Consider the following 56,971-nt stretch of genomic DNA (forward strand, 5'->3'; position numbering starts at 1 on the left):
CACGTATCCAGCAGATCGCTTTGCAGCACATTGACTTGCATCGCCTTGCTGCGCATCGTTTCCGCGAAGCCGGTGATTTCTTCCAGCGTTTCGCCTTTAATTCGAAGTCCTGTCAATAAGCTCCCGATTTGTGCGGGTGTAGCTGCACCTTCCATAATTTCGGACATCACGCTGCGTGCTTCCTCGCGGGACAGATGGCCTCCGCTAATTACTTTGCCAATCGCTTGCTGTATATGAATAAGTCCACTCATGACTCTAATCCTCCTATGCGTCTACTCCCTTAAGAGCTAACAAAGTAATCTTTGTTAATATCACTAATCGGTCTTGGTTCCGGGCTAAACATGGCCTCAGCCATTCGAATCGATTTCAGCAAGGCTGTCGCTTTATTGATCGTTTCCTGATACTCGCTTTCAGGTACGGAGTCCCACACAATGCCAGCTCCTGCTTGAACGTAAGCTTTGCCTTTTTTGAAAACAATCGTACGAATGGTTATGCAAGTGTCCATATTCCCGGAAAAGCCAAGGTAACCAATCGCTCCCGCATAAGATCCGCGAGATTCCGGCTCCAATTCAGCAATAATCTCCATAGCTCTCAGCTTCGGAGCGCCAGACACCGTTCCAGCAGGCATACAGGAGAGAAAAGCATCGAAGAAGTCTTTATCTTTGGCAATTTTCCCCGTAACGTTAGAAACAATGTGCATGACATGAGAATAACGCTCGATCTCCATAAACGTATCGCATTTCACTGTCCCGAATTCCGATACTTTGCCGATATCGTTGCGACCTAGGTCAACCAGCATTAAATGTTCAGCGCGCTCTTTCTCATCGGCCAGAAGCTCTTTCTCCAGCGCCAAGTCCTCCTCGGGCGTTTTCCCTCTTGGTCTTGTGCCTGCGATAGGCCGCGTCTCCACTTTCTCCTCCTCCACTCGCACCAGCAGCTCAGGAGAGGTTCCGACAACGACTTCATCGTCCATTTTGAGCACATACATATATGGCGAAGGATTCATTGTCCTCAGTACGCGATAGACCTGAAGAGGCGACGCCGTAGTTTCCATCTCGAATCGTTGAGACAATACAACTTGGAATATATCGCCGGCGCGAATGTATTCTTTGGCTTTATTCACGTTGGCGATGTACTTTTCCTTCGTAATGTTGGAGCGAATCTCACCAAGTTCCGGCTCGGATACGATCGGATTGTGCGTCATCGTTTCTGAACCCAGCGGACGTTTGATTTTCTCAATCGTCGCATCAATTTTGGCGCACGTCGCTTGATAAGCTTTGACGATATCAGCGTCTGTCGCAAATGGAGGGACATGCACATTGGCAATCACTTTAATTTGTTGTTTGAAATGGTCGAATGCAATAACTTGATCGCAGAACATAAACTGGATATCGTTCATTTGCAAATCATCAATTTGATGGGCAGACAGCTTTTCGTAGTATTGCAATAAATCATAGCCGAAAAATCCAACAGCACCGCCAGTAAAACGAGGCAAATCGGCAAGTTGAGGACTGGAATACGTACGAAGATAAGCTTTCAATACTTCAATTGGCTTCTCATCCAACACTTTATTTTCCGTTTGGGTTTCCACCATCGTTTTTCCATGTTTCGCCTTAATCATTAAGAAAGGATCGCTGCCGATGAAGGAATACCGCGCCCATTTCACACCACCCTCTACACTTTCCAGCAGAAAGGCGCGCGGCTCTTGATAGAGATGTTGAAATACACGTATAGGTGTTTCCGTATCCGCTAATAAATGACGCACAACAGGAATGAGATTATAATCTTTGGCCAAACGAATAACTTCTTGAATTTCCGGTGTATACATGGAAACATCCCCTCTCAGCTTGCGAGCATCTCGTCAGTGCGGTGCTCAAAACTCTATTATGAATACAAAAAAACCTCTACAGAAGTAGAGGTTGACTTTAGTTACAGTAGAAGATCAAGACGAATACGAAAAAAGAAGACATCGGTATGTATGAAGAAATAAACGGCTCCCTAAGAGTCGTACCTTACATACACCAACCTATGTTGCCTTTTCTCAGCTCATCTGCACTCAGCTCTACTCGACTAAACTCTGCTCTACTTGCCTAAACTCATCTAATTCCACTATACTACCGGGTTGCTTCATTTGTCAATTTAACAATATCAGGTCTTAACGCTTTCGCTTCTTTCAAATAAACATGATTGATTTCGGCTTGGGTTTTGGTTGTGTTGACCTGAACCATTAATCGAATACATTTGGGAAGTGAATTTTCTACCGGCACTTCCAAAGAACACATAAGCGGCACAAGCTCCCAACCAGCCAAAGTGCGAATCGCACGCGCCGGGAAGGTAGCTGTAATATCCTCAGTCACTGTAATGAATACGGAACATATATCTTCCGGATGAAAATCATTTGCTTCTACAATCGCACGAAGCAAATCGCCTGTTGCGGTTAAAATTTCTTCTGCCTCATTGTGCGCAACCGTCGTTGCACCACGAATTCCCCTTAAGAACATTGGCTAACTCTCCTCTTTTAGAAGCTCGACAATTTGTCTGACTTGATCCTCAGTAACATCCTTGCGAATTTCCACTTTGCCGATCTCCGTCGGAATGATGTAAACCATCGTGCCTTCTTTGAATTTCTTATCATGCATCATTGCGCTCATAATACGATCCGTATCCAAATGAGCCGGGATATGGACAGGCAAACCAAATTTCACGAACAATCTTTTCGTAACTTCATGGATCTCTTCGGCATAGCCAAACTGCTGAGCAAGCTTAGCTGCTCCTACCATGCCAATCGCAATGGCTTCTCCATGCAGCAGCTCGCCATAACCGGCCACCGCTTCCAACGCATGTCCAATCGTATGCCCGAGATTCAAAATCGCGCGAAGATCATTCTCTCGCTCATCTTGGGAAACAACGATGGACTTGACTTGACAGCCTATATAAAGCGCATAGCTAAGCGCTTCTGGATCGAGAGCCAGCAGCTTAGCTGCGTTGTCATCGCACCACTGCGTGAATGCGGCATCCCAGATCAAGCCGTGCTTGATCACTTCGGAGAGGCCCGCCTTCACCTGGCGGGGCGGCAATGTCAACAGCAGCTCGATATCGAAGAGAACGAGCTCAGGCTGGTGAAACGCTCCGATGATGTTCTTCGCCATCGGATGGTTGACCGCTACCTTGCCGCCGACAGAGCTGTCGTGGGCAAGGATGGTCGTCGGGATCTGCACGAAGCGGACCCCGCGCATGAAGCTCGCCGCCGCGAAGCCGGCGAGATCGCCGACCACGCCTCCTCCGAGGGCCACAATCGCAGAGCTGCGATCAAGGCCCGCCTGGAGGGCGGTTGAGACGATTCCCTCGAGCTGCGCGAGGGATTTGGATGTTTCGCCTGCGGGGACGACGCAGGCTGTAACGGCGAAGCCGCCTTCACGGAGCAGCGTCAAGACGCGCTCCAAATGCAGTGGCGCCACCTCATCATCTGTGACGATGAGCAGCGGCGACTTGCGGCTGAGCTTCGCACGATCGAAATATTCCGTGATTTGGTTCAGAATCCCTTGACCGATATAAATAGGATAAGACCGTTCGCCAAGCTCTACGGTGAGCTCTCTCATATTAGTAGCTCTCCACTTGCGCTAGAAAATTGTTCAAATTCGCACGGATTTCTTCGATGGAATCGCCGCCGAATTTATCCAAGAACGCATTCGCCACTTCCCACGCGATCACATTTTCCATAATGACGCCTGCCGCTGGCACGGCGCAAGTATCGGAGCGTTCTACTTGTGCTGTGAATACTTCTTTCGTATCAATGTCTACGCTTTGCAGCGGTTTGTATAACGTAGAAATAGGTTTCATGACACCGCGCACGATAATTTGCTCGCCCGTAGTCATACCGCCCTCGAAGCCGCCAGCGCGGTTCGTTCTGCGGCTAAAGCCACTTTCCTGTGTATACAGGATCTCATCATGCACATTGGAACCTCTGCGCTCCGCTGCTTCAAAACCAATCCCAAATTCAACACCCTTGAAAGCTTGAATGGAAAGGACTGCTTGTGCGATTTTGCCATCGAGCTTGCGATCCCACTGAACATGACTGCCCAGACCTACCGGCACGCCTTCAATGATGACTTCAACAATACCGCCAAGTGTGTCGCCATCTTCTTTGGCAGCATCGATAGCCGCGATCATTTGAGCCTCCGCTTCTTTATCTACGACGCGTACAGGTGATTCTTCCGTAATGCGGATAAGCTCATCAACTGGCAGCTCTTGACGTTTCACTTCGACATCGCCGATTCGGATCACTTGTCCAGCCACTTTAATACCGAACTCAGCAAGCAATTGACGGGCAACTGCTCCTGTCGCAACGCGCATCGTCGTTTCACGCGCACTGGAGCGCTCGAGAATATTGCGCAGATCCTTTTGATTATATTTCAGACCGCCGTTTAAATCCGCATGTCCTGGACGGGGGCGATTCACACGACGTTTGCCTTCGTTGTCCTCTTCTACAGGCTCAATCCCCATAACCGTTGTCCAATGTTTCCAATCATTATTAACGACGACAAGCGCAATCGGAGCTCCCGTTGTTTTGCCATGGCGCACACCGCCCGCAATTGTCGCAGTATCCTTCTCAATCTGCATCCGACGACCACGACCGTAACCCTTCTGACGTCTATGTAGTTGAAAGTTAAGATCTTCAAAGTTCAAGGTTACATTGCTTGGAAACCCTTCAATTATCGCAGTGAGCTGCGGTCCGTGCGTTTCACCTGCTGTTAAATATCTCACAATCCGTTACCCCCTAAAGTATGGCGAATCAAAGCTGGCTTCGATAACATTCGCTGATTCATTTATGATTTTCGTATGTATGTCCTGTCGAACACTTTAGCGCTTTGACGCGCGATTACCTTTTGTCATTATAGTATAGGTACTGTGGTTTGGCAACAGCGCAAACGCAAAAAACACGCCTCGCGATAAGGAAAAAACCCTTTAGCGTAAGCGTGTCAACATCTGATCAGGAGCAATGTTATCCGAGCATTGGCTGCTTCTGGATAACTCTCGGTAATTCGGCCATCTGTGGATCATTCATCAATCCCATAATCTGTGACGAGTCGACACCCAAAATTTGCGCACATTCCTGAATAGAAATCATTCCCCTGCGATAAGCGGTGATTACCTTGCGTTTGTCCATAAGAGCCCCCTAGGAGTTTCTGCTTAAACCAAGACAGATACCGTAAACTTTACTGACGTTGCCCTAATCAATCATGACTTCATCCGTATAAGCTTAGACTTAGTTACTCTTAGTATTGGAAGATATGGAAGATCTTATACACCCTTCTTGCGATAAAAGAACGTATCTGCTGGTTCCAAGTCATATTGCGACGGAGAAAAAATTTGCTCAGTTGAGCCAACGAACAGCAATCCGCCCGGTTTCAAAGCTTTCGAAAACTTTTGATACAAAACATGCTTGGCTTCCTCTGTAAAGTAAATAATGACATTCCGGCAAACGATGAGATCAAATCCGGTGTCAAAAGTATCGACCAGCAGATTCTGCTTCTGAAATTTAATCGTCTTCTTCAGATCATCTGTAATATAATGCATCAACTGATCTTGACGGAAATATTTCTTCACATATTTCTCTGGCACATCTCTTAAAGAACGTTCCAGATAGACGCCTTTGCGCGCCTTGTCCAACGCCCCATCATCAATATCCGTCGCAAGCAAATGAACTTCGTTCAATGCGCCTTGCTCGGCCAAGATCATGGCTAGTGTATATGGTTCTTCGCCTGTTGAGCACGCAGCGCTCCATACTTTCAAGCGACGGTTTTTCTTCAGCATATCGGGAACAAACTTCTGTTCAACCAACTCCCAGCGATTCGGATTCCGCCAAAACTCGGAGACATTAATCGTCATGCGGTCTAAAAATTCATAAAACAGTTCTTTATTTTTCATCATTGCATCAAAGAAAGCAACGAATGTGTCATATCCGCGTTTCATACGCAAGGTGGTTAACCGTCTTTTCATTTGCGCTTCTTTATACAAAGCGAGATCAATGGACGTGTGTTCTTTCACTTTTTTTATAAACAATAAAAAATCTTGATCTTCCATGTTGTCCACCTACCCTGACATATTCTCATTGATACATTCTGTAGGTTACCGTTAGAATCCTTCATAAAACGACAAAAAAAGAACCTGCATCCAAAAAGATGGCAGATTCTTAGTCGATAGCTCCAATTAGATCCATTGTTGAACCACTTTATTGTAGGTGATCAGCTCGTCCGCTTGAAAGAAATTGCCGATTTCGCGTTCAGCGCTTTCCGGTGAGTCCGATCCATGAATCAAATTAAAATTCGTATGAACCGCATAGTCCCCGCGAATCGTCCCTGGAGCAGCTTCTAGTGAATTGGTCTTGCCGATTAATGTGCGCGATAAAGGAATCACTTGATCCCCTTGCCATACCATGGCGAATACAGGTCCCGATGTAATGAAGTTCACTAGTCTTTCATAAAAGTCTTTACCTTCATGCTCGGCATAATGAAACTCTGCTTGTGCTCTCGTTACCATCGTTAGCTTGCCGCCGATTAATTGAAAGCCCTTCTGTTCGAATCGTTTTACGATTTCACCGATGAGACCGCGCTGCACGCCATCAGGCTTAACCATCAAAAATGTTTTTTCCATGTCAGGACTTCCTCCTTTGAGTTTTCGTCAGGAATTGATGTCGTAAGCATTTACTCAGTAAGGTTTAACCTATGTAGTAAGCATTAGTTTACACTTTTTGGCAGCATTTCTCAAATGGTCCTTAGTACGAACGATTTCCGAAAAAATGCGCGATTTCAGTCAGGTCTTTCTTGGCTTGTGTTTGAGGCAGCAAATCAAGCGCAGCAATAGCCTTGTCAATGTATTTCTGGGAAAGCGCCTCCGCTTGGTCGATCCCTTTGCTGGACCGAATCGCATCTAGAAAACGGCTGACGTCCGTTTGTCCGTCCAACTGATGTATACGCTCTAATTCGGATAAAATAAATGGCTTTAATGTAGGATCCTGCATAGCGAGCAGCACTGGAATCGTAATATTGCCCTGTTTCACATCACTGCCTGGCGGCTTGCCGATTTGCTTCTCAGTTCCAATCAAATCAAGGATGTCATCTCGAATTTGAAAAGCCATTCCCGCATTGTATCCAAAGGAATACAGCTTGTTGCAAATCCAGTCAGGCGCATCTGACGCTATAGCCCCCAGTTGACAAGAAATCGCGATAAGCAATGCCGTTTTACGTCTGATTCTCAGCAAGTAATCGCGGATGGATTGCTCGGAATGAAAAAAGAAGCGAATTTGTTCCATTTCTCCAATGGACATCTCGACGATCGCCTTGGACATGATCTGATGGACAGCCGGCTTGGGGATTTGCGTAATAACACCAAGCGCTTTGGCGAAAATGTAATCCCCTGTGAACATCGCAATGCGATTGTCCCATTTGGAACGGACCGTCAATTGCCCACGCCTTGTATTGGCATCATCAATGACATCGTCATGAACGAGCGAGGCCATATGAATCAGCTCCAAGGGAACAGCCACTCGCTTCATCGTCTGCAGCTGATAATTGCCGAATTCACCTGAGAGAAGAACGAAAACGGGACGTATTCGCTTGCCTCCTGCTTTCAGCAAATGCATAGACGTTTCTCTCAGCATCGAATGATCGGTATATACACTTTCTTCGAGCTCTTTTTCAATCGCTGCTATATCTTTTTTCTTTCTTGTATAGATATCCATTAAATTTTTCATTCAGTCACCCGTGCCACTTTATTCTCTGACCATAAAGCGATGCTAACTGGTTTCGGCAGGAAACCCAGCTCATAGCAGTACTTATAATACAGAGCAAGTCCATCCCATTGTTCCGTTCCAAAATCATAGCATAATGTATGAAAATAATGATGCCAATAATCCGATGTGCCACCGACTGAATCTTGCGCCTCTTGCATCATTTCTTGCGGATCGTTATGTGCTTTGGCTTTGCTCGCCATAAAAGCATTAAACGCCTCCGCCACCAGCTCAGGAAACTGCTCGGCTGTTTCTTTGCGAATGGCCCAAACTGCGAAAGACATCCATTGTCCGGTCCATTTGGCCCATTCTTGCCCAAGATCAGTAATCATATACGTTTTATTGCGCCAGTTCTCTTTGATGGCATCGTCACCGATTAACAAAGCTGCATCTGCCTTTTCCATCATTTGAGCAATATTCGGCTGTGCATACTCGTAGGTTGGTTTTCCGTTATAGAACTTTTCGAGAATAATTTTAAGCAAATTGACCGATGTTGCCGAGGTGGTTGGCAAGACGATGTGCCCATTTGCTATTTCGCGCAGCGGCTTTTCATGAAAGAGCAGGATGGAATTTACTTCTCCATAAGCGCTAACGGAGAGGTCGGGATATAACAAATACTGCTCAAACGATTCTCCGTAAGCAAAGGAGGATATCGGCCCCATATCAATGTTGCCAGCTTTCATCGCTTGATTCAGTGAAGTCGGGACTTGTTCAATAATATCGACCTCGCTGCTATTCATCAGCTCAGGAAAGTAATAATAAATAGGCCAAACGTTTGTATAATTAATTCGGCCTATGCGTATTTTAGGGTCTTGGTTGCTCATTGTTATCTCCCCATCTTCGGTACAAGGAATGCTCAATCTCCATGCTATCCAGCACTTTACCCACCAAAAAATCGACCATCTCCTCAATGGAGCTCGGACGATTATAGAAGGCCGGCATCGCCGGAAGCATGCGTACCCCCATTCTGGATAAAGTAAGCATGTTCTCCAAATGTATGGCATGCAATGGGGTTTCCCTTGGAACCAGAATTAATTTTCTTCCTTCTTTGAGCATAACATCTGCCGTTCGCTCCATTAAATTATCGGACGAACCATGTGCGATGCCGGACAAAGTACCCATGGAACAGGGGATGACTACCATCCCTTTGGTGCGAAAGGAGCCACTTGCAACCGTAGCTCCAATATCGGCAATCGGATGAAACACATAGGAGCCTGCTCGGCCGCCAAAATGCGCTTGAAGCATCTCTTGGCGTTTGCTTGCCTGCCAATCCAGTTCATCATGCAGAACTCTCCAGCCTGCCTCCGTAATCATCAAGTGCACATCTAAGCCTTGATCAAGCAGCACTTGAACGAGTCGCACCCCATAGATTGCGCCACTTGCACCCGTTAGCCCGACTACCCAGTTCCCGTTCATGAATGCTGCCTCACAAGCACATCAATCAAAGTGAAGGCAAACATCACCAGACTCAAAATTCCATTCATCGTGAAGAATGCGGTATTTAATTTGGACAAGTCCTGTGGAGAAACAAGCCGGTGTTCTTTGTACAAAATCACATAAGCAATGACGAGACCAATTAAATAAAACCAGCTCAAATGGGTGATAAAAAATAAAGCGACAAGGCCTACAGCAGTGAGCACATGCAAGATACGAGCTGTATTTAAAGCAGCTTTGATGCCAAACCGACTCGGCAAGGAATGCAAGCCTTCATTTCGATCAAATTCTGCATCCTGGCAGGCATAGATCAAATCAAACCCTGAGCTCCAGCATACGACCGTCAAGTAGAAAATGAGCGAAGACCATGTGAAATGGCCTGTTACGGCGATCCAGCCCCCAAGCGGGGCTAAGCCTAACGTTAAGCCTAATACAAAGTGGCATGTCCATGTAAACCTTTTGGTATATGAGTAAAAGACAAGAAAAAACACTGCAATCGGCAGCAGTTTCATGGACAAAGCGCTTAAATTGGATGTTGCCCAAAACAGTAGTGCGAAGGAAATAATAATGTAAATAATGACCTGCGGGATCGAAATGAGTCCTGCTGGAATGGCACGATTCTCTGTGCGTGGATTGCGTTTATCAATTGCCTTATCAATAACGCGATTCAACGCCATCGCGGCGGTTCTCGCTCCTACCATGGCTAGAGTGATCCAGCCAATTTGCGCCCAGCTGGGCAGATGACCATTTAACACAACAGAACCCAGAATGGCTCCCATGAAAGCAAACGGCAATGCAAATACACTGTGTTCGAATTTAATCATTTCCAGAAAAATTTTAAGTTTAGTAAACATATGCTGATTACACTCCTGATTTCGTTTTCCCCTTGGTGCCTAAATGTAATGCGGCAACTCCACCTGTTAATGGGTAAGCTTGTACTTGTTCCAAACCTTGCTTTTGAAAAATGACAGCCAATTGCTTATGGTCCGGAAAATGAACTAGTGATTCCGGCAGCCACTTGTATTGCTCGTATTTCTTAACGATAAGTTTTCCCAAAAAGGGCAGTACACGTTGAAAATAAAAATAATAGATAGACTTGAAAGGCTGCCAAGTTGGCTTAGACAGCTCTAAAGACACAACTAGCCCTCCTGGCTTCACGACACGCTGCATTTCACGAATGACCTGCTCCAGATCAGGGACATTTCGCAGCGCGAACCCGATGGTAGCGAAATCAAATGTGTTGTCGTCAAACGGAAGACTCATCGCATTGCCGCGAATTAGTTGTATCTGCTGGTCCAAGTGAAGCTTCTTAATTTTCTCTGCGCCATAATCGAGCATGTTTTGACTAAAATCCAAGCCAACCATTTTGCCATTGCCGCTTGCTTGAGCTAAGCTGATGGTCCAATCACAGGTCCCGCAGCATAAATCGATGGCCGTATCTCCCGGTTGAACATTCATTTTCTTCATCGTGAATTTCCGCCATGCTTTATGCCTGCGGAAGCTCAATATGCTGTTCATCAAATCATACTTGGGGGCAATGCTCTCAAAGACGGAATGCACAAATTCTTCTTTGCTTTTCTTCGGCTTGCCCGTTGCTTTTGTCATACTCATCTGTTCTGTCACCTCATATTTCTTCCATCACTTTGGATGGCTTCGCTAAAAATCGAAGAAATGGCTCACCTATGTGAAACAGTTCACTTATTAGTTTGTCCGAGTCCAGCTGCTGCACAATCGCCTGCAGTTGCTTCGTATGCGTATCAAGCATCTGATAAAGCTGAGACTTGATATTATACTTATGTAAAAGCGTGCGAACTTTGGTTTGGTCTGATTCCTCTGCGTGAAGCTGCTTCCGTTCTTCTTTGGTACCATGTTGTAGAATGTGCCAGAACGCCCAACTTCCTCGAAAACTGGCAATCGCTTCAATGTGAAAAATTTCTTCGAAAATGATTTCGCATTGGGCAAAGCTTCTCAGAATGTCCGACCAATCTTGTTCATACGTGTCAGACATGAGGTCCGAGAAAGACAAAAAAAGCTGAGATTTAATTTCCACAGTCTGGTGGAGGTAATCTTCTGCTGTCAATTTCAATTGTTTCATTTTGATATACAAGTTCATCTTCAGACGATTGACTTCACAAATAGCTTCGGATAGCTGCTTAATGATTTCAATTTGACCCGCCTGAGCCAATAGATGATAAAAACGGGAGCTGAAGTAGTCTCCTGCAAGTACCTTTAACTGCCTCGATCTAGCTGCTTTCTTTTCTTTGATGTCATTAGAAGCCATGACCATGTCATGGGTGTCGAGGGCAAGCTGGACCAGCGATGTAGCTAAGGTAAACAATTCGCTTGAAGCGCTTAGCTTGCTGCTGCCATTCAAAAAAGCAAACAACAGACGTGTTCGAAGCTCCGGAAAATCGGGCAAGTCTGTGTGAATTTGAATCATATCATAATCTGTGTATTGCTTAGCGATCTCAGGGATCCGATAAGAATTCATGCAAAAGCCTCCGTAACCGTGTGCCAAATCTCTTTTGTCTTCTTCAATGCTTCAATTCAAGTCATTATATCATAACACGTAAATCGACGCACATTTAATTATAGCGGATATTTTTGCTGCCACTTCGAGGTGTAGGTCAGACGAAAGCGGTTCTGCAATTGCTGTTCCAGCTGAATCAGGCTTAATTCATTCGCGTTCTTCTCCATATCCTTCCCGTTTTCACGCTCCGCAACCATGGCGAGCACAAGCTGGGTAGAAGCGGAATCCTTTGTCCCCGAATAGTCGATCACGCGCACCCAGATTTGTTCCACATTTTTCGTTCGATTGATCATCGTTTGAGCAATGGTGTACAAGTCTCTGTAAACAGATACAGAATCTGCATTCTTCGGCAAGCTTAAATCAAGCGACATCCGGGAATTGCTCAGCTCTACTTTGCGAATTCGCAGTTGAAGCGGAACTTGAACCAGCAAGTCAACCAAATTGCTGTCCGTTAGCTCGCTGGGCCGATTGCTTGACCAATTAGCGGATGAGCTGAGACCGGCAGAACGATCCATTTTGGGAAGCAGCGATAAACAGATGACCATGGCAACTGATATTCCTATTGTCAAGATGATACGCATCGACCATTTCATGACCAAAGCACCTCCAACACGATTCCAAGAGCATGCTGAAAATGCATATCCATTCGCATGTTACAAGCTCTATACATCATTGTACAAAGAAAAAAAGCAGGCTATGCCTGCTTTTACAAATTATTCTTCTGTATCAATCGTGCCATACTTCGTCATAATGATAGCTTTGCCTCGTACTTTGACAGCTGATGTGTGTTCAGTGAACTGAGCAATCATCACTTCACCCTTGTCCAATTTCTCCGTATGATGAAAGCGAGTATCTTGTCCACGCGTTAATCCGATCACATGCACACCGTTATCTTTGGCTTTAATGACAAAATATTCATTGCCGTTCGAGTTTGTTGGATTTGTTTTATTGTTCGGTTGTTCCACTTGTCATCCTCCGTTCCGTTCTTGCCTAAACTACTGATCCTTCTGTTATGATGCCAAAAAAAGCAGCCCAAAGTCAACTTGATTTAGACAGACGCATGATTAGATACTGTTTGGTTGCCTTTTCGGTAAAAGCTTTTGAACTTGGCCGGCAGCATGCGATTGGAGCCAATTCGTATTAATAGATCTGACAGTTTCACTGTTCCGTATGCAAACAGCATGCCAGCGAAAACATCAATCAACCAATGAATCTGCAAATACAAAGTTGAGAAAATGATGGAAGCGCAGTACGTCACCATCATCGTTTTGAAAATACGATCCTTCTCTCGCAAAGCCAGAAGCAGCATCGCAAATGAAATCGAGGTATGCATACTTGGAAAACAGTTCATGACCGCTACTAGAAGTGAATTCTGGTCTGTAAACACCCGATGCAATAAATCCGGCTGCTTGTTCACGTACCAAACTTCGTGCAGCAGAATTAAGTTGTAAAAAGGCAAAATGAGTGGGAATTGAAGCATATGACCCGATAATGCGTAGGAGAGCATTTTCTTGATGCTGCGTGTCCAGAAGCTTCTTACAAGACAGATCCATAACGATAGGACGAAGCCGTAATTATAAATCCACACCATCGCTTTATCCAGAAATGGCGTGGCAATCCATCTCGCCCAACCTCCCGTATTCAGCGGTATCGCGTTCATGTAATCATCCCAGTGCCACGGGTGTCGATTGTTCTCAAACATCCAATTGGCGATTTTCCACCAGAAGCCGTTTCCCGAACCATAAAAGTAATAAAAAACACCAAGGAGTGGAATACCAAAGAGAAAGAAGCGTCTCCAATCCACATCAATCTGATCCTTGCGAACACCCAATAAGCAAATTAACAATAGAATCCAGCATTCTTTCGTCCAATTCCCAACCACACCTATTCGCCAAACCAAATAAATAGATGCAATAATGCCGAACATCGTCCAATCTTGCGATTTCACGAGCTCGTTTAATTTCAACTTATTCAAGACCGTTCCCCCTACAATGATCTAAGCAGTGTTATCTCTTTCTCGGAACAAGCCTCTTCACGAGAAAAAGACATCGCTTCTTCGATGTCTTTTTCTTAATCGGAGTAACACGATTCGAACGTGCGACCTCACCCACCCCAAGGGTGCGCGCTACCAGGCTGCGCCATACCCCGTTTGTAGCTGTAAAACTTATTCACTTTTGTAATTATAGTAGGAGAATTTGGAATTGTAAAGGCATTTTCTATCCTCAATAAAGAAAGCCGCGACAGCGATTAGCGGTCACGGCTTTGTTGTTATATAACGTTCAATAGTATGTAAAACGCAAATTATTGAATGCCATCTTTAAGTGCTTTACCAGGTTTGAAAGCTGGAATTTTGCTTGCTGGAATTTCGATTTCATCACCAGTTTGTGGATTGCGTCCTTTACGAGCAGAACGTTCACGAACTTCAAAGTTACCGAATCCAACCAGTTGTACTTTATCTCCGCCTTGCAGCGCTTCGGAAATTGCATCAAACACAGCGTCAACTGCTTTTGTTGCATCTTTCTTGGAAAGCTCAGAGGTTTCAGCAACCTTGTTAATCAATTCAGATTTATTCATGCCATTCACCTCCCCCCAAGATTTCTCACTTCCGTTACTTCCTGTTTTCACCGTTTCCTCAGAAAATATACATTATCCAATGAAAAATCGTTGATTTTCTTAGTAAAAATGAACTTCGAAAGCAGACGAATAAACTCATAGTAATATACTCCGACAGCAATTTCAAGTATCGTTTTCCAATTTATGTGGGGATTTCCGCTACTAAACGACAAAAAACACTCAATCGAGTGTTTTTTGTTCATCATTTTACAAAATAATGGCAATTAATCCGCCCGAGCCCTCATTAATAATTCGCCCAAGAGTTTCTTGCAGTTTATAGCGCGCATTGTCCGGCATTTGGGCCAGTTTTCCTTGGATCCCTTCGCGAACGATCGAATGGAGCGACCTTCCGAAGATGTCCGACTCCCAGATTTTGAGCGGGTTATCCTCGAAATCTTGCATCAGATAGCGGACGAGCTCTTCACTTTGCTTCTCCGTTCCGATGATCGGCGAGAACTCGGACTCGACATCTACCCGAATCATGTGAATGGACGGTGCTGTAGCCCTTAGACGTACTCCAAACCTAGAGCCTTGACGGATCAGCTCCGGCTCATCCAGCGCCATCTCAGCCAGCGTCGGAGGGGCTATCCCGTACCCGGTCGTTTTGACCATTTCAAGAGCTTCTGCAAACTGATCATATTCTCGTTTCGCATGCGTGAAGTCCTGCATTAATTGGAGCAGATGATCTTTCCCTCGAATCTCGACACCGACCACCTCAACGAGGATGCGATCATAAAGCTCATCCGGCGCGAACAAGTCAATTTCAGCTACACCTTGCCCCATGTTAAGCCCGGCCAAAGCTGCCTTGTCAATGAACTCATAATCACCAAATTGGCTAACGACACGGTCTACGTCACGCAAGCGTCTGATATCTTGAACGGTATCCCGGACTGAATTCTCAAATTGCGTACGCAACCAGTGATTCTCATCCAATACCATAACCCAGCTTGGCAAATTCACATTAACTTCATGAACAGGGAACTCGTAGAGCACTTCACGCAGGACAGAGACCATTTCTTCTTCCCCGGCACTGGCGACACTCATCGTTACAACTGGAACGTCATAGCGGCTTTGCAGCTCGCTGCGCAGCTCAAGAGCCGGTTCACTATTCGGTTTCTGCGAGTTGATAATGACGATGAAAGGCTTACCTACTTCTTTCAGTTCGTTAATCACTCGTTCTTCTGCCAACACATACGAAGATCTCGGAATATCCGATATCGTTCCGTCGGTTGTCACTACTACGCCAAGAGTAGAATGCTCTTGAATGACCTTCCGTGTCCCGATCTCTGCCGCTTCCTGAAACGGAATCGGTTCATCGAACCAAGGGGTGTTGATCATTCTAGGGCCGTTCTCGTCTTCATAGCCTTTGGCGCCATCGACTGCATAACCTACACAATCAACAAGGCGAACATTGACGTTCAACCCTTCGGCCACAGAAATTTGAACCGCCGTATTCGGTACGAATTTCGGCTCCGTTGTCATTATCGTGCGGCCAGCAGCGCTCTGCGGGAGTTCATCGGTAGCCCGGATCCTATCCGCTTCACTTTGAATGTTAGGCAGCACTACAGATTCCACAAAACGTTTGATAAAGGTTGATTTTCCTGTCCGGACTGCTCCGACTACCCCCAGGTAAATGTCCCCTCCCGTTCGTTCTGCAATGTCCTTAAAGATATCCACTTTCTCCAAGAGAATCCCTCCTACAGTTTGGTCGTCAACTGACTCATGTGACGGTAACAATTGACTACTCGTACATTCATTTGGACTAGTAAGAAATATATGTACTTTCGATAGAAATATGATAGATGCGTAGATCTTTTTTTTGCCGCTCATATTTTATGAAGCACATACGGCTTTCCTTATAGAACCATAACCAGGGACTTTAATCTTAGACCAAAGTCTCACCACATTGAAAAAATATATGATAGACAGCTAGCAGATATTCTGAAAAAGCAAAAAAACCTCTTACAAGATTTCTGTAAGAGGTTGGGATTACGGGGCAATCTGCGGCATGGGCTGCTCCTTTTGCCATAAATAAGCCGTACTCCGGATTGGAACGAATAGCGTTTTGGTCACCAGAATCTCGCGTAAATCCTGGTTAGGCTTAAGGCTGCCAGCCAGCGATCCGCTTTGAATGAGCTGCATAATATCCATGGCATAGTCAATCGATACATCGCCAGTTTGTTTATCTACGATATAAGAAATGATGTTTTTGCGGTTGTACACGGATTTGATATCAGGTGCTTTCATACCAAGATGAGCAAAATCAACATATTCAAAAGCATCATTGATAGCCACGCCCTCTGGCAAATTGCCATCGTGTTTGGCTTTATAGTCATTTATCTTTTTTTGAACGTCCTCTACACTCTGATAGGCTGATAAATCCATCAGCTTCACGGTCGGTTTAGTTTCCGCATCAACAAGCACATAGATGAAGATACCCCCGCTCTCGAAAGCATTGGCCGGTACCGTGCTAAGTAGATTTGTTTTTTTCAGCTTGGCAAAATCAATGACGTATTTCTCGTAAAGCGGTGTCGTCATCTCACTATTCTTAATGGGCAAAACACCGGTTTTCTCATGATACAGATCAATCGCTTGCTGCACGACTGTAATGAATTCCGCGGGGTTAATCTGATTTTCTTTGCGTAATTCTTGAGGGTATGCACATCCGCCCAGAAGCAGTACCAGACATATCGTGAGCCCCAATAGTCTGACTTGGAAGAGGCTTCGCCATATTTTCACTAATGATCATCCTATCTTTTTTTCTAAAATAAATCGTCATCTTCATGTTGTCTTGCAAGCTGAGCCCGTATGGCTGCTTTTAGAGGGTCTTCAGGCACGGTAACCTGTACAGGTCCTATCACCTTCGCCTGACAAGCCAGCCGGTAGCCCTCGTCAGCCTGTGAGCCAAGCTTCAACCGTTCATTGATGTTCATCGGTGCTAAGCCGCTGGAATCGGTCACTTTGACTTTGCACATGAGACATGCCGCTTTCGCGCCGCAGCGCGTACGTATGTTCACTTTCGCTTTACGCCCTGCATCCAGCAAAGTTGTGCCTGACCTGACCGTAACCTTCTTGTTGTCCGGCCAAAAATGCACTTCTGTAGCATTCATCCCATTCACCTTCTTATCGCATCAAACTGTTAGCGAAGTGAGTCTTTCATTAATTGTTCCAATCTGTGTTGGAACTCCGTTCCCCAGCTATTTCTTTGCAAGAGGTCGTTTAATACCGGCATATGCAGCCCTGGATTTGCAAGCATCGTATGCCTAATAGCTTCATAGCGGTCAGGGCGATTTCGCAGCAAATTAAAAAGAAGCTCATGAGCCAGCGGCATCAACCTCACATGGTGACCAGTTATTTGAACCGTTTGGCTGTGAGCTTCCCACAAATAAGAAGCTTCAACCTGATAGGCGGATTGCATCGCCTTCACTTTGAAATCTCCTACGAGCTCGACGGCATTATCATCGATTATGTAATGACTTAGAATCGACGCATAGATTGGCGTTTCATTATACATCGGTACATCTACCGAATAAGGCTGTAAGCAGCTATGTGCAGCTGTGACGTCTTGATAATCCACATACAGATCCAGATCTCTTGGACTTCTTCCAATATCTACATGCTGTAAAAGCAATCCGCAGCTTCCACCGATGAGCCATCGTACGTGAGGAGCTTGCAATAATTGAGTCTGAATGGTCGTAATCGTTGGGAGTAACGGCTCTAGCAGGACCAAGATGCCCACACCTTTCAGGCAGAAATTTTAGAAATAAGGCTTATGCGTCACAGAAATCGTGCCGTCTTGTTTCACGACACACTGGCAAGCTAAACGATACCCTTGCTCTAACTCCTCAGGCTCCAGTCGATCTTCTTCCTCCTCCGAAGGCACAGAAAGCAGGTCTCGACCCGAGGCTACATAACAACGGCATCTGGCGCATGTGCCCCGTGTACACGAAAATCCCCAATCCACATCATCTTTGAGCGCATGGTCCAGAATCGTTAATCCGGTTACCACCTCAACTGTTTTCTGTGTTTTGCGCGTTTTCAGTTCCAACATCGGTTATTCGCCTCCAGAAAGTTAAAACAATGATAGCAGCATATAAAGTAAAATCGGAATAAATAAAATGAAAGCAATGAAGGATAAAACGACACGAAGTGCCCCTTGGGTTCGTGTTCTTGCATAAGAGATTAATAATGACGCAACAACCATGAGACCGATGGCCACAAAAGACGCCCACATTTTGTCTAAACTTGACATTGTTCATAACTCCTTATGTAGAAAACATTAAAATTGATCACCAGTAAGTATAGCATAGGATGAGAAAAAAAGCATAAAGGGCAGCAAGCTCCCCTTTATGCTCTTATTTTTTACCCATCATCATATTCATGAGCTGCTGCATATTATTCGTATCCAGCTTACTGCTTTTGACAGCCTGAACGATATCATTGATCGTCTCTTCGGAAACCTTGACATTGACTAAACCTGAGACTTGCTTGATCAGTTGACGAAGCTGGGTCTCACTTTGCAATGTAGAAGGTTTCACACCGCTTGCCAATTTCTCAATATCTTTGGGTGTAACGGACTTCCCTGTTTTCTTCTTGACCACATTCAGGATGTCCTTCGACATATCTTTATTCGACAAATGTGCCGCCTCCCTATACCTCTTAATCGCAAAGCTTATAAGGTATAGTATGAATGCGGCAAGAATCTGGTGTAGGCTACTTGAATACTTTTGTTGTTGTCTCCACGGCAACCTCTTCAATCTCATGCGTCCGTACGCGGCCCATCAGATCCTGTGCAGCCAATTGCGGCGATTTCCCTTCGAAAAGAACATTATGCAGCTCATTCGTAATAGGCATCACAACATCATATCGCTGTGCCAGCTCATAGGCTGCCTTCGTTGTTTTCACGCCTTCAACGACCATGCCCATCTCCTTGAGCACTTCATCAAGAGGAACGCCCTTCGCCAATTTGTTGCCTGCTCGCCAATTCCGACTGTGCTGGCTCGTGCACGTAGCAATTAAGTCCCCGATACCTGCCAAACCAGCAAACGTCAATGGATTGGCGCCCATTGTCGCTCCTAAGCGAGCGATTTCGGCCAAGCCTCTTGTCATTAGCGCAGCTTTGGCATTGTCACCGAAGCCAAGTCCGTCAGTGAGACCTGCTCCAAGCGCAATTATATTTTTGAGCGCGCCGCCAATTTCTACACCGGCTACGTCCGGATTCGTATAGACGCGGAAATAAGCATTGATCATTAAATCTTGGGCAGCTTCGGCAGCTTCCAAGTCTTCAGCCGCGACTACAACCGTAGTCGGACGTTTCTGAATGACTTCTTCGGCGTGACTAGGCCCTGATAAGACAACGAACCGTTTGGGATCATGCTCCGGAAGCTCGTCGGACAGCACTTCTGTCATCCGTTTGAGCGTGCCTGTCTCGAAGCCTTTGGTCGCATGGATAATCAGCGCGTCATTCTTCAAGAATGGACGTATTTGCGCAGCAACGTCTCGCATTCCGGCTGAGGGCACGACCATGACAATGGCGTCCGCATCCTCAACAGCTTCCTGCAGCGAATGCGTAGCGACAATCAGTGGTGATAACTCGACATCTTGGAGAAACCGATGATTCGTATGTTTTGTATTAATTTCTTGCACTTGCTCCTCGTTACGAGACCATAACAGGACTTGCTTCCCGTTATCCGCCAGTACCGAGGCAAGCGCCGTTCCCCAACTTCCAGCCACAAGTACCGATACTTTGTTTGACACGGTAATCCCTCCTAAGAGTTTTCAGGCTATGCTCTTTTTTGACCCAGCTTGTTCTCTTTACCTTGAATTAATTTCACAATATTGGTTCGATGCCGCATAAATGCAAACGCACACAACAAAATACTAATCCACAAAACAGGCATAGGTCGGTCCATCCCCCAAATAAGGAAAGGTAAAAGTGCCGTTAAAATCAGGGAACCGAGTGAGACGAAACGCGTAATGGCAATAATCACAATAGCTGTCAGACCTGCAATGAGCGTTGGGATGAAACAAAGTGTCGCCATAACACCGATAGTGGTTGCTATGCCTTTTCCACCTCGGAACCCAAAAAAAACAGGCCAATTGTGACCTACAATAGCCGCTAACCCGCACAACACGCGAACCCAAATGTCATCCGGCCCAGAAGCTGCCCACATCCCCAAACAGACAGCGGCAACTCCTTTGAAGCCGTCAAGAAGCAACACCAGAATTGCCGGACCTTTGCCCAGCACACGTAGCGTATTCGTTGCTCCTGCATTACCGCTGCCATGCTTGCGGATATCAATGCCTTTAAACCATTTCCCGAATAAATAACTAAAGCTTATGGAGCCTAATAAATAACCCACTACAATTGTTATTATGGAAAGTAAAAGCAAGCTACAACATCTCCTTATTCTTTGTCCGAAGACTTTCTGCGGCTTAAGATACGAATCGGTGTCCCTTCGAAACCAAAGGCAGCACGAATTTTGTTATCCAAGTACCGCTCGTATGAAAAGTGCATGAGCTCAGGCTCATTCACGAATAGTACAAAGACAGGAGGTTTAACGGCCACTTGCGTGACATAATTGATGCGCAGACGTTTCCCTTTATCCGTTGGCGGCGGGTTATAAGCAACCGCATCAGAAACAACATCATTCAGTAAATGAGTCGCCACGCGCAAGGAGTGGTTTTCTGCCACTTGAATGACGACAGGCAGCAATTTATGCAATCGCTGCGTTGTTTTCGCTGAAACGAATACAATCGGAGCATAGCTCAGGAATAGGAAATGATCACGGATCGTCTGTGTAAAATGCTGCATCGTTTTATCGTCTTTGTCCACGATATCCCATTTATTTACGACAATGACAATCGCTTTTCCTGCTTCGTGCGCATAACCAGCGATATGCTTGTCTTGATCGATAATGCCTTCTTGGCCGTCGATGACAACAAGCACAACATCCGCACGCTCGATCGCCTTCATAGCGCGCATCACACTGTATTTCTCTGTATTTTCATAAACCTTGCCTCTTTTGCGCATACCAGCTGTGTCAATGATAACAAACTTCTGATCATCTCGCTCAAAAGGCGTATCAATGGCATCACGCGTTGTGCCTGCCACATCACTTACGATGACACGCTCTTCGCCAAGTATCGCATTCGTCATGGACGATTTGCCGACATTCGGACGTCCGATCAGCGCAAATTTAATAACTTCCTCGCCATATTCATCGTCTTTCTTATCCGGGAACAGATTGCAAACCACTTCGAGCAAATCGCCGATTCCAATCCCATGGGAACCTGAAATCCCAACAGGATCTCCAAAGCCAAGAGAATAGAATTCATAGATATCATCTTGACGTGCAAGGTTATCTACTTTATTAACAGCCAGCACGATTGGTTTTTTGGAACGGAATAACAATTGAGCTACCTCTTCATCTGAAGGGGTAACGCCTGCTTTGGCATCTACCATGAATACAATAACATCCGCTTCTTCAATCGCAAGCTCCGCTTGGATACGCACAGACTTAAGAATCGCATCTTCGCCATCAATTTCAATACCGCCTGTATCAATGACGCTGAATGACGTATTCAGCCATTCCCCAACTCCATATAAACGATCACGAGTAACACCAGGTTTATCTTCCACAATCGCAAGACGATCGCCAACGATTCGATTAAAAATGGTGGATTTGCCGACATTCGGTCGGCCAACAATTGCAAGAACAGGTCTAGCCACTTCTCATTCACTCCTTCGAATTCCATGATCAGCCACGGAAAAATACGCAACTTACATCATAACAAAAAAGACACGGCTTGGCTAATCTCATTTGAGATTCCGCTCCTAAGAGCGCAAGCTTACATCAACTTTCATGTATGCTTGACCAAGATCATCGTGCCATTTTTCAAATCGTGGGCGTTCGCATCCAATATTTTCTCAAGTGAAAATGACACTTTTTGCAGATCCTCTTCTTGATCTACCACGAAAATGGGGGCACCGCCAGCCACCTTATCCTTCATTAACGTCACGATTGCAACAATTTGCGCCACCCTGCATCAATTCCCCTTCCCTTTGTTTACTCCGGCTTCAGAAGGCATGCGTACTGCGCTTTCCAGAACAGGGACCCGATGAAGAGCGGTGGTCGTCTTCTCTATATCTTTCTCTTGCGAGAGCAGAAAAACGCCAATGGTTCCCGTATTCATATCCAGCTTCGCCATCGGTCTTAATGAGGGCTCGCCTTCATCGCGGTAAACGCCAAATAAGGTGGACATATCGTGAAGTATCGCCTGTCTTTGACCTAAATTCGCTAAGGTCACACGTGCATTCCGATTTTTGGGTTTGACCAGAAAACCGAGGCCGTGTTCAACAATTTTGTCCCTGCTATCCTTTAACCCGACATTCATGATGTAAATATTGCCGACAAACAAATCAGGTCCATCCATCCTAAGCGCGACCGATTCAATGTCAGCAATAGAGCCTAATTTATTGCCTGACTTGAAATAGTTAGCCATCCAAATTGACATAAGACCTGCTGCTATTCCCCAATACCATGGAAACAAGATACTGAACAACGAGGCCAAAAACGAGGTGAAAATAACGAGATAATTTCGCCCCTCGAACACCATTGCTATGCCTTCAATATATGCCGCACCTCTGGGGACTAGTTCAAGTTCATCTATTTTGGACAAGCTTTGCCGCTCCATATTGCGGACATCCCTGAACTGCTGAGCCGCTAGAGAAAGGAAGGTAACCGCCGTATAATTTTTGTCAAGCAAAGCCGGGACGGCCACTGCGCCTAATCCAGCCGCGATGACCCCCAAGGAGATATGAATAATTTTGCCATGAGGATAGGTAGGGTATTGCCGGTAATCGGTTCTGAGCATATTCAGCCTTGCGAGAATGCCAAATATGACCCCTATCACAATACCAATCGTGTAGCGATGCGAGTAAAACCAGTCCATTTACTTACGCCACCCTCCTTTGCGCTCCATCCAATTTCTTATCGCACTGCGGCATCCTTGATAGGCGGCTTGAACGATGATCGTCACTGTACGCGCTGCAAAGACCGACAACCACCACTGATCTTGAAACATTGCGTTCCCCAATTGATGATAGCCATTCACTGGGTGAATTCCCGCCTGGTACATATCACCAAGCAAATAACCAATGGATAAGGCAGCAATCTGATCGCTGGCTTTGCGCTGCAAAATAACAACGACCATTGCTAGCAACAATGCAATATCCCACTGCGAATTTCGCACGATGAGGATGGGATCCATTTCGAGCAGCTGCTGCAATAAGAAATGTAAAGATCCAAGAAGCAAACCGATGGATAGCAAATGAAGCTTATGTATAAAACCTCGAGTTGCATAGAGAATTCCCAGACTGATCAGAAAAACTTCTACATAAACCAACTGCACATGGACGTGGCGAACGGTTATTGCCAATCTGGATAAAACAAGCCATGAGACAAAAAAAAGAAGCATGCCTTTGTGCGATATCCTTCTGACATACAGGTCTTTCCAACCGCTGGCAAACAAGATCATCGTGATGCTAAGGAGAATAAGCGACAAATAACCGGAGTTCATAATCTAACCACCCTACAAGGCATAGGCTGCTCTGATGACATCATGCTGTCACTGAACTGCCTGCGGATCGTTCAAGCTCCTGCTCCGTCTGGCGGAGAGAAGCTCTATCTGATCCTTAGTATGGCAATATTCCGATTATTTACTCCGGTTGGCATTATCTTGCATATGAAGTTAAGTCGATTCCTCTGGCCCGGCACCACTCTGCCGTCTCACCCGTAATGACAACCGGGCTGTTCCCTAATGCTTGAACCGTATTTGTGCCTAAGGCTGTCATGATAAGTATAAGTCCATGATGAAGCTCGTCCGCAAATCGGTGCAGCGCATCCACGCCCTCGCTGCGCAGCACCTTCAGGAACGCGCCTGCCATTCCAACGGCTGATGCTCCCAACGCTAACGCTTTGGCTGCCTCCAAAGCGTTCGTAATGCCGCCTGAGGCGATAACTGAGCCTCGCGCATACACCGACAACGCCTCCAGAAGCGAGATGCTGGTCGGTGTCCCCCAATCGTTCAGCCAGTCCATCGCGGCCGGACGTCTGGCATTCTCAATCGCGGCGAAATTCGTGCCGCCTGAGCCTCCAACATCGAGCACACGGACGCCGATATTGTGTAATTGTCTGGCATTGTCCTTGGAGATGCCGAAGCCTACTTCCTTCACTATGACCGGCACAGGCACCTGCCGGACAATGGCTTCAATACGCCCCAGCATCCCGACAAAGCTGCGATCTCCCTCCGGCATGATGAGCTCCTGCATCACATTCAAATGAATTTGAAGCGCATTCGCTTCAATCATATCGACGGCTCGAACAGCTTGTTCCACGGAAGCCTCACTGCCCAAATTCGCAAACACGATGCCACTCGGATTCTCGCGACGTACAACTTGGTAGCTGGATGCCACCTCGCTGTTCTTAATCGCTGACATTTGGGAGCCGACAGCCATCGCCATCCCTTTCTCTCTTGCCACAATCGCTAGCTCGCGATTAATGCTTTCTGTTTCCTGAGCGCCGCCTGTCATGGCATTAATCAAAATCGGCGAACTCATAATGAGGTCGCCGATTTGGGTGGTTAATGCAATATGATCCGTCGAAGTCTCAGGTAGACAGTTATGCACAAGCTTGATATCTGACAGCCCCTGCTGCCCAGATTGACCAAGCTCCAGCGCGTAATGGACATGTTCCATTTTGCGTGAGATGCGCATCCTTATGGTCCCCCTAAGAAGTATGGAATCACTCTATTATTTTTTGAATTTAGCTAATTTATCGCCAAAGCGCTCGCCAAGTGTCATGGAAAGTCCTTGATTGCTCAGGGAAACATTCTCATTACCAGCGATTTCTTTTTGATGACTTGCGCTGTTACCGCGGTCACGATCGCCTCTTGGTTGTCTTTCTCTGTCTGGTTTGCCAGCTGTTGGAGCAGCTGCGCCAGCTGGAGCTTCTGGAGCATCTTCTGTTTCTTTGATACTTAGGCTAACACGTTTCTCAGCTGTGTTGATTTCCAAGACTTTCACTTGAACTTCTTGGCCTTCTTTCAACACTTCATGCGGAGTGCCGATGTGACGGTGTGCAATTTGGGAAATGTGCACTAAACCTTCAACACCAGGAGCTACTTCAACGAATGCGCCGAAAGCTGCAAGACGTTTCACAGTACCTGTAACGATGTCGCCAGCTTTGAAGTCACGCTCAACATTGGACCATGGGCCTTCTTGAGTCGCTTTGATGCTCAAGCTGATTTTATCATTGGAAGGATCAAGCTTAAGGATTTGCACCTTTACTTTGTCGCCTTCTTTGACTACGTCAGAAGCTTGTTCTACGTGGTGCCAAGCCAGTTCAGAAATATGAACCAAACCATCGATACCACCGATATCAATGAACGCGCCAAATTGCGTCAAACGTTGAACTGTACCGTCCAGTACTTGACCAACTTGAAGTCCTTCGATGATTTTCTTTTTGTTCGCTTCGAACTCTTCATCCAATACATCTTTTTGGGAAAGGATGACTTTGTTTTTCTCGCGATCGATTTCTTTCACACGCAGGCGCAAAGTGCGGCCTTTGTAAGAAGAGAAATCTTCAACGAATTGACGCTCAACCATGGAAGCCGGTACGAAACCGCGCACGCCGATATCAACAACAAGTCCGCCTTTAACAACTTCAGATACCGTTGCTTCAATAACTTCTTTGCTGTCTAATTGACCTTGCAATGTTTCCCATGCTTTTTCGTTATCGACTACACGTTTGGACAATACAAGAGTTTCTTTCGCATCGTTGATTGAAACGACTTTAAGTTCAACCTCTTGACCCAATTGGACAGCTTGACCCGCATCGTCCAAGCTTACGGAAGAAAGCTCTTTAACCGGGATAACACCATCGTATTTGTAACCGATATCCACGAAGGCTTGATCTGCGTCTACTTTAACGATTTTGCCTTTTACAGTAGCGCCTTTCTTAAGAACCGGCACATTGTTAAGTGCGTGTTCTGCTTCTGCTTGCGATACGGCTGTTTCTTGTGCTTCTTGAACTTCTTGGGTTTGATCTTCAACTTTTACTTCATCTGACATGGGATTACCCTCCTCTAATTACAACCAACAATAAATAATTTATAAGTCACAAAGCAGGATATTAGCTTCTACTCTGTTTCAAACAAAACAATAACTTCCATTCGCTTTAAAGATAGTATAATTCCAAGCTTTCGATTCCATACATTGTTGCTAACCTTTGCTATAAGCGGTATGTAACCGGCGAATTTCCTTCATAATGGCTTCGGTTGCCAGCTCCAAGTCTTCAGAGCTTCCTCCCGCATATGCGCTGAGATCGAGTGGCTTTCCATACACGATCGTCATGCGTCGGAATAACGTATAAGTGCCAATAATCGCTACAGGAACGACAGCAGCTCCGGATTTAAGTGCAAGACTGGCTGCGCCCTTCTTGCCCATGCCACCGGCGTTGTTGCGCGATCCCTCCGGGAATACGCCCAGCATGTTACCGTCGCGAAGCAATTGCACGGCAAGTCGGATGGATTCTCTGCTAACGCCACCGCGTTTCACAGGAAATGCGCCAACTTTGGCAATAGCGGAACCAAGGACTGGGATATCAAACAGCTCGGCTTTGGCCATAAAATGTACCATGCGCTTGAGCGGAGTACCTAGTAATGGCGGATCCAATAAGCTCGTGTGATTCCCGCAAAGCACAACGGCCCCATCTGCAGGCACATTCTCCGTGCCTATGGCACGCATACGGAAAAATACAGTGAACATGAAACGAAACAAGGCCCTGCCGATGCGATACAGCATCTTATTTGCCACCTCCGACTTTGTCTTTACAAAGCCCAAGTATTTCGTCCACAACTTCCTCAATGGTCATTGAGGTGCTATCCATTAGCACAGCATCATGAGCACGCCTAAGCGGTGATATCTCTCGATCTTGATCCAATTGATCGCGTCTAGCGATGTCTTGCTCCAGTTCGGAGAGAGTCATGCTGCCTGTGCCGCTTTCCTGCATTTCTTTGAAACGACGCTCGGCTCGTTCCTCCACGCTAGCTGTCAGAAAGACCTTGATCTCTGCATCCGGCATCACGTGTGTGCCAATATCCCGGCCATCCATCACAACACCCTTGGATATAGCCATTTGCTTCTGCAGTGTTACAAGAAGCTGACGTACAGCTCCATAGCTTGCGATTAAGGAAACATAGTCCGTAATGGCCGTTGTGCGAATTGCCTTCGTCACATCGACACCATCCACGATCACTTGCTGTCCTTCTTCGCGAGGAATAAGCTCAATCTGCATGCGATTCGCCATAGCAGCTACTTCATTTTCTTGTTCAGGTTGCAGCCCTTCATGCTGTACTTTCCATGTTACTGCTCGATACATGGCTCCTGTATCCACATAAACGAAACCAAGTGCTCCGGCAACTAACCGTGCAATGGTACTTTTACCGGCTCCAGCAGGACCATCTATGGCAATATTGAACTTTTCCAAGCTGCTGTTCCTCCCAACAATACTTTACAGTACCTTACGAACAAAAAAGCAGGCACTGCCTGCTAATTAATTCAAATTATATCACACTACTATGGTATATGCAAAACTTGGACCTATGCAAGAGAGCACTAGAGTGTCTTTAGGAGCGCTCTTCATCGCCTGAATGAGGCATTATATAAGGCTTTCCCTCCAACGGCTCGACACGTGTAAAATGTTTGCGAATATACGGAATTTGCAGCAAAGCCTGCGCACAAATCAATAAAATGAAAAATACGAGCGTTGTCCGAATGATCACTTTCTCTACTTTGGCAGAGAAAAGGATAAACAGCTGCTCGTAGGATTTATGTTCTTGTTCCGAAGACATGAGACGCCTCACCTGCTCGCATAGACATATTTTCTGCTAGTATGTCCATACCTTGAGCTTCTCATGCCTATTATCTTTTGCGGAAATCCATTTGTCTTTCGAAGCAAAAACGAATTAATTTTTGACGCTCACGATCGGCAATATCAACGAACTTAACCATCGCCAGCTGCTTGCCTGATTCGAGCTGCTTGATACGAACGATTTCACCACTGAATGGGATATGTTCAATATTGCCATTTTTGAATGGCGCCAGAATCCAGCAGGAAATAGCCGCATTCATCCCGATGGGAACTTGTCCATCACAGATAAATGAGATACCTCCTCCGCTTACATCGTCGGTAACACCGATAAACTGAATTTGGTCCGACATTTTCACGGCAATTTCAAGCTCAGCAAGCACCCGCAGAAAATTTCTGCGCTGAATTTGCGTAATCGATTCAAGCGTTGGTTTACGCAATTCGACTAGACGAATCACGTCTTCCCTATACCCGACGACAGAAGTTGTGAAGTAATACTTCACGCCCCCTTCCCCTAAGAAAAACGTACTAAGCTCATCACCTTGATACAGCTTCTTAAGTTTGCCTGTCTTCTCATTCAACGGAATTTCTATAACTAATTCATTTTCCGTAACATCAGCAATTCGGGATTTGTATTCAATTCTGGCCTCTTCATCATCAATGCTATTAATATTCATATGCAAAATCTGGTTGACCTTGGGAAGCAATTTCTGCACCTCCGTGAGATAATATGGCACAATTATACCACGCCACTTTAATTATGATAGCAAAAAAAAAGAAGCTGGGGGATAAACCAGCTTCTTTCTCGCTATTTCTTAGCTGCACCAGAGGCAGCCTCTGCCTGTTCAGGGCGGATCGTTTCAATTTTCTCCTGTCCGCCCAGATCGGCATTCATATAAACACGATAAATGTTATTGTTCATAGTACCGATGAATTCGTGGCACAGCACTTCTTCATCTAAGTCATTTTTGATAATCGCCAAAGTCTCGCTAGTCACCTTCATATTGGGACTGAGCTGTTTGCGGGCTTCCGCCGCAGAAATCTTAGGTTGGCCCAAGTTTCGCTGCTTTTGGCCATAAATATAATCCGTAGCCTGCACACCCGTTACTTCCAGCGTATCCAAAGCAACCTTAACGCTTACTTGCTGCGGATAGATGGTCACATCCTTTTCGCGCTTGGCGAAAATAATATTAGCGGTGTTCTGATATTGATCATAACTCACCGCACTCATATTTTTATATTCATGTTGATCTAGAAATTCGTTGGCAATATCGCGTGCTTGTCTAAGATCAAACTTCGAAGCTTGAACAGTTCGCGGCTTCATAAAATAGATGAGATGCCCGCCCTTTTTGGTGAAATCCAGCTGGGTATCATTTTCATTGCCCTGAGCAGCCGGCAGGATGACGCTAAAGCTTTGAAGTTCTGGCGCGCTGCCGCCATTCTCCACCACTTTCATAGCCGCAGTATCGCTTACTCCAAGAAATGTAGCAGCCTTCTGTTTAATTTCATCGGCTGTCATGTTATTGCCGGATAGCATTTTCACATCATTTTTGGAAAGAAGCGTTAAATTGCCTGGACCCCAATTTAATTCTTCATAAGCTCCAACTTTTTTATCAACGCTTGAGAAGCCATCAATGATCGCATTATCACGCGTTTCCTTCTCGGAGGCCAAAGCCATTTCCACATCCATCCAACGCAGATTGTTTGCGATGACTTTATCCTGGACGCCGCGAATTTCCTTCGTAATTTCCGCAGAATGATCGTACAGTGCTGACAGCGTTTTGATCTCCTGTTCATTAAGCGGCTGCTTCGTCATATCCCGAACCGACATGCGATAGGAGAAATTAGCCATATTCGCCAAGAAATCCTCGGTCTTGTTAAACGGCAGCAATGTTAATGGAAGCTGTGTAATATCGCTTTGAGCTTGGCTTGTTAACCGCCAAACATTGACCAATCCTTTTCGATAAGAAGGCTCCGACGTCGCATTCACGGCCAGCGTATTGCCGAGCTCGGTGTGGAGCTTGTCTACGTGGAAGGATAGATCATGGAACGCTCTCTGATATTGATTTTCTGCTTTAATCAAAATCGTATTCTTCTCCTGGTGCTCTAAGTACCCCCATACAGATGCGCCAATTACGGCTAGCAAAAGGAATGGAAACATAACAATACTTAATCTTTTATACACGCGACTGCTCCTTTCATTCCCAAACTTGCGCTTAGTTTTTACGTGGAAAGTCAGGTTTATGCAGAAATGACAACAAAAAGAGGCCTATTCTGAAAGAATGGCCCCTCACTAATCTTCTGTTTCTATTTCAAAATCATGCTCATTGCTGCAAATGCATTGCCGGAATCCCGTTTCGATCTTCCCTTTATCCCTTTTGCCTTTCAGCACAAACTTCTCGCCGCATTGTCGACAGCGGATCTTCACTTTCACTCGTGTTGTGGACATGTATACCCTCCCGGTCGTCCCTGGCTTCTTCCAGGAATCGCCATCTATACCGTCCATTATGACCCAATTTAACTGACTTTAATCTTCTCCTCCGTCGTCACGACGCGAAGCGGAGAATGGGCATTCGCGCGATCGACACGCCAGATGGTCCGCATCCAGAGATAACCCATGACCGGAATCATAATCCAAATCCAGTTCGATTTGAAAACAAGTAAAATATAATCAAACAATCCGTGCCAGAATATCGGCAGCAGCAGAGAGATCCACAAATAGCGTGACGCCTTATGCGGAATGAATTTGGCTTTGCCCAAATAGTAGCCCATCATTACCCCAAACAGAGCATGCCCGGATACTGGAAGCAAGGCGCGGATCATTAGGGCTGAGAAGGATGTGGCGTTCAGAAAAGCATAAATAATGTTCTCCAACGTCGCATACCCCAAGCTTACCGCAACTGCATAAACAATTCCGTCGTAAGGCTCGTCGAAATCTTTGTGCTTGAAAATAATATGATAGATGACAAACCATTTTAGAAATTCTTCAATCCCGCCAGAAAGGAAAAAAGCGGTGATAAAATTACCTTCGCCTATTTCCTTGATAAAAGCGTTTTGCAGCACCATCGTGGGATATACAAGCAGAAAACCGAACACGAACATTCGAATGACCAAATGAATCGGTTCCGTCTCATATCGGTCCTTCAGATAAAAGTAGGCAAGCAGCGAGAGACCTGGCGCTACGGCTGCCAGAATAATCGGCAGAATTTGCAACATACAGTCCCCCTTTTTAATGAATTATTCTGTAAATAGAGCACGATCATTATGAAAAATAAGCGGGATATTCCCTATCGTTCCGTTGCGATTCTTCGTCAAAACAAGTGAAATGGCCTGCTGCTGCTCGTCATCCGACTTCATAGGCTGCATAATCATAACCACGTCAGCAGATGCCTGCACGCTATCAGGAACATTATCTTGCCCCTGTTCAATAGCTGTCGCAGCGATGATGGGACAATTCCATTCCCTTGACCATTGCTTAAGCGTATAGGCAATAGCAGCCTGCTGCTGCTGCCAGGTTAGCGGCGACTTCCCATTCGTTACCGGAATGCGCTGCAAATGATCAATGAAAATAACCGGCTCTTTGCCAACGTTAACGGCGATTCGTTCAATAGATGCTGCCACTTGATCAAGCGTAGTATCCATCGTACATTCCACCATCCAAAGCATCTTGCTTATTTTTGCATACTGTTTATTCGCTTCAGCCACCTGCTCAGGGTCAACTTTCCCTCCAAGCACTTTCTGCGGTTCTACTCCTATAATACGTGCAATGCTGCGGGACCACAACTCAAAATTCGTCATATCCCAGGATACAAAAACAACCGGCGTTCCGTCTGCAGCCAACTGATCCGCGATTTGTTTCAACAGCATGCTCTTGCCAACAGCTCCAACACCGGCAAGCAAATAAAGTCCATTCCCAAAGCCACCGAAGAGCTGCGTGTCCAACTTGGCAAAGCCTGTACGCAAATTAGCTACTTGGCCGCGGAATCGCTTCATATATTCTTCCAAATATACGGTACTATTCTTAATATCCGGCGCAACGGGAGCCAAGGTAGCTTCCTCGACAGACTGGCTGACCAGCGATAGAAAAGTCTCCGCCGGGTTCTGGGCTCTTACAAACAAATCATTAATATCCCGAATTGTTTCGGGTAAACTAATAATATAGGTTTCATTCCCATGTTCTCGTAAAAGGGCTTCTATTCGCGTGGATTCCCTGCGGCCGGATTCATCATTCCCCATGCAGATATAGACACGTTTGTCAGCAAAAAGGGCAAGGTGTTGTTCCTTGAATACTCCGAAGTCTGGCACACAAATAGCCGGCACTTTGACCTGATTCAATGTTAAGACATCAAATATGCCATTGCATAATACGACTTCATCCGATTCTTCCAAGGCCGAGTAATTAAACAGATATTGATCCAAGCCGTATAAAGCTTTATATTTAGGCTCCCTATTGTCAATAGAACGTCCAATGAGATCAACAATTTCTCCTTCATAATTACGAATCGGGACAATTACCCGATGCTCAAAGTAATCTCCAAGTTGATTCTGATCTACATAGAAACCAATCTTCCCGATTTCAAAGCCCATGCGATATTGCTGCGCGGTTTCCTCCGTGATGCCCCTTTTATGCAAATAAAAATAAGCCTCTTCTCTCATCTGCTTCTGGTAATAGCCTAGCAAACCGTCCAAATCCACAGCAGCCAAAGTGGGCACCAATTGTTTGCGTTCAATGTTTGTCATGTAAGTTCCCCCAATGCTCTCTCTAGGTAGCTGCTTCAACTAAAAAAAGCACCAACAAAAACAGTTGTTTTTGAAGATGCTTGTTTCATTCTACAATAAAAAAGCAAGAATGAAGGATTATTTGAAGTGTCGGCAAAGGACCTTCACAGCATCATCTGCGATAATGGTCTTCCCATACTCCTCCAGTACTGCTTGCGTAACCGAGGCTGCTTCTCCAAATTCAGACAAGAATGCGATTAACGCTTGGTACTTCGTATCTTCGAGATCTACAGGCTCAAGCTGCAAGATATATTTCCCTTTGTAAGAATACAGGGTACCGCCTTCCATCAGAAGGGGATTAATTACTTTGGATACACGCAACAGATCTTCAAAATCTCGGAATGCGTAGGAAATCAGATCGCTTTGTTCAAGCGTTACTTCCATTTCATACACTTCTTCAGCTTCTTGATCGTCATATGCGTCTGAATTCGCATATAAATCAAGTTTTCCTCTGGTTACAATAACAACCATGCCTTGCGCCGGAAGTGCAAATACTTCGACAGCAAGTGGGCCGGACGGGTCAAATCCGAGCTCGGAATAGGCTTGATCCATCATTTCACTGAATAATTCGTGTACTTTGGGGATTTCTCTCCACATATCGTCCTTTTGAATTCCGCGTTCAGTTAAGTCATCGAATGTTAGGAAAATCCGTATCTTATCCTGACTTAAGCGTTCTATTTTCATGATAGGATCCTCCTTTGAGCTTTCCGACAGGAAAGCTTGCATCGAAAGCATGGTCATCTTATTACAACAGAATATGATAACAAAGAAAAAAAGGTGAGTCCGTGAGCACGAATTGGACATGTATCCTTTAATCGTTTTCACCTACCATGTTAACATTAAATGATTCCAAATGCACGCGTTAAGTTATGTATAAAAGAAAAAGCACAGCCGGCCCCGTGGGTATGCCTGACTGCGCCTTAAGCTTGCTTTATTGGATGTTTGATGTATTTTCCTTATTTTCGCTTAAGATCTCGTTTACCGTAGCTTTCAAGCTAGGATCCTCTTTGACGATTTTCTCCACTTGCGTCAAGTTGCTGGCTCCCGAATTCGTGAAGCTTTTAGGTGCTGTGGAGGTGCTGTTGAAGGTTTTACTTGTGAAGGTATCCTTCGCTTTATCAACTACTTTGCCCATGGATTCACTGGACGAACTGAATGCTGAGAACAACATGGACTTGCTTTTACGATTCAGATAGACGACCGCTGCAGCACCGGCAATACCACCTAACAAAAATGTACCTATTTTCATTGGGTCTCCCTCCATGCAAATTAGTATGAATCCTCTATAGGTTGCGCGAGTTCGTTCGTCGACATACGCCAAATCAGGAGGAAAACAAAGGAGATATGAGATCATCAAAATGTGGTACTATAAGATGAGATCAACTAGTTATCAACATGAGGAGAACCTAAAAATGACAACAAATAAAGCCAGTGTATTATTAATTAGTGTCATGATACTGCTTGCAGCATGCAGTAATAATCAGCCCAGCAAAGGCCCGGCAGCGGCTGCAAGTTCATCTTCCGTGCCGGCAGCAACAACGGTGACAACCCCAACTCCAGTACCTACGCCAACTGCAACTCCGACACCAACGCCTGAGCCTACGAAGCCTGTTCAACAAGAGGTTAAGAAGGAATATCATATGAACAAAAATTATGATATTGTGCCTAACGATCCGAACGGGAACAAAAAAGTGGTCCTCTTGACCTTTGATGACGGTCCCAAAGAACAAGAGATGAACCAAGCTCTCATTGACACGCTAAACAAACATAAGGCGAAAGCCATCTTCTTCATGAACGGATACCGAATCAAGCAGAAGCCTGAGCTTGTCAAGCTGGTTCACGATAGCGGAAACATCGTTGGGAATCATGCGTGGGATCACGATAATTTAAAAGATATGAACAAGGAAAAAACAGATCAGCAAGTGGACGATGTACAGAAAATCGTTAAAGAGCTGATTGGAGAAGCGCCGCAATTTTTCCGACCTCCATTCGGATCCGGCAATGATTACCTGAAAAACAAAATCAAGAGCAATGGGATGCTCTATATGACATGGTCTAACGGTTCTCTGGACTGGGAAATGACCAATAAAAAAAATGACTCCGGCAAAGTCATTGAGAACGTCATGAAGCAGCTGCATAACGGAAGCAATATATTGATGCATGAGCTGCCTTGGACGGTGAAAGCGTTAGAAACCTTGCTGACGCAGCTTGAAGAAAAAGGCTACTCTTTCGTAGATCCCAATGCCATAGAACTTGAAATGAGATAAGAAAAGCCTTGCAAATCCACCAACGTGGGCATGCAAGGCTTTTTCGTTTAATACTTAATTGTTACTGTTCTTGTACTTTCTTCATAAGCCACGTTCGCGCCAAGTGCCTCTGAAAGCAATCGGACCGGAATCATCGTTGTTTCATTAATAAGAAGTGCCGGGGTTTGAGTTACCTTCTCCACCCCATTTACGCTGAAAGCACTGCGATTTGTGTAAAAGAGAAGATTTTTATCCCCTTTTTTGTAAACAGCCGCCTTCAATTGATCATTCCATTCCACCGTTGCGCCAAGCGCCGCGGCTAGATCACGAATATATAAATAAGAGCTGCCATCTTGAATGTAAGGCTTCTGCTTCATCGGGAAAGGAACTTGATCAAGGGTATAGGAATTTCCATTTAACCCGAAAGTCACGACATGTGCTCCGACTCGAAAAGGCTGGGCCATCTGCGCCGCATAGGCAGCCGCGTCCGCATGAAGCTTAGCCACGCCTAAACCTGCGCTTGGTTCCGTATGGAACGTCCATTCTTTTGAGAAAAGCTTTGTCGTGCCGTCTTCCATTACTGCGGATAGCGTCATTTTGGCTTTATACGTACGATCAAATGCAAGCGGCTTATCCGGCATTACAATAACTTCATTTGTCAAATGATTGTCGTTGCTTGAATCATTCGTGAGCAAGGTCAACGTGGTCCCGCTTTCATCCCGTATTTCGGCATCAACCAAGGTAACCTTCTTCACACCTTGGCCGTTCACAGCAGCCATAACCGGGTATCCCACTGGATAGTTCAAGCTTGAATGGATGCGCAGCGGATCAGGGGTTTCATGTCCGTCAAAATTCGTTGGCACATAACTATCATTGTTGCTTGGAGAAACTACAAGATCTGGCGAACCGCCATCTGCGAAGCCGAACTCAATGACATGATAATCACCAGCTCGGAATACGCCTATTTCATCAAGATTTGGCGCCAAAAAGGGAGAACGATGGTATGGAGCATCAAACAGGCTGTCAATTGCCTCAATAAGAGGCACCGGATTAGAGGCAACATCTTCACTGCTGGCTCTTGTGTATCCGATATATTGCGCTCTTTCCTTTAACGAGTTGCCGATAAATCCTGGCAATGCCGGGTTCTCATCGTGCAGAGAGACCGCGGTTTTAATGGGATCTATTTTATTTTGCAATAAATATTGGGCATGCTTCTGAGCTACGGTATTCAGCCCATCGCTGAATTTCACTTTGGAAAGTCCAAGCTTCAGTCGATAATCATTAATGGCTTGAAGTCCGTCTTCCTGTTCTTTGGTTACAGTTGAAGCTAAAGAAACCGCACTTTTGCTCACAGAGAATGACCATTCGATTTTAATTGGTGAATAGCCTTTGAATTGAAACTCCATTTTTGCTTGATAATTACCAGACGACAAATCGGATTTGGGCACATAATCGTATTTCGCCGTGGTCGGATCATAATTGACGGCTACTTCTTCCCCATTGACATAAAAGTGATAGCTTTGCGGTGTCATTCCATCACTGAATGTCACGTTAAGACCAATAACGGGACGTACAATCCCCACATTTCCTTGCGGGTAATTCAAGTACTCGTACGTCAGCGCATAGGCCGGCTTAGCCGTCCAAATAAAGCTGGGTACAAGAAGAAACAAGATGGCTACAAGCTTAACATAGGAAATCCATCTCGGTGTTTTCAAGTTCATCATCTCCCTGAATCTCCTCCTATAAGAAAGTATAAACAGCAAAAAAAGCTATGAATCTATCATAGCTTCTCAGGTGCCATTATTCAATATAGTTCGACATAGTTCGACAGTCCCATTTTTATAGGTCTATGAGTAATACTTAATCCCCCAAACGGTAAGACCGATGACAAGAATAATGAAAATCCAGAGTAGGGAGAGGTAGAAAATGCTAGTCCACTTTCCTTGCTCAGAAGGATGCACCACTTTGCGTGGCGGTAAATAAGTTTCATCAACTGGCATCTCCTCCGACCTACGATTAGACCGTAGAGGCGTGTTTCCTTCTACATTCATACGCTCTGCTCTTCCTCCTCCTTGCTATAGCGAAGTATGCAGCCCATCACAAAATCAATAATAAAATGAGCAATAATAGGCGTCCAAAGACTTCCTGTTTGAAGATAAATCCAACCAAGTCCATAACTAATACTAAAGACCATTCCTGTCATTAACCAGTGCTGTAAGTACCGAATGTGAATAGCCGCGAATAAAATACTCGTCCAGTAGGGTCCCCAAGCGTGCTGAATGGCTCCTCGAAACAGCAGCTCTTCGCAGATGGCCACAATGAGAGAAATAAGCGCAATATGCCATATCGCCCTTTTGCCAAACAACATTTCATTAATGCCGCCGTCATCAGACACTTCTTTCGGTACCCATCTTGAGATCAAGATGTCGACACCAAGCACGACCAATGCAAATATACTTCCCCACAGTGGGATCTTCCAACCGCCCTGAAATGTGAACATGGAAAGAATATTTGAATTGCTCTGAAAAAATAGGATGATAATTCCGATAATAAGCGTAAGCACTTGGGTTATGTACAGATTAAGCAATAAAGTTCGGTCATTTAATTCATTCATATCAACTTTGCCAAAACGAATGTTCTTGAAATCGAATTTTTTCATGGATGCTGCCTCTTTTCGTGACATATTCCCTTTTAAAGCTATTTCCCCTATACTAAGTTAAAAGAAAAAGAGAGAATAAGGAGCTTGATTATGGATAAGCGTCTTACCCGCACAGATTATTTATTCGCCCTCATGTTTATCTTTATGCTTGTTTGTACCCTTGGCGCCTTTTTCTACGGTTTAAGAGTCGGCCAGGAAAAATCAGATCAAAAATATGACAAAATATTAAACGCTGATAAAGCGGTCGTTCAAGAATTTGGAGCCTACGATCAACAAGTACTCGTATCATATTACCATACCATCTTTTTGCCCTTTAGGGAATTTCAGAATAAATGGTTTGAACTGATGAGTCAAATTGAACTTGGCAACTCTACTGTTGATGCTTCCGCAGTTCTGAAGGAGCTGTACAAGCTTGCAGATGAGAAATACACCGTCTTGCAAGGCAAGAATATGCCAGCCTCCTCCCCCTTGCTCGTTCAGTCCCATCAAGGTTATCTCAAAAGCTTAAAGCTTTTTGCAGATACCCTCAAAGGATACCAAGGGAAGGCCAATGGATTAAGTGGCGGTCAACTGCTGGATGCTATACAGAAAGACGCTTACTTCATTGAAGCAAAAGCTCAGGCCTTGACTGCTCAGAAAAATTACTTTGATTCGATTGTCGCTTGGAACGGTACCATCGATCCGGATATCGAGAACTTCGATCCGAACAATAATGCCAATTTGGATCAATGGCGTGCCATGAACATTAATGTTAAGAATCTTTATATCACAACCAAATTGCTCAAAAATAAAACGTTCATCCCTTTTTATCCGCAAGACCTCACGATTCGTATTGATGAATTCATTGCCTCCGGACAAGCCAAGAAATTAAACGTCAACGACGTAAATCAAACGATAGATCTTCTGATCAGTACGAATGCAGTTCGATCGGGTGACTTCGTCAAGGGAAAAGCCAAATGGTATCCGAATGCTGATCTGCCTCAGCTGCCCTTCTTCTCCGATGTGAATTAAATGAAAAGCCGTGCGCTGCTGCGCTCGGCTTTTTGCTTTAATCGTATTGGAAGCCGCGAAGCATCGCAATTGCTGCCATGCCCCCATCCACATTAATGACACGTTCAATGCCATTCTCCTGTAAATACTCCGCTACCCGGTAGCTTCGCACGCCATGAGCGCAAACCAGATAAATATCTTGATCCTCCGGAAGCTCTCCGATTCGCGGAGGAATCTGCTGCATAGGAATGAGCTTCGCTTCATCCAGATGATAATATTCCCACTCATGCAGTTCTCTAACATCAATAATGACACTATCTTTAAGTGCTTGCTCGTTCAGCAGGTCAAGAAATTTTTGCGGGTGAATGCTGGATATTTCCATCTTTTTACTTCCTCTCCTACTCTAATCAATACAATACATAATATCCTGTAGAATAGCGAAAATCAGGCTAAAATACAAGCAAAATGACATTGCTTTCTGTTCCCGATTGCATTAAAATAAACAAAAAGCTTTGAATCCGTTTGCACTAAAATCATTTGTAACTTTCCTGTAAAAATGATTCGACATGTATTGACACGATTTCAAACGCATGGTAATCTAATGAAAATTCTATCACAGTAAAGCGTTGACGGAGCCAAGCAAATAAAGTAGCTTTCAGAGAGCCGATGGCAGGTGAGAATCGGCAGCGAATATTTGCGGAGCACTCCAGAGTTATTGCATTGAATTCAAGTAGATGCAATCGGTGCGGAACACGTTACAGTTCCAGGTCGCAAGACCAATTGAGGCTACCCGTGCGAATGGGCAGCGAACTAGGGTGGTACCACGAAAGCAATCTCTCGTCCCTTGGCTACAGACATGACATGTCTGTACCTGAGGGCTGGGAGTTTTTTTATGTTCATATTCTAAGGAGGAACCGAATTATGTACAAAGTTCTAGTATCCGATCCAATTAGTGACATGGGAATTCAAATGCTTTATGATGCAACCGATGTAGAAGTTGTTAAACAACCAGGCCTTTCTGAAGATGAACTTATTGCAATCATTGGTGATTATGACGCCCTACTCGTTCGCAGTCAAACGAAAGTAACAGAGAAAATTATGAGTGCCGGCACGAAGCTGAAGGTCATTGGCCGCGCTGGTGTCGGTGTCGACAATATTGATTTGGAAGCAGCTACCAAACGCGGGATTATTGTCATCAATGCTCCAGACGGGAACACAATTGCTACTTGTGAGTTGACGTTCGCAATGATGATGTCCACAGCGCGGATGATTCCACAAGCTTACAAAAAAACCGTTGGCGGCGAATGGGATCGCAAATTTATCGGGGTTGAGCTTCGCAACAAAACGCTGGGTATTCTCGGCATGGGACGTATCGGCAGTGAAGTTGCCAAACGCGCAAAAGTATTCGGGATGGAAGTTATCGGTTACGACCCTTTCCTAACGGAAGAACGCGCTGAGAAAATCGGTGTTACGCTTGGGACCGTCAATGAAATTGTTGCCAAAGCTGATTTCATTACTGTGCATACACCACTGACACCTGAGACGCGCCACCTTATTTCCAAACCACAATTCGATATCATGAAAAAAGGCATGCGCCTAATTAACTGTGCGCGCGGCGGAATTATCGATGAAATGGCAATGGTCGAAGCTATTGATCAAGGCATTGTAGCTGGAGCTGCTTTCGACGTGTTCGAAGTTGAGCCTCCGCAACACGATCACCCTTTCTTGAACAATCCGAAAATTATCGTAACTCCTCATCTGGGTGCTTCCACGATTGAAGCGCAAGAGAACGTTGCGATTGACGTTTCCGAGGAAGTTCTTCACATTCTGCGCAACGAGCCTTTCAAAAATGCCGTTAACTTGCCGCCGGTACCAGCGAATGTGTTGAATAAGCTGCAGCCTTATTTCGGACTTGGCGAAAAAATCGGTTCGATTCTTGGTCAAATCGCACAAGGTGCTGTTTATGAAATCGTCGTTAACTATGCCGGTGATTTAATTGATGTCGATACAAGTCCATTAACTCGCTACATTGTAAAAGGTGTGTTCGAGAATCAGCTCGAAAGCATCAATATCGTGAATGCGATGCATTTGGCGAAATCCCGCGATGTGAATATCGTGGTTCAGAAATCAAACACTTCCAACAGCTTCACCAACTTGGTCACTGTTACTGTGAAAACAAAACAAGAAGAAAAAACACTTGCAGGTACTTTATTAGCCGGTTACGGCGAGCGTATTGTTCGTATCGACCAATATCCGGTGGATTTCGCAGCTGAAGGCAACTTGTTATTAATTTCCCACAACGATAAACCAGGTATTATCGGTCGCGTAGGTACGCTCCTAGGAACGAACAACGTGAACATTGCAACGATGCAGGTAGGACGTAAAGTGATCGGCGGTTCCGCTATCATGGTCTTGACGATTGATAAATCCGCTCCTGCCGAAGTACTGGAAGAGCTGACGAAACAAGCAGAAATCGTGAATGTAAGAGCTCTTACGGTCTAAGTTTATCGACGAAATCACAAAGTGTTTCACGAACAACAAGATTTTGTCTGAATATTCTACAAAAATAAAGGCGTTTGCTGAGAGATCTTCTCGGCAAACGCCTTTTTTATGTCGAAATCCGTGAGATCACGTTAATTTGGGTTCACAAGGAAGGAATAACGTAAATGTCGTTCCCTGTCCAAGCGTACTTTGTACGGTGACGCTGCCATAATGGGCTTCTATAATGTTTTTCACGATAGCAAGCCCAAGTCCTGTTCCTCCCGATGAACCACGCGTACGGGCTTTATCCGCCTTGTAGAAACGTTCAAAAATGAACGGCAAGTCTCCCGCAGGTATCCCCTGCCCCTCATCGGAAACCTCAATCCGAATCGCCGGCTTATTTTTGTAGACGGCCAGCTCTGCCTTCATCCCAATACGTGCCTCCGAGGCCGTATGTCGGAAGGCATTATCGAGCAGGTTCGTCAGCACCTGCTCGAGCCGGTCCTCATCTGCCCGCAGGAGGATGAGGCGTTCGTCCGGCAGCTCGCTGCTTAACGCGATGCCGCGCTCTTTGGCAAGCACCGCGAATTTGCGGTGCATGCGCTTGATCAGGGAGTCCACCTCGACCTCCCTGAACACCAGCTCGAGATGGCCGGCTTCCATCCGCGCCAGATCGAGCAGGTCACGGACGAGGCGCCCCATGCGGAGCGACTCGTCGTGGATGACCTGCACCAGCTCCACGCGCTCCTCCGGCGTGGAGGGAATGTCGTCCAGCAGGGCTTCGCTATAGCCCTGCAGCATCGAAATCGGCGTACGCAGCTCATGCGATACGTTCGCCACGAAATCTTTGCGCAGCTTATCGAGCCGTTCTTCCTCCGTAACATTACGGAGGACGGCAACGGCGCCGCGCACCTGATCTCTTGTGTAAAGCGGCGTCATCGCGACAGACCAGACGCCATTCTGTACATGAAGCTTCGTTGCCGCTTCCGAGGACTCATCCACAACCGCTTCAAACAGAGGAATCAGCGGGACAGGAATCGGGCTTGAGTAGGGATTGCTGAAGCTCGTCAGCCCCCAATCGCCAAGCGCGGTATCCTGCTTTCGGAAGCGCTGCGTTTCCTCGTCATCTTCCGACCATTCAATTTGGCTCCACTCTTGCACAATCTTCTCGCCTTGCGGATTCGTCAGCATAACAGAACCATTCGCATCCAAGGTTATCACAGCATCCGTCATACTGCGCAAAATGCTGGATAAATGCTCTTTCTCCTGGCTAAGTGCGCGAATGCTCTCTTGCATCTTCTCGCCCATGTGATTAAAGGTTTTGGCGAGCTCCCCGATCTCATCCTTTGATTGGATCGGCACGCGAGTGCCATACTCGCCCATAGTGATGAAATCTGCAGCTTTTTTCAACTGCTGCAGCGGTCGAGTAATTCGAGAAAATAAGAAGAAAGCGAAGAAGGTCGTCATCAGAAAGCCGACAATTGAAACATAGATAAACAGTTTAAGCATATACGTTTGCGTAGCTTCTAAGGATTGCAGGGATTGATAAATCATCGTAGCGCCCACAATGCCGCCTTGCAGACTCCGCAGCGGAACCGCTACGACAAGATAATCGCTGCCCAGCTTGAATTTCTCTTTGCCTGGCATATTCACCGGCTTGGCTATCGTTTGACCCGCAAAGACAGGACGAAGCTCAGCTGCTGTATAAAAGTCCGAGACATGAAAGGTAGCTAATTCACTGCTTTTGGAGATCGGCAGGTCCATCTCTTTCATATCCGTCGAAATGATCAGCATTCTCGCATCTTGGAAGCCTAACAACTCATTGCTCAGCTGATAGAACTGTTCATTGAACATATGATTAGAGGCTTCCTCCGAAAACTTGAGGGCCAGCTTCTCCATGTTGTGCTTCTGATCGTTAGCCTGAGAGAAGTAATTTTGCATGTAACTGATAAGAAAAAAGCCTAGTATGAGCAGAACAACCCCAACTAAGCCGATAATCGTTAACCAAAGCTTCCCAACAACACTTCTGAAAATAAACACGTTATTTAGGCACCTCTAGCTTATAGCCTACTCCCCATACCGTCGTAATCATTGCTGCAGCATCCGGGGAAACTTTGTTTAATTTCTCACGAAGTCGTTTCACATGCGTATCCACTGTTCGCAAATCTCCAAAAAACTCATAGTTCCATACATCCTTCAAGAGCTCCTCACGCGAGAACACTTTATCCGGCGAAACCGCCAAATAATGCAGCAGCTCATATTCCTTCGGCGTTAAAGCAACTTCCTGGCCTCCAGCTGTTACACGGTGGGCATCATGTTCAATAATCAGATTAGGAAATACGATATTATTGCTCGAGCTTGCATCCTTGGACAAATACGCTGTCGCAGAGGAGCGGCGAAGAATCGCTTTCACCCGATAGATCACTTCGCGAGGCGAGAACGGCTTGACTACATAGTCATCCGCCCCTACTTCAAAGCCGCTTACTCGGTTCGTTTCTTCCCCTTTGGCCGTAAGCATAATGACCGGTGTTGATTTCACTTGGCGGAGGCGGGCACATACTTCAATCCCGTCAATCCCCGGCAGCATGACATCCAACAAAATTAAGTCAAAATCGGATTCTGTCGCCATGCGCAGCGCCGTTTCACCATCTTCGGCTTCTTCGATGATATAGCCTTCTTTCTCCAAATACATTCGCAGCAGTCTGCGAATTCTCTCCTCATCATCCACAACGAGTATGCTGGCTTTCATTTCCATGGAGCTTCACATCCTTATCTAATTTAGTTCTACTGATTTATACACCTGCATAGGAGTGCAGACCTGCAATGACAAGGTTTACCCCTACTAACGTAAACATAACCACAATAAAGCCAATAACCGTTAACCATGCTGATTTCTTCCCTTGCCAACCTTTGGAAAGACGCAGATGAAGAAATACCGCATAGAAGAGCCAAGTAATCAAAGCCCAAACCTCTTTGGGATCCCAGCCCCAGAAGCGGCCCCAAGCCTCTTGCGCCCAAATCATCGCGAAAATTAAAGCACCTAATGTGAAAATCGGATATCCGATAGCAATGGCGCGATAACTGATTTCATCCAAGTCCTCGGCATCCATCCCTTTTACAACAGGACCAATGGCTGCGCCTAACGGTTTGCGAGTAACCAATCGCGCTAAGCCATACAAGATCAGTCCTCCAAGCACAGACCAAATCACCGTGTTGAGCTTCCGTCCAGCGCTTGCCCCTTCCATCCAGGACGGAGCTGCGAATAATGGCTCCTTCATTCCTAAGAATGGCTTCATCTCAACAACATCCATGCCATGAGGTTTCACGATTGGCGGCAATACATAAGTTTCGTTCTGAATATTCGTTTGTTGTTTCCCTTGCGCGTCCGTAACAACCACTTGCTTCGAGAAAACAGCCTTATAGCCAGAGCCGTTGAATGTGAAGATGGAAGCAATGAAAGCAACCAGCATCAGAATGAAAAAGAGCGTAAGCTCCACGCCTCTTTGTTCGCGTTTATCGACTTTGGTCTTCCCTGAGTAATCAACAGCACGCAGCAGATACATTAATCCGCCGGCAAAGCCTACGCCAAAGAATGCCTCTCCTGTCGCTGCCGTTGTCACGTGAATTTTAAGCCAGTAGCTTTGCAAGGCCGGAATTAACGGTTGTACTTCACTTGGAAATACGGAAGCATAAGCGATAATGATAAAACCAATCGGCAATGCGAAAACACCAAGTACCGGAGTCCGGTAAATCAGATAGACAATCAAGAAGGCAAACATGATCATCATACCCAAAAAGGTCATAAATTCGTACATATTGGAAGTTGGGATATGACTGCCTTCAACCCATCGTGTGAAAAAGAAGGTGACATGACAAGCAAATCCGGCGACTGAGGTTAGAAAAGCGACAAATCCCCATTTCTTGGTATGTTGTTCTGGATCGCGATTACTCCATTTCCTTCCGGTGATAGAAAGGACAAACAGTAAAAATGCGGCCAGGTAAACGAAAAAAGCAATAAGTAAAAAGGTGCTGCTGACTGAATTTACATTCACCCTTGATTCCCTCCGGTGTCTAATGATTTTGGTGAAACTTCCAAATCGTTCTTCTTCAACGCGGCTGCGACTTCATTGCGAAGGCCAAACCAATTCTTATTCGTATGCCCGCCCAAGGTCAGCTTGCCATTGTCAATCCGAATCCAGATCCGGCGATGCTGCCAATAAAAGCCCATAATGACCCCGATCATGAATATCGCAGATCCTACCCAAATATACGGCATCGCTTTGTCCACGCGAATGTTCAAGTAGGTCGTATAGTTTGCGAACTGCACGCCTTCCATGCTGCCTACAGCAAGCTTTAACTTTTGACTAATAGCGCCGTTAATGGTGTCTTGAGAGAATGATTCTTTATCTATTTGCCGAGGGAAATACATATAAGGTTCACCGTTGGCAGAAAGTCCTGGACCAGTGATGCTGAATATAAATGCAGGCGCTTTCGGTTCATTGGACAAACTGATCGGCTGACCTTTTTCCAGACCAAATTCTGGGAAATACCCTTTTAACGTCAGCTTATAAGGTCCTACTTGATACGAATCCTTCGGATTGTTCATTGGCAAGTCAAAACTTCCGTATGATTCGCCTGTCGTCGGGTTGCTTAGCGTAGGCCTGACAGAAATGAGCAGCGGTGTCGATTTGTAGTCAAATTGATACGCTTGCAATCCATTGTAATCAAGAGGATGGTTCACCAGAATGTTGCCTTTATGTACCTCTTCCAGAACAGGCTCTTTATCCGAATCTTCGCAATTAGCCGAACAATGATACAAGACCGCTTGCGTTTCATAGGTTTTGGGAACAATTTGCCCCTTGGCCTTAATACTTTCCGGCAAGTCTTTCTCATCGTAAAGCTCTAAAGTGAATTTCTCATTTTTGATAAAATAAGACGTATGTGGAATTTGCTTTGTTTCGCCTTCCAGAATGCCCATATATTGATCCATATGCCAACCTGGAATACTCCTCATCAGGACACCTATCAGGAAAATAATGAGACCTATATGATTAATATAGGGACCCCAGCGGCTGAAACGGTACTTCTCGGCAAGAAGCGCCTTGCCGTCTTTGTCTTTATGTATGCGATAGCTTTTTTTGCGCAAAATGGCGCCCAGCTTGCTTGTCCAAGCTTCTTCATCGGTACTCGCAGGAAGATCAGCCGTAAGCGTAACTTTTTGGCGAGTAAGGAAATTCAAATGCTTGCGGATTTGCTGTTTGGACAAGGCGCGGTACAAAGGCAGTACGCGGTCCAAGCTGCAGATCACGAGCGATGTCCCAATCATGAACAACAAAGTGATGAACCACCATGAATTGAACGTATGGGAAAAACCAAGCACATGATAAATGGTACCCAATGTCCCATAGTTCTCCGAGTAATACTGCGCAGGGTCCATATCAAGGAACGTATTTTCTTGTGGAAAAATAGTTCCAACAGCGGAAGCCACGACAGTAAAGAAAATAATCCATACCGCTATTTTAACCGAGGAAAAGAAATTCCAGACTTTATCCAAAATTGAAGGATTGGATTTCTGTGAACGGCGAGCCATTCCGTCATAGCGCATTTCCAGTATATCTCTACCATCTATATCAATCAGCGGATTTCCACATGATTCACAGAGTGTAGTTCCTGTGGGATTTTGATGCCCACAATCGCATTTGGTGTTGTAGAACAGCATGTTGACCTCCTGAAAACTTCAAGCGTTTAATCGGTTTAAGACTTATTGGCAACAAGCTTACCTAACGTTTCATCAATAAACGATTCGGTCATCTGGCCTATTTTTTTGACAACAATTTTGCCATCAGCGCCAATAAAGAAGGTCGTCGGGTAATCCATGACACCGTACTGTTTACGTACAACTTCTTTGGCATCCAAGAGAACTGGCAAACTCAATTTGTACTGCTCCATGAAACCTTGGACGGTTACTTTATTCTTGTCGACATTAACTTCTAGAAAAACAACGCCTTGCTTGCTCCATTTTTCATACTGCTTTTGCAGCGCAGGCATTTCTTCCTTGCAGGGCGGACAGAAAGTACCCCAGAAATTGATCAAAACCGGCTTGCCCTTGTAATCCGATAATTGATGGTTTTGTCCATCTAAACCGACCAAAGTGAAATTCGTCGCTTTATCCCCTTCTTGCGGATACTTTTTGCTGCTTGAAGCCGACAAATTCGTAATAATGGTAAATACGCCAATAATAAGCACAATTGCAAATATCGCAATCTGTACCCATTTCTTTCTTGCACCCACAATTTATCACCTTCGCTTTTTCGACAATGTTAGTAGTTCCTAACTGGGTAATACCTTTATTATAACGAAAAGAAGGCCAATTCTTATTGGCCTTTTTGAACGTTATGTGTCGTGAGAGCCTCGTTCCTAAGCTCTTCAACCTCTTTGGGCGTCAAGTGGCGATACTTCGCTCTTGGCAAGCCAGTCAAAAAGATTGGACCAAATTTGATGCGTTTCAACTTGATAACCGGAAAGGAAATCGCTTCGAACATCCGTCTGACTTGTCGATTCCTGCCTTCGTAGATCGTGATCGTAATAATGGATTCATTCTTCTCCATATTCACATCCGCGTATTCAACTTCAGCTGGTGCCGTAAGTCCATCCTCTAACTGTATGCCCGTTTTTAGCTTGTCTAATAACGTGCCGTGCGGAACGCCTTTGACTGTAGCTTGATAAGTTTTAGGTACATGATGCTTCGGATGCGTAAGCAAATGCGCAAATTCGCCGTCATTTGTTAAAATCAGTAAGCCTTCCGTATCATAATCCAGTCTTCCAACCGGATAAACGCGTTCTCTGATCCCAGGCAGATAGTCTGTTACAACCTTGCGTCCTTCTGGGTCCGTTGCACTTGTAATAACGCCCTTGGGCTTATTCAAGATCACGTAGATTTTCTTCTGTTGGCCAATGGTGCGCCCATCCACCTTAATTTCATCTTCGTCCGTGTTCACTTTCACGCCAAGCGTAGTGACGACTTCGCCGTTCACTTGAACTCGTCCGGCTGTAATAATTTCTTCACATTTCCGTCGGGAAGCTATTCCCGCTTCAGCCAATACTTTTTGCAGTCTTTCCATGATCCGCTTTCACCTCAAGCTAATGATAACGGACTTACCTCTAAATCTCAAGAGCAGAGGGGTAATCTATACAACATCTTTTAAACAAATACCAGATAACAGATGACAATGGAGGCAACAAAGCCAACAAGATCCGAGATTAAGCCTACTTTCAACGCATAGCTGGCTTTACGAATTCCGATAGCCCCAAAATAAACCGTTATCACATATAAGGTCGTATCGGTGCTCCCCTGCACGGTTGAAGCTATGCGTCCAATCATCGAATCCGGACCAAACTGCTCGATGAGATCCGTGGTAAAGGCTAAAGAGCCCGCTCCCGTTATTGGACGCAGTATCGCTAATGGCAGCACCTCCGTTGGAACGCCCATGCGATCAAACAAAGGATGCATCCAGCCGAGCAGTAAATCCATCGCCCCCGAAGCTCGAAACACGGAGATTGCCACCATCATGCCAACGAGATGCGGAATAATTTTGATGGCTGTATCAAAGCCTTCTTTGGCGCCGTCTACGAACGATTCGTAAACAGGCACTTTTTTGTAAGCCGCATATAAAGGAATAAAAACAATCATTATCGGGATGGCCCAAGCAGAGATGAGAGAAACAAGGGCATACACTTGACATCATCCTTTCAGCGGAGGAATTGGCGAGCGAGACCTGCGATACCAACGGTCTACAACAATCGCTGCAGCGGTAGAGATGATGGTTGCAATGAGCGTCGTTCCTACGATTTCCGCTGGATTGACGGAATTATAATTCATCCGGATAGCAATTAATGTCGTCGGAATTAAGGTTACGCTAGACGTGTTTAGCGCAAGTAGAGTACACATCGCCGTACTCGCTGTCTCTTTATCCGGATTGAGCTTTTGCAGCTCTTGCATGGCTTTAATGCCCATCGGGGTAGCTGCATTCCCAAGCCCCAGAATGTTGGCGCTCATATTCGACATAATATAACCGATTGCCGGATGGTTTTTCGGAACACTCGGGAATAAGAAGCGGATAGCCGGCTGCAGAAGCCTGGCGATTTTGCTTAGAATGCCTGCATCCTCCGCTATTCTCATCATCCCCATCCAAAACACAAGCACACTGATCAATCCAAAGCAAACCGTAACCCCACTTTTGGCCCCATCAAATGCAGCTTGCGTAACGGCCTCAATATTTCCGTTTAATGCGGCTACTGCAAATCCCACCACTATAAAAAATAACCAGATCCAATTCACCATGGCTATGTCCCCCTAATCTGCCCACTCGGATTCAGAGATCATAAACAATTCCCTGACTAATAATCTGAACACATAGCCATAGTGGGAAAGCAGCGTTTCCTTGTAAGCTTCTCCTTGTTGGAAAGAAAAGGTAGATTGACTGGCTGATTGCAGCAGTGGACTTGTCTTCTCATAAATGGGTATCGTCCCAATAATGGCATCTTTCAGTGTTATTTGCAGCGTACCCCGTTCGCCTAACCGATAGGAAGCCGTTGCCGGATCGGCCAGCGTCACTTTGCGCTTCACCAAGGCTGCTTCACCTTCAGCCAATGGATAAGAAAAATTTCTGGAGACAACGTCCGTTGTCCCTTCAACCGCGTCCCCTTTTCTAACGATGGTTTGCAGAGGATAATACGTAAAGCCATATTGCAGCAAACGTGCATGATCGCCCCAATCATCCGGATCGTTCAGCGTAACTACCGCCAGTTGATGCCCATCTTTCGTAGCCGAAGAGACAAGACAACGCTTGGCCAGCTTCGTGTAACCGGTTTTGACACCGTCTGCTCCTTCAAACAGGCTCAGCATTTTGTTTTTGTTCAGCCACGAGTAATCCCATGCCTCATTCGGATTCGGCACTTTCTTCAGCTTCGTGGATACAATATCCTGGAACACACTGTTGTTCAAGGCGTAAGCCGTCAGCTTCGCCATATCGTTCGGGCTGGAGCGGTGGCCTTCCCCCTCGTCCAAGCCAGAAGGGTTCGTGAAATGCGAATGATCCATGCCTAGCATCTTCGCTTTCTCATTCATAAGGTAAACGAAGCCGTCTATGCTTCCCCCAATATGCTCAGCGATAGCAGTTGCTGCATCGTTGCCGGAGCGCAGCATCAACCCATAAAGCATGTCATGGAGCCTCATCTCTTCGCCCAGCTTCAAATAAATCGACGAGCCTTCCTTGCCAAAGGCATTTTTGCTCACTTTAACCTTATCGTTCAAATTCCCCTGTTCAATGGCAATAATGGCCGTCATAATTTTCGTTAGACTAGCAATTCGCATTGGCGTGTCCCCTTTTTGACTATAGAGGATACGCCCCGACTCCACATCAATCAAGGTGGCGCCAACCGCATTCGTATGGATGCCAGGCGGTGCTGCTTCCACTTGTGCCAGTGGAGCGAGCAGCAAACCAACCAGCGTGCTGCACAATAGGATGAACCGGACTCTTTTCTTCATTGTTTTCCCCCTAGACCAAAGAACTTGTACCATCGACAACACAAAACTTTGTACAAGTATATGCTTGGAGATTGGGGATATGTCCAAGACTTGTCTTCCTTTGCCAGAAGACAAACATAGAAAAAAGGCAGGACTTACGTCAGCCCTCAGAAATTCTGGAAATTTCCTTACGAAAAGGAACTGGGATCCGCTAAATGACTCAGAAACCGGTATTTGCGGCTGAAAGGGAAGTAGTATCCCTTATTTCACCTCATTCGGGGGATATTCAAGCAAATTGAACAAAATAGCTTACCGTAGTTCCGTCTGACTAGCCAAATGGCTAATTTGATCAAGAATAAGGGAACGTAGTTCCCAAAGCGCAAGAAAAAAGCTGTCCACAAAGGACAGCTCCAACGAAGGCCGATCTGTTACACAATAAAATTTTGGTTCTCAATATTCGTTACATTGCTTCCATTGGCACCCGCAGCGCCTGCTGGAGCTTTGGAACTCATGCCTTTAATCATGCTTTGAATTCTGTCCACAACTTGAGGTGCTGAATCAATCAGACGTTCAAGGATATGCGTTTGATTGTCGAGCGGCACAACTTTCACCCCATTTTTCCCTACAACGAGGAAAGCAATTGGCGTAATGGATACCCCGCCGCCGCTGCCTCCACCGAAAGGAAGGGAAACCTTCGCATTCAGGGCATCGCTTTTGTTCATTGAGCCGCCTTCGATTTCGATTTCGGAATCGGTCATGAACTCGCTGCCGCCGGCAGCAAAACCGAATCCTACTTTAGATATCGGCATAATAACACTGCCGTCCGGCGTCTCGACCGGGTCGCCGACAATCGTGTTTACGTCAACCATCTCTTTAATGTTTTCCATGGCGACTTTCATGAGGCCTTGAATTGGATGTTCGGACATAATCGTATTCCTCCTTAGCGATTTTAGCCAGTAAACTGGCATCGGAAACGCAAGCGTCAAAGACCAATATTGGTTCTTTTTTAGAATGCCCTTAGTGGAATATCGTTATGTACACATCAAGATGCCGTTTTAACCCTAGATCTGGTCTTCAGCGCTAGTTGAATCCAAGTACGAAGACCGCCTTTCACTTTTGCTGCGCGAACAAGCAGTCGTACGCCGGCGAATAAGGCAAACCATACACGAATCCGGCCGGCAAAGCGAAATTCAGTCGAGAACTGTTTTTGATTGTATTGCGGAATGACATCCACCCGCGGCTTCGTCATCAGTTTCACATACCGAATCGTAAAACCAAGCAGGGTTGATTTAATCCCCCAAATGGCTCCTGTTGTGATGGCTGTTTCTGGTGCGTCTCCTACCCCTACTCGCGTAATCCATTTCAACTCCGTACATTCCACTCTGGCAAGTGTTTGTTTCAACCAGCTATACAATTGCAACGTATTTTCCAGAAGAACTTTAGCTTCGTTGTAGTAGGCGATCACTTTATCTTTGGTAATATGATCCTTGGTTTCATCTTTCAATTTAGTACTTGCTTTGTTCACTACTTCTGATTTAATCATGATTCCCTGAGCAAATCCTTTGAATTGAATAATGGGAATCACATAGCGATAACGTACAATCCCAAACAATGCACGCACTTCCACCGAAAGCGTATCGTTGTCCCGAACGCGAGAGAAGTAGAGCTCCCCTCTGATAAAGCTAATCAGAACAACGATAATCGCAATAATGACAATGAGTACAGCAAGTCCGATCCACAACAAAGTGATATGCCTCCTCAGCAAAAAAACTCCAATGCAAGAAAAAGTCTTCTCGCCAGTGGAGTTAGTATGTTCTTAGAATGGGAATGAAATGCATTTGATGATGATCTTCTTACTCGGCTTCTTCGTTCACATCTTCAAGAGTAAGCTGCTTCTGATCTCCGCCAAGCCGGTCAAATAACAGGCGAGTTTCTTCTTCCAGATCAAAATTGCCTTGAAAGCCGGTCGAATCCGGGAGCTCCTGAATTGAGCTCAAGCCGAAATATTCAAGAAATTGCTTGGATGTGCCATATAAAATCGGTCTCCCTACAGCGTCAGCCCGTCCCACCTCAGTAATTAAATCTTTCCCAGTTAGTGTCGCCAGTGCGCGATCACATTTTACGCCGCGTATCTCTTCGATCTCAACTCGCGTAATAGGCTGCTTGTAGGCAACAATGGATAACGTTTCTAAAGCAGCTTGGGAGAGCGAGGAACGCGACGGTGTATAGGCGAGCCGTTCAAAATAGGGAGCGTGCTCAGCTAACGTTGTCAGTTGATAAGCTCCGGCCACTTCAACAATTTGAATTCCTCGTCCTTTGCGTTTAAACTCCGTTCTCATATCTTTGAGCAGATCACGAACCAAATACAAATCCAGCTCCATCACCTCTGCCAGCTGCTTCGCATCTAAGCCCTCGTCACCTGAGGCAAAGAGCAGTCCTTCAATAATCGATTTCATCTGTGGAAAATTGAGTGTCAATGTCAGAACCCTCCTCTTTGGCTTGGATCACGATGTCTTCGAACAGCTTGTGTTGATGACAAACGACTTTTTTCATTTTCATTAATTCTAGAATGGCTAGAAACGTAACAACGATTTCTTCCCGCGTCATTTCATAATCAAAAAGCTTCGAGAACAGCAATTTGCCGCCTCGTATTTTCAGCAAATCAACGACTTCACGAATACGATCCTTCACGGAGATCTCATCGCGGCGTATTCTTGCAACAACATTCCGATTAGCCAGCTTTCTCAAAGTCCGCTGAAATGCGAAAAGCAAATCCGCCACATCCAGCCCTTCCACCGGATTTTCCTGAACATGGGGCAGGAAAGGCGTTAAATCCTCAGGCTCACGCGTATAAACTAAACTGCGCTCAACCTCTTTATCCCTAAGCATATCCGCAATTGACTTATACTTGCGATACTCAATCAGCTTCGCAACAAGCTCAGAACGTGGATCAAGCTCATCTTCCATATCATCAAAATATTCATCAAATTCGATTACAGGCGGTTTAGGCAGCAGCATTTTACTCTTAATGGAGAGCAGTGTTGCAGCCATGACCAGAAACTCACTCGTGATTTCGAGCTCTAATTCCTGCATGGCTTGCACATAACTTAAATACTGATCTGTAATTTCTTTGATAGGAATATTATAAATGTCAAGTTCATTTTTATCGATAAGATGAAGCAATAGATCAAGGGGGCCTTCAAAAGCTTCTAACTTATAAGTGACTTTCATTTCTGTTCCCCCTTGTCATATTGAAAATAATTGCATAACCAGCTGCGCGGCGAGCGGATACACATGCCCCAGCAGCCATTGTCCCATAGGTGTAATCATTAGAAAAACAACTAGAATAAGTGCGTAGCGCTGGTTTCTGTCAAACCAGACTTTTCTTTGGCTTGGTACCCATCCTTTGAGGATGTACCAGCCATCCAACGGATAAAGAGGCAGTATATGTATGAAGCAAAGCATAATATTGACGATGACGCCATACTGCAAATAGACTCGCCATTGTTCCACGGTTATCGACTCCGCTGTTCCTCCTACAATGGAAGGTAGGAAGAAATAGAGCCACCAGAAGAGCAAAGCGAGCAGCAAATTTATAACAGGACCCGCCAGGAAAACGAGTGTGTTGGACAGTTTTGGCCTTTTCTTGAAATTAGCTTCGTCAATCGGCATTTTCTTCGACCAGCCATACGGTCCAAAAACAATCATGGCCAACCCCAAGGCATCCAAATGGGCCAAGGGGTTAAGCGATAATCGTTTGCTTTCCCGAGCTGTTCGATCTCCGAGCAGCCAAGCTGCTCCCGCGTGCGCAGCATCATGCAGCGTCATAGCGACTAGAAAGGCAAGCAGTCGGGGAAGCAGTGTTTCCAAATGATAATAAGACAGCATTAGGAAGTAAATTGTTTCGTTAAATTCGCCATTTCAATAGCTGTTACTGCGGCTTCCCAGCCTTTATTGCCGGCTTTTGTTCCTGCGCGCTCAACGGCTTGCTCAATGGAATCTGTCGTCAACACACCGAAAATCGTCGGAACGCCCGTTTTCAGGTTAATTGCCGCAACACCTTTAGCTACTTCACTGCACACATAATCGAAGTGAGGCGTTGACCCCCGAATGACAGCACCTAGGGTAATAACAGCGTCGTATTTGCCGCTCTCCGCCATTTTTTGAGCGATTAACGGAAGTTCGAACGCACCAGGTACCCAAGCGATATCAACTTCCTCTTCATTCACACCGTGACGCTTCAGAGCATCTTGAGCTCCTCCAAGCAATTTGGAAGTGATGAATTCATTGAAACGACCTACGACGATGCCATATTTTAAGTTTTGTGAAATTAAATGTCCTTCAAAAATGTTAGCCATGAGTATAGTCTCCCTCTCTTTAGAAAACGTTGTAGTATGTGTAAATTGGACCTTTATGCTTAAATGCCGCTGCCCGAATCATGAAAACTCAGCATGTGGCCAAGCTTGTGCTTTTTCGTTTGCAAATAACTGAGATTGTCCGCTTTGCTATCCATCTGAATCGGAACACGTTCAACGACCTCGAGGCCATAGCCTTCAAGACCTTTAATTTTGCGCGGATTATTCGTCAATAGACGAAGTTGAGTAATACCGAGGTCCTTCAGAATTTGCGCACCAATCCCATAATCCCGAAGATCAGCAGCAAACCCAAGTTTAATATTCGCCTCTACGGTATCCAATCCCTGCTCCTGCAGCGCATAAGCTTTCAATTTGTTGATTAAGCCGATACCGCGACCTTCCTGTCGCATATATAATAATACACCACTGCCCTCTTCATCAATCTGTTTTAATGCCGCATCAAGCTGAGGGCCGCAATCACAGCGATGAGAATGGAACACATCTCCCGTTAAGCACTCGGAATGTACACGCACTAAAGTTGGTTTGGAAGGATCAATTGTCCCTTTGACAAGAGCAACATGCTCTTTGTTGTCCAGCTGATTCGTGTAGGCAATTGCTTTAAACACTCCGAAATCCGTCGGCAGCTTGATTTCAACTTCACGCTCAACTAGTTTCTCTTGTTGATTGCGATATTGAATCAAATCCTGAATCGTAATAATGCGCAAATCATGCTTGGCTGCAAGCTCCATTAGATCAGGTACGCGCGCCATTGTACCATCTTCTTTGATCACTTCACAGATGACAGCGGCCGGATAAGAGTCGCACAAGATCGCTAGATCAACAGCGGCTTCGGTGTGGCCTGCTCGGCGAAGAACGCCGCCTTTTTTGGCAATCAGCGGGAAAATATGACCAGGTCTGCGGAAATCCTGTGGTCTCGTTGTCGGATCAATCAAGCCCATAATCGTTCGGGAACGCTCATGTGCCGAAATTCCGGTACTCGTTTCACTATGGTCTACCGAGACGGTAAATGCCGTTCCATGATAGTCCGTATTCCTTGCGACCATAGGCGGCAGGTCCAGTTCCAGCGCACGTTCTTCCGTAATCGGCGCACAGACAAGTCCACGTCCTTCTTTAATCATGAAGTTGATAACTTCCGGCGTCGTTTTATCCGCGAGTGCGATAAAGTCGCCTTCGTTCTCACGATCTTCATCGTCAACAACGATAATGACTTTGCCTGAAATGAGATCCTGCAGAGCTTCCTCAATTTTGTTGAATTTGATTTGTGTCATATTCACCTCTCCTAAGAGTTTTGCTTTAGCAAAACTATCTTCGTAAGCATGGGCTGAGTTTTGCTTTAGCAAAACTATCTTCGTAAGCATAAGCTGAGTTTTGCTTTAGCAAAACTTTCTTCGTAAGCATGGGCTGTTACATAAATCCGTTATCAGCCAGAAAACTTGCGGTCAGCTTGCTTGGTTTAGGACTGCTGTTTTCCGAGGCATCGGATGAACCAAACTTAAGCAGTCGCTCCATATATTTGCCAAGAACGTCACATTCCATGTTGATCGTATCTCCAGCTTTTTTATCATTGAGAACCGTTTGAGCCAGCGTATGTGGAATAATCGAGACGGCGACTTCACG

At 45.5% G+C, this 56,971-nt stretch carries 67 protein-coding genes, 1 tRNA gene and 1 other annotated feature (2 of these 69 cut by a window edge); of the genes, 3 read left to right on the plus strand and 65 right to left on the minus strand.

Features of this window, described 5'->3' with window-relative positions:
• From trpD to HQN90_RS02140, 44 genes are all read right to left on the minus strand, one after another.
• Nucleotides 1-251: the 5' end (the start) of an anthranilate phosphoribosyltransferase gene (gene trpD / locus HQN90_RS01925; protein ID WP_173215933.1), read on the minus strand. Its footprint begins 790 nt before the window's first position; 251 of the gene's 1,041 nt are visible here — the first part of the coding sequence; its start codon is at nt 249-251; its stop codon lies off the left edge, out of view.
• Nucleotides 252-280: 29 nt separating this feature from the next.
• Nucleotides 281-1,828, minus strand: a complete 1,548-nt coding sequence (gene trpE / locus HQN90_RS01930; protein ID WP_173215935.1) for an anthranilate synthase component I — start codon at nt 1,826-1,828, stop codon at nt 281-283.
• Nucleotides 1,829-2,114: 286 nt separating this feature from the next.
• Complete coding sequence (gene aroH, locus HQN90_RS01935; protein WP_173215937.1) at nt 2,115-2,501, minus strand: chorismate mutase; 387 nt, start codon at nt 2,499-2,501, stop codon at nt 2,115-2,117.
• A 3-nt stretch (nt 2,502-2,504) separates the two neighbouring features.
• Nucleotides 2,505-3,599, minus strand: coding sequence for a 3-dehydroquinate synthase (gene aroB, locus HQN90_RS01940; protein ID WP_173215939.1), 1,095 nt, complete (start codon nt 3,597-3,599; stop codon nt 2,505-2,507).
• A gap of 1 nt (nt 3,600) precedes the next feature.
• Nucleotides 3,601-4,764 (minus strand): chorismate synthase, encoded by a 1,164-nt coding sequence (aroC, locus tag HQN90_RS01945; RefSeq protein WP_173215941.1) that lies wholly within the window; start codon nt 4,762-4,764, stop codon nt 3,601-3,603.
• A 238-nt stretch (nt 4,765-5,002) separates the two neighbouring features.
• Nucleotides 5,003-5,167: a hypothetical protein gene (locus tag HQN90_RS01950; RefSeq protein ID WP_167388005.1), complete on the minus strand. Its 165-nt coding sequence runs from the start codon at nt 5,165-5,167 to the stop codon at nt 5,003-5,005.
• Nucleotides 5,168-5,301: 134 nt separating this feature from the next.
• Nucleotides 5,302-6,084 carry a CheR family methyltransferase gene (locus tag HQN90_RS01955; protein WP_079409664.1) on the minus strand — a complete coding sequence of 261 codons (783 nt, stop codon included), beginning with the start codon at nt 6,082-6,084 and terminating at the stop codon, nt 5,302-5,304.
• Between the two features lie 126 nt (nt 6,085-6,210).
• On the minus strand, nt 6,211-6,654 hold the full coding sequence (gene ndk / locus HQN90_RS01960; protein WP_173215943.1) for a nucleoside-diphosphate kinase: 444 nt from the start codon (nt 6,652-6,654) through the stop codon (nt 6,211-6,213).
• 121 nt (nt 6,655-6,775) lie between these two features.
• On the minus strand, nt 6,776-7,753 hold the full coding sequence (locus HQN90_RS01965; protein WP_173215945.1) for a polyprenyl synthetase family protein: 978 nt from the start codon (nt 7,751-7,753) through the stop codon (nt 6,776-6,778).
• Nucleotides 7,750-8,613, minus strand: coding sequence for a menaquinone biosynthesis protein (locus HQN90_RS01970; protein ID WP_173215947.1), 864 nt, complete (start codon nt 8,611-8,613; stop codon nt 7,750-7,752). Before HQN90_RS01970 ends, HQN90_RS01965 begins: the two co-directional genes overlap by 4 nt.
• Nucleotides 8,594-9,205, minus strand: coding sequence for a UbiX family flavin prenyltransferase (locus HQN90_RS01975; protein ID WP_173215949.1), 612 nt, complete (start codon nt 9,203-9,205; stop codon nt 8,594-8,596). Before HQN90_RS01975 ends, HQN90_RS01970 begins: the two co-directional genes overlap by 20 nt.
• Nucleotides 9,202-10,077, minus strand: a complete 876-nt coding sequence (locus HQN90_RS01980; RefSeq protein WP_173215951.1) for a UbiA-like polyprenyltransferase — start codon at nt 10,075-10,077, stop codon at nt 9,202-9,204. Before HQN90_RS01980 ends, HQN90_RS01975 begins: the two co-directional genes overlap by 4 nt.
• 7 nt (nt 10,078-10,084) lie before the next feature.
• The gene (locus tag HQN90_RS01985; protein WP_173215953.1) at nt 10,085-10,834 is read right to left on the minus strand and encodes a demethylmenaquinone methyltransferase; all 750 of its coding nucleotides are present in this window, start codon (nt 10,832-10,834) and stop codon (nt 10,085-10,087) included.
• 13 nt (nt 10,835-10,847) lie between these two features.
• Complete coding sequence (locus HQN90_RS01990) at nt 10,848-11,714, minus strand: heptaprenyl diphosphate synthase component 1 (protein ID WP_173215955.1); 867 nt, start codon at nt 11,712-11,714, stop codon at nt 10,848-10,850.
• Nucleotides 11,715-11,812: 98 nt separating this feature from the next.
• Nucleotides 11,813-12,346: a hypothetical protein gene (locus HQN90_RS01995; RefSeq protein ID WP_173215957.1), complete on the minus strand. Its 534-nt coding sequence runs from the start codon at nt 12,344-12,346 to the stop codon at nt 11,813-11,815.
• 120 nt (nt 12,347-12,466) lie between these two features.
• Nucleotides 12,467-12,718 (minus strand): trp RNA-binding attenuation protein MtrB, encoded by a 252-nt coding sequence (gene mtrB / locus HQN90_RS02000; protein ID WP_079409656.1) that lies wholly within the window; start codon nt 12,716-12,718, stop codon nt 12,467-12,469.
• An 83-nt stretch (nt 12,719-12,801) separates the two neighbouring features.
• The gene (locus HQN90_RS02005; RefSeq protein WP_246362001.1) at nt 12,802-13,728 is read right to left on the minus strand and encodes a phosphatase PAP2 family protein; all 927 of its coding nucleotides are present in this window, start codon (nt 13,726-13,728) and stop codon (nt 12,802-12,804) included.
• 99 nt (nt 13,729-13,827) lie between these two features.
• A tRNA-Pro gene (locus HQN90_RS02010) sits at nt 13,828-13,901 on the minus strand.
• Between the two features lie 153 nt (nt 13,902-14,054).
• On the minus strand, nt 14,055-14,327 hold the full coding sequence (locus tag HQN90_RS02015; RefSeq protein WP_029193008.1) for an HU family DNA-binding protein: 273 nt from the start codon (nt 14,325-14,327) through the stop codon (nt 14,055-14,057).
• A 246-nt stretch (nt 14,328-14,573) separates the two neighbouring features.
• Nucleotides 14,574-16,052, minus strand: a complete 1,479-nt coding sequence (gene spoIVA, locus HQN90_RS02020; RefSeq protein WP_079409654.1) for a stage IV sporulation protein A — start codon at nt 16,050-16,052, stop codon at nt 14,574-14,576.
• Between the two features lie 303 nt (nt 16,053-16,355).
• Nucleotides 16,356-17,105 carry a hypothetical protein gene (locus tag HQN90_RS02025; RefSeq protein WP_338042265.1) on the minus strand — a complete coding sequence of 250 codons (750 nt, stop codon included), beginning with the start codon at nt 17,103-17,105 and terminating at the stop codon, nt 16,356-16,358.
• Between the two features lie 23 nt (nt 17,106-17,128).
• A complete protein-coding gene (locus HQN90_RS02030) occupies nt 17,129-17,476 on the minus strand; it encodes a 2Fe-2S iron-sulfur cluster-binding protein (protein ID WP_173215959.1) in 348 nt (115 codons plus the stop codon).
• A gap of 29 nt (nt 17,477-17,505) precedes the next feature.
• A complete protein-coding gene (locus HQN90_RS02035) occupies nt 17,506-18,096 on the minus strand; it encodes a hypothetical protein (RefSeq protein ID WP_173215961.1) in 591 nt (196 codons plus the stop codon).
• 27 nt (nt 18,097-18,123) lie between these two features.
• Complete coding sequence (locus HQN90_RS02040; protein ID WP_173215963.1) at nt 18,124-18,417, minus strand: 2Fe-2S iron-sulfur cluster-binding protein; 294 nt, start codon at nt 18,415-18,417, stop codon at nt 18,124-18,126.
• Nucleotides 18,418-18,438: 21 nt separating this feature from the next.
• Nucleotides 18,439-18,618 (minus strand): DUF2768 family protein, encoded by a 180-nt coding sequence (locus HQN90_RS02045; RefSeq protein WP_079409650.1) that lies wholly within the window; start codon nt 18,616-18,618, stop codon nt 18,439-18,441.
• Nucleotides 18,619-18,721: 103 nt separating this feature from the next.
• Nucleotides 18,722-18,988 (minus strand): stage VI sporulation protein F, encoded by a 267-nt coding sequence (locus tag HQN90_RS02050; protein WP_079409700.1) that lies wholly within the window; start codon nt 18,986-18,988, stop codon nt 18,722-18,724.
• A 91-nt stretch (nt 18,989-19,079) separates the two neighbouring features.
• Nucleotides 19,080-20,123 (minus strand): NAD(P)H-dependent glycerol-3-phosphate dehydrogenase, encoded by a 1,044-nt coding sequence (locus HQN90_RS02055; RefSeq protein ID WP_173215965.1) that lies wholly within the window; start codon nt 20,121-20,123, stop codon nt 19,080-19,082.
• A gap of 26 nt (nt 20,124-20,149) precedes the next feature.
• The gene (gene plsY, locus HQN90_RS02060; protein WP_216855160.1) at nt 20,150-20,758 is read right to left on the minus strand and encodes a glycerol-3-phosphate 1-O-acyltransferase PlsY; all 609 of its coding nucleotides are present in this window, start codon (nt 20,756-20,758) and stop codon (nt 20,150-20,152) included.
• Between the two features lie 14 nt (nt 20,759-20,772).
• Complete coding sequence (gene der, locus HQN90_RS02065) at nt 20,773-22,098, minus strand: ribosome biogenesis GTPase Der (protein ID WP_173215967.1); 1,326 nt, start codon at nt 22,096-22,098, stop codon at nt 20,773-20,775.
• A gap of 131 nt (nt 22,099-22,229) precedes the next feature.
• Nucleotides 22,230-22,409 (minus strand): capping complex subunit for YIEGIA, encoded by a 180-nt coding sequence (locus HQN90_RS02070; RefSeq protein ID WP_079409647.1) that lies wholly within the window; start codon nt 22,407-22,409, stop codon nt 22,230-22,232.
• Nucleotides 22,410-22,415: 6 nt separating this feature from the next.
• Nucleotides 22,416-23,321, minus strand: coding sequence for a YIEGIA family protein (locus tag HQN90_RS02075; RefSeq protein WP_173215969.1), 906 nt, complete (start codon nt 23,319-23,321; stop codon nt 22,416-22,418).
• A complete protein-coding gene (locus HQN90_RS02080) occupies nt 23,322-23,948 on the minus strand; it encodes a YphA family membrane protein (RefSeq protein ID WP_173215971.1) in 627 nt (208 codons plus the stop codon).
• A gap of 154 nt (nt 23,949-24,102) precedes the next feature.
• Entirely contained in the window at nt 24,103-25,143 is a 1,041-nt protein-coding gene (gene fni, locus HQN90_RS02085; RefSeq protein WP_173215973.1) for a type 2 isopentenyl-diphosphate Delta-isomerase, read from the minus strand.
• Between the two features lie 36 nt (nt 25,144-25,179).
• Entirely contained in the window at nt 25,180-26,499 is a 1,320-nt protein-coding gene (gene rpsA, locus HQN90_RS02090; RefSeq protein ID WP_173215975.1) for a 30S ribosomal protein S1, read from the minus strand.
• Between the two features lie 150 nt (nt 26,500-26,649).
• Entirely contained in the window at nt 26,650-27,231 is a 582-nt protein-coding gene (locus tag HQN90_RS02095; RefSeq protein WP_173215977.1) for a lysophospholipid acyltransferase family protein, read from the minus strand.
• A gap of 1 nt (nt 27,232) precedes the next feature.
• On the minus strand, nt 27,233-27,916 hold the full coding sequence (cmk, locus tag HQN90_RS02100) for a (d)CMP kinase (RefSeq protein WP_173215979.1): 684 nt from the start codon (nt 27,914-27,916) through the stop codon (nt 27,233-27,235).
• 139 nt (nt 27,917-28,055) lie between these two features.
• A complete protein-coding gene (locus HQN90_RS02105) occupies nt 28,056-28,280 on the minus strand; it encodes a hypothetical protein (protein ID WP_173215981.1) in 225 nt (74 codons plus the stop codon).
• A gap of 70 nt (nt 28,281-28,350) precedes the next feature.
• Nucleotides 28,351-29,013 carry a flagellar brake protein gene (locus tag HQN90_RS02110; RefSeq protein ID WP_326071344.1) on the minus strand — a complete coding sequence of 221 codons (663 nt, stop codon included), beginning with the start codon at nt 29,011-29,013 and terminating at the stop codon, nt 28,351-28,353.
• 92 nt (nt 29,014-29,105) lie between these two features.
• The gene (ypeB, locus tag HQN90_RS02115) at nt 29,106-30,482 is read right to left on the minus strand and encodes a germination protein YpeB (RefSeq protein WP_173215985.1); all 1,377 of its coding nucleotides are present in this window, start codon (nt 30,480-30,482) and stop codon (nt 29,106-29,108) included.
• A gap of 108 nt (nt 30,483-30,590) precedes the next feature.
• Complete coding sequence (locus tag HQN90_RS02120; RefSeq protein WP_167388004.1) at nt 30,591-30,746, minus strand: hypothetical protein; 156 nt, start codon at nt 30,744-30,746, stop codon at nt 30,591-30,593.
• Between the two features lie 68 nt (nt 30,747-30,814).
• Nucleotides 30,815-31,510, minus strand: a complete 696-nt coding sequence (gene prsW / locus HQN90_RS02125; RefSeq protein ID WP_173216481.1) for a glutamic-type intramembrane protease PrsW — start codon at nt 31,508-31,510, stop codon at nt 30,815-30,817.
• 24 nt (nt 31,511-31,534) lie between these two features.
• Nucleotides 31,535-33,037, minus strand: coding sequence for a DnaB-like helicase C-terminal domain-containing protein (locus HQN90_RS02130; protein WP_173215987.1), 1,503 nt, complete (start codon nt 33,035-33,037; stop codon nt 31,535-31,537).
• A gap of 117 nt (nt 33,038-33,154) precedes the next feature.
• Nucleotides 33,155-33,760: a genetic competence negative regulator gene (locus tag HQN90_RS02135; protein WP_173215989.1), complete on the minus strand. Its 606-nt coding sequence runs from the start codon at nt 33,758-33,760 to the stop codon at nt 33,155-33,157.
• 247 nt (nt 33,761-34,007) lie between these two features.
• Nucleotides 34,008-34,325, minus strand: a complete 318-nt coding sequence (locus HQN90_RS02140; RefSeq protein WP_173215991.1) for a hypothetical protein — start codon at nt 34,323-34,325, stop codon at nt 34,008-34,010.
• A gap of 163 nt (nt 34,326-34,488) precedes the next feature.
• Here HQN90_RS02140 and HQN90_RS02145 point away from each other — a divergent pair, with 163 nt between their 5' ends.
• Entirely contained in the window at nt 34,489-35,343 is an 855-nt protein-coding gene (locus HQN90_RS02145; RefSeq protein WP_173215992.1) for a polysaccharide deacetylase family protein, read from the plus strand.
• Between the two features lie 47 nt (nt 35,344-35,390).
• Here the strand turns inward: HQN90_RS02145 and HQN90_RS02150 are convergent, their stop codons facing one another.
• The 3 genes from HQN90_RS02150 to HQN90_RS02160 form a co-directional block, all read right to left on the minus strand.
• Complete coding sequence (locus tag HQN90_RS02150) at nt 35,391-37,046, minus strand: stalk domain-containing protein (protein ID WP_173215994.1); 1,656 nt, start codon at nt 37,044-37,046, stop codon at nt 35,391-35,393.
• Nucleotides 37,047-37,169: 123 nt separating this feature from the next.
• Complete coding sequence (locus HQN90_RS02155; RefSeq protein ID WP_173215996.1) at nt 37,170-37,373, minus strand: hypothetical protein; 204 nt, start codon at nt 37,371-37,373, stop codon at nt 37,170-37,172.
• Nucleotides 37,370-37,981 (minus strand): CPBP family intramembrane glutamic endopeptidase, encoded by a 612-nt coding sequence (locus HQN90_RS02160; protein WP_173215998.1) that lies wholly within the window; start codon nt 37,979-37,981, stop codon nt 37,370-37,372. Before HQN90_RS02160 ends, HQN90_RS02155 begins: the two co-directional genes overlap by 4 nt.
• Nucleotides 37,982-38,071: 90 nt before the next feature.
• Between HQN90_RS02160 and HQN90_RS02165 the strand changes: the two genes are divergently transcribed.
• The gene (locus HQN90_RS02165) at nt 38,072-38,992 is read left to right on the plus strand and encodes a hypothetical protein (RefSeq protein ID WP_173216000.1); all 921 of its coding nucleotides are present in this window, start codon (nt 38,072-38,074) and stop codon (nt 38,990-38,992) included.
• A 37-nt stretch (nt 38,993-39,029) separates the two neighbouring features.
• Here HQN90_RS02165 and HQN90_RS02170 read toward each other — a convergent pair whose 3' ends face one another.
• Nucleotides 39,030-39,353, minus strand: coding sequence for a rhodanese-like domain-containing protein (locus HQN90_RS02170; protein WP_173216002.1), 324 nt, complete (start codon nt 39,351-39,353; stop codon nt 39,030-39,032).
• Between the two features lie 235 nt (nt 39,354-39,588).
• Nucleotides 39,589-39,819: a binding site (T-box leader), on the plus strand.
• Nucleotides 39,820-39,892: 73 nt separating this feature from the next.
• Between HQN90_RS02170 and serA the strand changes: the two genes are divergently transcribed.
• Nucleotides 39,893-41,473, plus strand: coding sequence for a phosphoglycerate dehydrogenase (gene serA / locus HQN90_RS02175; RefSeq protein WP_173216004.1), 1,581 nt, complete (start codon nt 39,893-39,895; stop codon nt 41,471-41,473).
• Nucleotides 41,474-41,599: 126 nt separating this feature from the next.
• Here serA and HQN90_RS02180 read toward each other — a convergent pair whose 3' ends face one another.
• The 17 genes from HQN90_RS02180 to ribE all read right to left on the minus strand — a co-directional run.
• On the minus strand, nt 41,600-43,492 hold the full coding sequence (locus HQN90_RS02180) for an ATP-binding protein (RefSeq protein WP_173216006.1): 1,893 nt from the start codon (nt 43,490-43,492) through the stop codon (nt 41,600-41,602).
• A 1-nt stretch (nt 43,493) separates the two neighbouring features.
• The gene (locus HQN90_RS02185) at nt 43,494-44,207 is read right to left on the minus strand and encodes a response regulator transcription factor (RefSeq protein WP_079409625.1); all 714 of its coding nucleotides are present in this window, start codon (nt 44,205-44,207) and stop codon (nt 43,494-43,496) included.
• Between the two features lie 37 nt (nt 44,208-44,244).
• Nucleotides 44,245-45,504 (minus strand): cytochrome c biogenesis protein CcsA, encoded by a 1,260-nt coding sequence (ccsA, locus tag HQN90_RS02190; protein WP_173216008.1) that lies wholly within the window; start codon nt 45,502-45,504, stop codon nt 44,245-44,247.
• Nucleotides 45,501-47,168, minus strand: a complete 1,668-nt coding sequence (resB, locus tag HQN90_RS02195; protein ID WP_173216482.1) for a cytochrome c biogenesis protein ResB — start codon at nt 47,166-47,168, stop codon at nt 45,501-45,503. Before resB ends, ccsA begins: the two co-directional genes overlap by 4 nt.
• A gap of 38 nt (nt 47,169-47,206) precedes the next feature.
• Nucleotides 47,207-47,743 (minus strand): redoxin domain-containing protein, encoded by a 537-nt coding sequence (locus tag HQN90_RS02200; RefSeq protein WP_173216010.1) that lies wholly within the window; start codon nt 47,741-47,743, stop codon nt 47,207-47,209.
• 83 nt (nt 47,744-47,826) lie between these two features.
• On the minus strand, nt 47,827-48,573 hold the full coding sequence (locus tag HQN90_RS02205; protein WP_173216012.1) for a pseudouridine synthase: 747 nt from the start codon (nt 48,571-48,573) through the stop codon (nt 47,827-47,829).
• Nucleotides 48,574-48,653: 80 nt separating this feature from the next.
• The gene (locus HQN90_RS02210; RefSeq protein WP_326071341.1) at nt 48,654-49,187 is read right to left on the minus strand and encodes a spore maturation protein; all 534 of its coding nucleotides are present in this window, start codon (nt 49,185-49,187) and stop codon (nt 48,654-48,656) included.
• A gap of 6 nt (nt 49,188-49,193) precedes the next feature.
• Nucleotides 49,194-49,793, minus strand: a complete 600-nt coding sequence (locus tag HQN90_RS02215; RefSeq protein ID WP_079409620.1) for a nucleoside recognition domain-containing protein — start codon at nt 49,791-49,793, stop codon at nt 49,194-49,196.
• Between the two features lie 12 nt (nt 49,794-49,805).
• Nucleotides 49,806-50,999: a D-alanyl-D-alanine carboxypeptidase family protein gene (locus HQN90_RS02220; protein WP_173216014.1), complete on the minus strand. Its 1,194-nt coding sequence runs from the start codon at nt 50,997-50,999 to the stop codon at nt 49,806-49,808.
• 407 nt (nt 51,000-51,406) lie between these two features.
• Complete coding sequence (gene ytfJ / locus HQN90_RS02225) at nt 51,407-51,904, minus strand: GerW family sporulation protein (RefSeq protein WP_173216016.1); 498 nt, start codon at nt 51,902-51,904, stop codon at nt 51,407-51,409.
• Nucleotides 51,905-52,020: 116 nt separating this feature from the next.
• A complete protein-coding gene (locus HQN90_RS02230) occupies nt 52,021-52,722 on the minus strand; it encodes a DUF2953 domain-containing protein (RefSeq protein ID WP_173216019.1) in 702 nt (233 codons plus the stop codon).
• Nucleotides 52,723-52,831: 109 nt separating this feature from the next.
• Entirely contained in the window at nt 52,832-53,434 is a 603-nt protein-coding gene (gene scpB / locus HQN90_RS02235; protein ID WP_173216484.1) for an SMC-Scp complex subunit ScpB, read from the minus strand.
• Entirely contained in the window at nt 53,418-54,209 is a 792-nt protein-coding gene (locus HQN90_RS02240) for a segregation and condensation protein A (protein ID WP_079409615.1), read from the minus strand. The genes scpB and HQN90_RS02240 overlap by 17 nt, the downstream gene beginning before the upstream one ends.
• 15 nt (nt 54,210-54,224) lie before the next feature.
• The gene (locus HQN90_RS02245) at nt 54,225-54,866 is read right to left on the minus strand and encodes a site-2 protease family protein (protein ID WP_173216021.1); all 642 of its coding nucleotides are present in this window, start codon (nt 54,864-54,866) and stop codon (nt 54,225-54,227) included.
• Nucleotides 54,866-55,336, minus strand: coding sequence for a 6,7-dimethyl-8-ribityllumazine synthase (ribH, locus tag HQN90_RS02250; RefSeq protein ID WP_173216023.1), 471 nt, complete (start codon nt 55,334-55,336; stop codon nt 54,866-54,868). Before ribH ends, HQN90_RS02245 begins: the two co-directional genes overlap by 1 nt.
• A 59-nt stretch (nt 55,337-55,395) precedes the next feature.
• Nucleotides 55,396-56,622, minus strand: coding sequence for a bifunctional 3,4-dihydroxy-2-butanone-4-phosphate synthase/GTP cyclohydrolase II (locus HQN90_RS02255; RefSeq protein ID WP_173216025.1), 1,227 nt, complete (start codon nt 56,620-56,622; stop codon nt 55,396-55,398).
• Between the two features lie 136 nt (nt 56,623-56,758).
• Nucleotides 56,759-56,971, minus strand: the final stretch of a protein-coding gene (gene ribE / locus HQN90_RS02260) for a riboflavin synthase (RefSeq protein WP_173216027.1). It continues 459 nt past the right edge of the window; the window shows 213 of its 672 coding nt (coding positions 460-672); its start codon lies off the right edge, out of view; its stop codon occupies nt 56,759-56,761.

Origin of the sequence: Paenibacillus alba, assembly GCF_013204855.1 — a bacterium.
GTDB lineage: Bacteria > Bacillota > Bacilli > Paenibacillales > NBRC-103111 > Paenibacillus_E > Paenibacillus_E alba.

What these genes read in the sequence shown, in the direction of transcription:
- HQN90_RS02155 (WP_173215996.1), bottom strand. Translation starts at nt 37,373, where the DNA reads ATGAATGTAGAAGGAAACACGCCTCTACGGTCTAATCGTAGGTCGGAG.
- HQN90_RS01965 (WP_173215945.1), bottom strand. Translation starts at nt 7,753, where the DNA reads ATGAAAAATTTAATGGATATCTATACAAGAAAGAAAAAAGATATAGCA.
- HQN90_RS02245 (WP_173216021.1), bottom strand. Translation starts at nt 54,866, where the DNA reads ATGCTGTCTTATTATCATTTGGAAACACTGCTTCCCCGACTGCTTGCC.
- serA (WP_173216004.1), top strand. Translation starts at nt 39,893, where the DNA reads ATGTACAAAGTTCTAGTATCCGATCCAATTAGTGACATGGGAATTCAA.
- HQN90_RS01950 (WP_167388005.1), bottom strand. Translation starts at nt 5,167, where the DNA reads ATGGACAAACGCAAGGTAATCACCGCTTATCGCAGGGGAATGATTTCT.
- HQN90_RS02185 (WP_079409625.1), bottom strand. Translation starts at nt 44,207, where the DNA reads ATGGAAATGAAAGCCAGCATACTCGTTGTGGATGATGAGGAGAGAATT.
- HQN90_RS02205 (WP_173216012.1), bottom strand. Translation starts at nt 48,573, where the DNA reads ATGGAAAGACTGCAAAAAGTATTGGCTGAAGCGGGAATAGCTTCCCGA.
- HQN90_RS02045 (WP_079409650.1), bottom strand. Translation starts at nt 18,618, where the DNA reads ATGTCAAGTTTAGACAAAATGTGGGCGTCTTTTGTGGCCATCGGTCTC.
- aroH (WP_173215937.1), bottom strand. Translation starts at nt 2,501, where the DNA reads ATGTTCTTAAGGGGAATTCGTGGTGCAACGACGGTTGCGCACAATGAG.
- HQN90_RS01990 (WP_173215955.1), bottom strand. Translation starts at nt 11,714, where the DNA reads ATGAATTCTTATCGGATCCCTGAGATCGCTAAGCAATACACAGATTAT.
- HQN90_RS01975 (WP_173215949.1), bottom strand. Translation starts at nt 9,205, where the DNA reads ATGAACGGGAACTGGGTAGTCGGGCTAACGGGTGCAAGTGGCGCAATC.
- HQN90_RS02150 (WP_173215994.1), bottom strand. Translation starts at nt 37,046, where the DNA reads ATGATGAACTTGAAAACACCGAGATGGATTTCCTATGTTAAGCTTGTA.
- ndk (WP_173215943.1), bottom strand. Translation starts at nt 6,654, where the DNA reads ATGGAAAAAACATTTTTGATGGTTAAGCCTGATGGCGTGCAGCGCGGT.
- HQN90_RS02105 (WP_173215981.1), bottom strand. Translation starts at nt 28,280, where the DNA reads ATGTCTTCGGAACAAGAACATAAATCCTACGAGCAGCTGTTTATCCTT.
- ytfJ (WP_173216016.1), bottom strand. Translation starts at nt 51,904, where the DNA reads ATGTCCGAACATCCAATTCAAGGCCTCATGAAAGTCGCCATGGAAAAC.
- HQN90_RS02075 (WP_173215969.1), bottom strand. Translation starts at nt 23,321, where the DNA reads ATGGACTGGTTTTACTCGCATCGCTACACGATTGGTATTGTGATAGGG.
- HQN90_RS01980 (WP_173215951.1), bottom strand. Translation starts at nt 10,077, where the DNA reads ATGTTTACTAAACTTAAAATTTTTCTGGAAATGATTAAATTCGAACAC.
- HQN90_RS02135 (WP_173215989.1), bottom strand. Translation starts at nt 33,760, where the DNA reads ATGAAAATAGAACGCTTAAGTCAGGATAAGATACGGATTTTCCTAACA.
- HQN90_RS02050 (WP_079409700.1), bottom strand. Translation starts at nt 18,988, where the DNA reads ATGTCGAAGGACATCCTGAATGTGGTCAAGAAGAAAACAGGGAAGTCC.
- trpE (WP_173215935.1), bottom strand. Translation starts at nt 1,828, where the DNA reads ATGTATACACCGGAAATTCAAGAAGTTATTCGTTTGGCCAAAGATTAT.
- HQN90_RS02170 (WP_173216002.1), bottom strand. Translation starts at nt 39,353, where the DNA reads ATGGAAATATCCAGCATTCACCCGCAAAAATTTCTTGACCTGCTGAAC.
- HQN90_RS02040 (WP_173215963.1), bottom strand. Translation starts at nt 18,417, where the DNA reads ATGTTGGAACTGAAAACGCGCAAAACACAGAAAACAGTTGAGGTGGTA.
- HQN90_RS02165 (WP_173216000.1), top strand. Translation starts at nt 38,072, where the DNA reads ATGGATAAGCGTCTTACCCGCACAGATTATTTATTCGCCCTCATGTTT.
- HQN90_RS02160 (WP_173215998.1), bottom strand. Translation starts at nt 37,981, where the DNA reads ATGAAAAAATTCGATTTCAAGAACATTCGTTTTGGCAAAGTTGATATG.
- HQN90_RS01985 (WP_173215953.1), bottom strand. Translation starts at nt 10,834, where the DNA reads ATGAGTATGACAAAAGCAACGGGCAAGCCGAAGAAAAGCAAAGAAGAA.
- HQN90_RS01955 (WP_079409664.1), bottom strand. Translation starts at nt 6,084, where the DNA reads ATGGAAGATCAAGATTTTTTATTGTTTATAAAAAAAGTGAAAGAACAC.
- HQN90_RS02030 (WP_173215959.1), bottom strand. Translation starts at nt 17,476, where the DNA reads ATGAATGCTACAGAAGTGCATTTTTGGCCGGACAACAAGAAGGTTACG.
- HQN90_RS01995 (WP_173215957.1), bottom strand. Translation starts at nt 12,346, where the DNA reads ATGAAATGGTCGATGCGTATCATCTTGACAATAGGAATATCAGTTGCC.
- aroB (WP_173215939.1), bottom strand. Translation starts at nt 3,599, where the DNA reads ATGAGAGAGCTCACCGTAGAGCTTGGCGAACGGTCTTATCCTATTTAT.
- HQN90_RS02220 (WP_173216014.1), bottom strand. Translation starts at nt 50,999, where the DNA reads ATGAAGAAAAGAGTCCGGTTCATCCTATTGTGCAGCACGCTGGTTGGT.
- HQN90_RS02015 (WP_029193008.1), bottom strand. Translation starts at nt 14,327, where the DNA reads ATGAATAAATCTGAATTGATTAACAAGGTTGCTGAAACCTCTGAGCTT.
- HQN90_RS01970 (WP_173215947.1), bottom strand. Translation starts at nt 8,613, where the DNA reads ATGAGCAACCAAGACCCTAAAATACGCATAGGCCGAATTAATTATACA.
- HQN90_RS02095 (WP_173215977.1), bottom strand. Translation starts at nt 27,231, where the DNA reads ATGCTGTATCGCATCGGCAGGGCCTTGTTTCGTTTCATGTTCACTGTA.
- HQN90_RS02255 (WP_173216025.1), bottom strand. Translation starts at nt 56,622, where the DNA reads ATGACACAAATCAAATTCAACAAAATTGAGGAAGCTCTGCAGGATCTC.
- HQN90_RS02145 (WP_173215992.1), top strand. Translation starts at nt 34,489, where the DNA reads ATGACAACAAATAAAGCCAGTGTATTATTAATTAGTGTCATGATACTG.
- HQN90_RS02140 (WP_173215991.1), bottom strand. Translation starts at nt 34,325, where the DNA reads ATGAAAATAGGTACATTTTTGTTAGGTGGTATTGCCGGTGCTGCAGCG.
- HQN90_RS02215 (WP_079409620.1), bottom strand. Translation starts at nt 49,793, where the DNA reads ATGGTGAATTGGATCTGGTTATTTTTTATAGTGGTGGGATTTGCAGTA.
- HQN90_RS02240 (WP_079409615.1), bottom strand. Translation starts at nt 54,209, where the DNA reads ATGAAAGTCACTTATAAGTTAGAAGCTTTTGAAGGCCCCCTTGATCTA.
- ribH (WP_173216023.1), bottom strand. Translation starts at nt 55,336, where the DNA reads ATGGCTAACATTTTTGAAGGACATTTAATTTCACAAAACTTAAAATAT.
- HQN90_RS02130 (WP_173215987.1), bottom strand. Translation starts at nt 33,037, where the DNA reads ATGACAAACATTGAACGCAAACAATTGGTGCCCACTTTGGCTGCTGTG.
- HQN90_RS02080 (WP_173215971.1), bottom strand. Translation starts at nt 23,948, where the DNA reads ATGAACTCCGGTTATTTGTCGCTTATTCTCCTTAGCATCACGATGATC.
- scpB (WP_173216484.1), bottom strand. Translation starts at nt 53,434, where the DNA reads ATGAAATCGATTATTGAAGGACTGCTCTTTGCCTCAGGTGACGAGGGC.
- fni (WP_173215973.1), bottom strand. Translation starts at nt 25,143, where the DNA reads ATGCGCATCTCACGCAAAATGGAACATGTCCATTACGCGCTGGAGCTT.
- HQN90_RS02120 (WP_167388004.1), bottom strand. Translation starts at nt 30,746, where the DNA reads ATGTCCACAACACGAGTGAAAGTGAAGATCCGCTGTCGACAATGCGGC.
- rpsA (WP_173215975.1), bottom strand. Translation starts at nt 26,499, where the DNA reads ATGTCAGATGAAGTAAAAGTTGAAGATCAAACCCAAGAAGTTCAAGAA.